Annotated in this window: 53 protein-coding genes (1 of these 53 only partly in view); 33 read left to right on the top strand and 20 right to left on the bottom strand. The window is 71.7% G+C overall.

The window, feature by feature from the left end:
• The 4 genes from ACIRD8_RS32470 to ACIRD8_RS32455 form a co-directional block, all read left to right on the top strand.
• Positions 1-112: the 3' portion of an ABC transporter substrate-binding protein gene (locus ACIRD8_RS32470; protein ID WP_403999601.1), read on the top strand. The gene continues 785 nt to the left of window position 1, outside the view; only the last 112 of its 897 coding nucleotides appear in the window; the start codon falls outside the window, past its left edge; its stop codon occupies positions 110-112.
• Positions 113-117: 5 nt separating this feature from the next.
• A complete protein-coding gene (locus tag ACIRD8_RS32465; RefSeq protein ID WP_403999598.1) occupies positions 118-1,191 on the top strand; it encodes an LLM class flavin-dependent oxidoreductase in 1,074 nt (357 codons plus the stop codon).
• Between the two features lie 146 nt (positions 1,192-1,337).
• The gene (locus ACIRD8_RS32460; RefSeq protein ID WP_403999595.1) at positions 1,338-2,126 is read left to right on the top strand and encodes a VOC family protein; all 789 of its coding nucleotides are present in this window, start codon (positions 1,338-1,340) and stop codon (positions 2,124-2,126) included.
• A gap of 98 nt (positions 2,127-2,224) precedes the next feature.
• Positions 2,225-2,476, top strand: coding sequence for a WhiB family transcriptional regulator (locus ACIRD8_RS32455; RefSeq protein WP_403999592.1), 252 nt, complete (start codon positions 2,225-2,227; stop codon positions 2,474-2,476).
• Between the two features lie 62 nt (positions 2,477-2,538).
• Here ACIRD8_RS32455 and ACIRD8_RS32450 read toward each other — a convergent pair whose 3' ends face one another.
• The 4 genes from ACIRD8_RS32450 to ACIRD8_RS32435 form a co-directional block, all read right to left on the bottom strand.
• Positions 2,539-3,423: a chitosanase gene (locus tag ACIRD8_RS32450; RefSeq protein WP_403999789.1), complete on the bottom strand. Its 885-nt coding sequence runs from the start codon at positions 3,421-3,423 to the stop codon at positions 2,539-2,541.
• 201 nt (positions 3,424-3,624) lie between these two features.
• Positions 3,625-4,602: an acyl-ACP desaturase gene (locus ACIRD8_RS32445; protein ID WP_403999589.1), complete on the bottom strand. Its 978-nt coding sequence runs from the start codon at positions 4,600-4,602 to the stop codon at positions 3,625-3,627.
• Positions 4,603-4,756: 154 nt separating this feature from the next.
• Positions 4,757-6,403: an ABC-F family ATP-binding cassette domain-containing protein gene (locus ACIRD8_RS32440; protein WP_403999586.1), complete on the bottom strand. Its 1,647-nt coding sequence runs from the start codon at positions 6,401-6,403 to the stop codon at positions 4,757-4,759.
• Between the two features lie 224 nt (positions 6,404-6,627).
• Entirely contained in the window at positions 6,628-7,044 is a 417-nt protein-coding gene (locus ACIRD8_RS32435; protein WP_403999583.1) for an SsgA family sporulation/cell division regulator, read from the bottom strand.
• A 184-nt stretch (positions 7,045-7,228) separates the two neighbouring features.
• On the opposite strand from ACIRD8_RS32435, the gene ACIRD8_RS32430 reads away from it, so the two are divergent.
• Complete coding sequence (locus tag ACIRD8_RS32430; RefSeq protein ID WP_403999580.1) at positions 7,229-8,314, top strand: WD40/YVTN/BNR-like repeat-containing protein; 1,086 nt, start codon at positions 7,229-7,231, stop codon at positions 8,312-8,314.
• A gap of 17 nt (positions 8,315-8,331) precedes the next feature.
• Here the strand turns inward: ACIRD8_RS32430 and ACIRD8_RS32425 are convergent, their stop codons facing one another.
• Positions 8,332-9,660 carry a BTAD domain-containing putative transcriptional regulator gene (locus tag ACIRD8_RS32425; protein WP_403999577.1) on the bottom strand — a complete coding sequence of 443 codons (1,329 nt, stop codon included), beginning with the start codon at positions 9,658-9,660 and terminating at the stop codon, positions 8,332-8,334.
• 127 nt (positions 9,661-9,787) lie between these two features.
• Here ACIRD8_RS32425 and ACIRD8_RS32420 point away from each other — a divergent pair, with 127 nt between their 5' ends.
• Positions 9,788-10,303, top strand: a complete 516-nt coding sequence (locus ACIRD8_RS32420) for a hypothetical protein (protein WP_403999574.1) — start codon at positions 9,788-9,790, stop codon at positions 10,301-10,303.
• A 14-nt stretch (positions 10,304-10,317) separates the two neighbouring features.
• Here the strand turns inward: ACIRD8_RS32420 and ACIRD8_RS32415 are convergent, their stop codons facing one another.
• Complete coding sequence (locus ACIRD8_RS32415) at positions 10,318-10,617, bottom strand: YciI family protein (RefSeq protein WP_403999571.1); 300 nt, start codon at positions 10,615-10,617, stop codon at positions 10,318-10,320.
• A 36-nt stretch (positions 10,618-10,653) separates the two neighbouring features.
• Between ACIRD8_RS32415 and ACIRD8_RS32410 the strand changes: the two genes are divergently transcribed.
• Positions 10,654-11,331 (top strand): endonuclease V, encoded by a 678-nt coding sequence (locus tag ACIRD8_RS32410; RefSeq protein ID WP_403999568.1) that lies wholly within the window; start codon positions 10,654-10,656, stop codon positions 11,329-11,331.
• Between the two features lie 110 nt (positions 11,332-11,441).
• Entirely contained in the window at positions 11,442-11,588 is a 147-nt protein-coding gene (gene mmpA, locus ACIRD8_RS32405; protein WP_014152821.1) for a morphogenic membrane protein MmpA, read from the top strand.
• 28 nt (positions 11,589-11,616) lie between these two features.
• Here the strand turns inward: mmpA and ACIRD8_RS32400 are convergent, their stop codons facing one another.
• Positions 11,617-12,807 (bottom strand): saccharopine dehydrogenase family protein, encoded by a 1,191-nt coding sequence (locus ACIRD8_RS32400; RefSeq protein ID WP_403999565.1) that lies wholly within the window; start codon positions 12,805-12,807, stop codon positions 11,617-11,619.
• Positions 12,808-13,010: 203 nt separating this feature from the next.
• Between ACIRD8_RS32400 and ACIRD8_RS32395 the strand changes: the two genes are divergently transcribed.
• From ACIRD8_RS32395 to ACIRD8_RS32375, 5 genes are read left to right on the top strand one after another with little or no spacing between them, the layout of a single operon-like run.
• Complete coding sequence (locus ACIRD8_RS32395; protein WP_403999562.1) at positions 13,011-14,162, top strand: CaiB/BaiF CoA transferase family protein; 1,152 nt, start codon at positions 13,011-13,013, stop codon at positions 14,160-14,162.
• Positions 14,162-15,196: an LLM class F420-dependent oxidoreductase gene (locus ACIRD8_RS32390; protein ID WP_403999559.1), complete on the top strand. Its 1,035-nt coding sequence runs from the start codon at positions 14,162-14,164 to the stop codon at positions 15,194-15,196. Before ACIRD8_RS32395 ends, ACIRD8_RS32390 begins: the two co-directional genes overlap by 1 nt.
• Before the next feature lies 1 nt (position 15,197).
• Positions 15,198-16,340, top strand: a complete 1,143-nt coding sequence (locus ACIRD8_RS32385; protein ID WP_403999556.1) for an acyl-CoA dehydrogenase family protein — start codon at positions 15,198-15,200, stop codon at positions 16,338-16,340.
• A 37-nt stretch (positions 16,341-16,377) separates the two neighbouring features.
• Positions 16,378-17,592, top strand: a complete 1,215-nt coding sequence (locus ACIRD8_RS32380; RefSeq protein WP_403999553.1) for an acetyl-CoA C-acetyltransferase — start codon at positions 16,378-16,380, stop codon at positions 17,590-17,592.
• 42 nt (positions 17,593-17,634) lie between these two features.
• Positions 17,635-19,806, top strand: a complete 2,172-nt coding sequence (locus ACIRD8_RS32375; protein WP_403999550.1) for a 3-hydroxyacyl-CoA dehydrogenase NAD-binding domain-containing protein — start codon at positions 17,635-17,637, stop codon at positions 19,804-19,806.
• Positions 19,807-19,827: 21 nt separating this feature from the next.
• Here ACIRD8_RS32375 and ACIRD8_RS32370 read toward each other — a convergent pair whose 3' ends face one another.
• On the bottom strand, positions 19,828-20,568 hold the full coding sequence (locus tag ACIRD8_RS32370) for a MerR family transcriptional regulator (RefSeq protein WP_403999548.1): 741 nt from the start codon (positions 20,566-20,568) through the stop codon (positions 19,828-19,830).
• Positions 20,569-20,746: 178 nt separating this feature from the next.
• On the opposite strand from ACIRD8_RS32370, the gene ACIRD8_RS32365 reads away from it, so the two are divergent.
• Entirely contained in the window at positions 20,747-22,567 is a 1,821-nt protein-coding gene (locus tag ACIRD8_RS32365) for an AMP-dependent synthetase/ligase (protein WP_403999545.1), read from the top strand.
• A 79-nt stretch (positions 22,568-22,646) separates the two neighbouring features.
• Here ACIRD8_RS32365 and ACIRD8_RS32360 read toward each other — a convergent pair whose 3' ends face one another.
• Complete coding sequence (locus ACIRD8_RS32360; RefSeq protein ID WP_403999542.1) at positions 22,647-23,810, bottom strand: acyl-CoA dehydrogenase family protein; 1,164 nt, start codon at positions 23,808-23,810, stop codon at positions 22,647-22,649.
• A 97-nt stretch (positions 23,811-23,907) separates the two neighbouring features.
• Here ACIRD8_RS32360 and ACIRD8_RS32355 point away from each other — a divergent pair, with 97 nt between their 5' ends.
• On the top strand, positions 23,908-24,540 hold the full coding sequence (locus ACIRD8_RS32355) for a TetR/AcrR family transcriptional regulator (protein WP_403999539.1): 633 nt from the start codon (positions 23,908-23,910) through the stop codon (positions 24,538-24,540).
• A gap of 16 nt (positions 24,541-24,556) precedes the next feature.
• On the opposite strand, the gene ACIRD8_RS32350 is transcribed toward ACIRD8_RS32355, so the two are convergent.
• Positions 24,557-25,996, bottom strand: a complete 1,440-nt coding sequence (locus ACIRD8_RS32350) for an aldehyde dehydrogenase family protein (protein ID WP_403999536.1) — start codon at positions 25,994-25,996, stop codon at positions 24,557-24,559.
• Positions 25,993-26,871: an oxygenase MpaB family protein gene (locus ACIRD8_RS32345; RefSeq protein ID WP_403999533.1), complete on the bottom strand. Its 879-nt coding sequence runs from the start codon at positions 26,869-26,871 to the stop codon at positions 25,993-25,995. Before ACIRD8_RS32345 ends, ACIRD8_RS32350 begins: the two co-directional genes overlap by 4 nt.
• Before the next feature lie 238 nt (positions 26,872-27,109).
• Between ACIRD8_RS32345 and ACIRD8_RS32340 the strand changes: the two genes are divergently transcribed.
• Entirely contained in the window at positions 27,110-28,003 is an 894-nt protein-coding gene (locus tag ACIRD8_RS32340; protein ID WP_403999530.1) for an oxygenase MpaB family protein, read from the top strand.
• On the opposite strand, the gene ACIRD8_RS32335 is transcribed toward ACIRD8_RS32340, so the two are convergent.
• Positions 27,966-29,015 (bottom strand): LacI family DNA-binding transcriptional regulator, encoded by a 1,050-nt coding sequence (locus tag ACIRD8_RS32335; RefSeq protein ID WP_403999527.1) that lies wholly within the window; start codon positions 29,013-29,015, stop codon positions 27,966-27,968. The genes ACIRD8_RS32340 and ACIRD8_RS32335 overlap by 38 nt on opposite strands.
• Positions 29,016-29,249: 234 nt before the next feature.
• On the opposite strand from ACIRD8_RS32335, the gene ACIRD8_RS32330 reads away from it, so the two are divergent.
• Positions 29,250-30,989, top strand: coding sequence for a BCCT family transporter (locus ACIRD8_RS32330; protein ID WP_403999524.1), 1,740 nt, complete (start codon positions 29,250-29,252; stop codon positions 30,987-30,989).
• 28 nt (positions 30,990-31,017) lie between these two features.
• On the opposite strand, the gene ACIRD8_RS32325 is transcribed toward ACIRD8_RS32330, so the two are convergent.
• A complete protein-coding gene (locus tag ACIRD8_RS32325) occupies positions 31,018-31,950 on the bottom strand; it encodes an FAD-dependent oxidoreductase (protein ID WP_403999521.1) in 933 nt (310 codons plus the stop codon).
• Positions 31,951-32,057: 107 nt separating this feature from the next.
• Here ACIRD8_RS32325 and ACIRD8_RS32320 point away from each other — a divergent pair, with 107 nt between their 5' ends.
• Positions 32,058-33,698, top strand: a complete 1,641-nt coding sequence (locus ACIRD8_RS32320; protein ID WP_403999518.1) for an ABC-F family ATP-binding cassette domain-containing protein — start codon at positions 32,058-32,060, stop codon at positions 33,696-33,698.
• A gap of 60 nt (positions 33,699-33,758) precedes the next feature.
• Here ACIRD8_RS32320 and ACIRD8_RS32315 read toward each other — a convergent pair whose 3' ends face one another.
• The 3 genes from ACIRD8_RS32315 to ACIRD8_RS32305 form a co-directional block, all read right to left on the bottom strand.
• Positions 33,759-36,203, bottom strand: coding sequence for a Tex family protein (locus tag ACIRD8_RS32315; protein ID WP_403999515.1), 2,445 nt, complete (start codon positions 36,201-36,203; stop codon positions 33,759-33,761).
• A gap of 171 nt (positions 36,204-36,374) precedes the next feature.
• Positions 36,375-36,506, bottom strand: a complete 132-nt coding sequence (locus tag ACIRD8_RS32310) for an LPFR motif small protein (RefSeq protein WP_261988152.1) — start codon at positions 36,504-36,506, stop codon at positions 36,375-36,377.
• 67 nt (positions 36,507-36,573) lie between these two features.
• Positions 36,574-37,437 (bottom strand): hypothetical protein, encoded by an 864-nt coding sequence (locus ACIRD8_RS32305; RefSeq protein ID WP_403999512.1) that lies wholly within the window; start codon positions 37,435-37,437, stop codon positions 36,574-36,576.
• 134 nt (positions 37,438-37,571) lie between these two features.
• On the opposite strand from ACIRD8_RS32305, the gene ACIRD8_RS32300 reads away from it, so the two are divergent.
• A complete protein-coding gene (locus ACIRD8_RS32300; protein WP_403999509.1) occupies positions 37,572-38,528 on the top strand; it encodes a GlxA family transcriptional regulator in 957 nt (318 codons plus the stop codon).
• A gap of 23 nt (positions 38,529-38,551) precedes the next feature.
• A complete protein-coding gene (locus tag ACIRD8_RS32295) occupies positions 38,552-39,187 on the top strand; it encodes a DJ-1/PfpI family protein (protein WP_403999506.1) in 636 nt (211 codons plus the stop codon).
• Here ACIRD8_RS32295 and ACIRD8_RS32290 read toward each other — a convergent pair.
• Positions 39,174-39,986, bottom strand: coding sequence for an enoyl-CoA hydratase/isomerase family protein (locus tag ACIRD8_RS32290; RefSeq protein WP_403999504.1), 813 nt, complete (start codon positions 39,984-39,986; stop codon positions 39,174-39,176). The two genes, ACIRD8_RS32295 and ACIRD8_RS32290, sit on opposite strands and share 14 nt — an antisense overlap.
• Before the next feature lie 80 nt (positions 39,987-40,066).
• On the opposite strand from ACIRD8_RS32290, the gene ACIRD8_RS32285 reads away from it, so the two are divergent.
• Positions 40,067-40,654, top strand: a complete 588-nt coding sequence (locus tag ACIRD8_RS32285) for an HdeD family acid-resistance protein (RefSeq protein WP_403999501.1) — start codon at positions 40,067-40,069, stop codon at positions 40,652-40,654.
• A 148-nt stretch (positions 40,655-40,802) separates the two neighbouring features.
• Positions 40,803-41,258, top strand: coding sequence for an ATP-binding protein (locus tag ACIRD8_RS32280; protein WP_403999786.1), 456 nt, complete (start codon positions 40,803-40,805; stop codon positions 41,256-41,258).
• Between the two features lie 24 nt (positions 41,259-41,282).
• Here the strand turns inward: ACIRD8_RS32280 and idi are convergent, their stop codons facing one another.
• From idi to galE, 3 genes are all read right to left on the bottom strand, one after another.
• A complete protein-coding gene (gene idi, locus ACIRD8_RS32275; RefSeq protein WP_403999498.1) occupies positions 41,283-41,876 on the bottom strand; it encodes an isopentenyl-diphosphate Delta-isomerase in 594 nt (197 codons plus the stop codon).
• A 381-nt stretch (positions 41,877-42,257) separates the two neighbouring features.
• Complete coding sequence (locus ACIRD8_RS32270) at positions 42,258-43,199, bottom strand: cation diffusion facilitator family transporter (protein WP_403999495.1); 942 nt, start codon at positions 43,197-43,199, stop codon at positions 42,258-42,260.
• 183 nt (positions 43,200-43,382) lie between these two features.
• A complete protein-coding gene (gene galE / locus ACIRD8_RS32265) occupies positions 43,383-44,369 on the bottom strand; it encodes a UDP-glucose 4-epimerase GalE (protein ID WP_403999492.1) in 987 nt (328 codons plus the stop codon).
• A gap of 307 nt (positions 44,370-44,676) precedes the next feature.
• On the opposite strand from galE, the gene ACIRD8_RS32260 reads away from it, so the two are divergent.
• From ACIRD8_RS32260 to ACIRD8_RS32210, 11 genes are all read left to right on the top strand, one after another.
• Positions 44,677-46,431 carry a DUF5941 domain-containing protein gene (locus tag ACIRD8_RS32260; protein WP_403999489.1) on the top strand — a complete coding sequence of 585 codons (1,755 nt, stop codon included), beginning with the start codon at positions 44,677-44,679 and terminating at the stop codon, positions 46,429-46,431.
• Positions 46,428-47,165: a sugar phosphate nucleotidyltransferase gene (locus ACIRD8_RS32255; protein ID WP_403999486.1), complete on the top strand. Its 738-nt coding sequence runs from the start codon at positions 46,428-46,430 to the stop codon at positions 47,163-47,165. Before ACIRD8_RS32260 ends, ACIRD8_RS32255 begins: the two co-directional genes overlap by 4 nt.
• Complete coding sequence (locus ACIRD8_RS32250; RefSeq protein WP_403999483.1) at positions 47,153-48,214, top strand: iron-containing alcohol dehydrogenase family protein; 1,062 nt, start codon at positions 47,153-47,155, stop codon at positions 48,212-48,214. The genes ACIRD8_RS32255 and ACIRD8_RS32250 overlap by 13 nt, the downstream gene beginning before the upstream one ends.
• Positions 48,192-48,971, top strand: a complete 780-nt coding sequence (locus ACIRD8_RS32245) for a CDP-alcohol phosphatidyltransferase family protein (RefSeq protein ID WP_403999480.1) — start codon at positions 48,192-48,194, stop codon at positions 48,969-48,971. Before ACIRD8_RS32250 ends, ACIRD8_RS32245 begins: the two co-directional genes overlap by 23 nt.
• Before the next feature lie 8 nt (positions 48,972-48,979).
• Positions 48,980-49,852, top strand: coding sequence for a glycosyltransferase family 2 protein (locus ACIRD8_RS32240; RefSeq protein ID WP_403999478.1), 873 nt, complete (start codon positions 48,980-48,982; stop codon positions 49,850-49,852).
• 108 nt (positions 49,853-49,960) lie between these two features.
• A complete protein-coding gene (locus ACIRD8_RS32235) occupies positions 49,961-50,890 on the top strand; it encodes an ABC transporter permease (RefSeq protein ID WP_403999475.1) in 930 nt (309 codons plus the stop codon).
• Entirely contained in the window at positions 50,883-51,668 is a 786-nt protein-coding gene (locus ACIRD8_RS32230; protein ID WP_403999472.1) for an ABC transporter ATP-binding protein, read from the top strand. The genes ACIRD8_RS32235 and ACIRD8_RS32230 overlap by 8 nt, the downstream gene beginning before the upstream one ends.
• Positions 51,669-52,088: 420 nt before the next feature.
• Positions 52,089-53,003, top strand: a complete 915-nt coding sequence (gene hpnC / locus ACIRD8_RS32225) for a squalene synthase HpnC (protein WP_403999469.1) — start codon at positions 52,089-52,091, stop codon at positions 53,001-53,003.
• Between the two features lie 29 nt (positions 53,004-53,032).
• The gene (gene hpnD / locus ACIRD8_RS32220; RefSeq protein WP_187327306.1) at positions 53,033-53,953 is read left to right on the top strand and encodes a presqualene diphosphate synthase HpnD; all 921 of its coding nucleotides are present in this window, start codon (positions 53,033-53,035) and stop codon (positions 53,951-53,953) included.
• An 88-nt stretch (positions 53,954-54,041) separates the two neighbouring features.
• Entirely contained in the window at positions 54,042-55,430 is a 1,389-nt protein-coding gene (gene hpnE, locus ACIRD8_RS32215) for a hydroxysqualene dehydroxylase HpnE (protein WP_403999466.1), read from the top strand.
• The gene (locus ACIRD8_RS32210) at positions 55,427-56,530 is read left to right on the top strand and encodes a polyprenyl synthetase family protein (protein ID WP_403999463.1); all 1,104 of its coding nucleotides are present in this window, start codon (positions 55,427-55,429) and stop codon (positions 56,528-56,530) included. The genes hpnE and ACIRD8_RS32210 overlap by 4 nt, the downstream gene beginning before the upstream one ends.
• Positions 56,531-56,688: the final 158 nt, after the last annotated feature.

Raw genomic sequence — 56,688 nt, 5'->3', positions numbered from 1 at the left:
ACAGCAGGAGGCCGCCGACATCTTCCACCGCACCGGCTTCATCGACCGGCCCGTCGAGGTCGCCACCGCCCGGGCGCGTGTCACCGGCTCCGCCGAGCCGAAGGCGGCCTGAACACCGTGGCGGTCGAAGTCCTCTGGTACATCATCCCGCGCGAAGGCGCCTACCCCTGGGAACCCGAGGGGCGGCGCACCGCCGACCTCGGCTATCTCAGCCGGCTCGCCGGAACCGTCGAACAGCTCGGGTACAGCGGTGCCCTGCTCGCCACCGACCTGTACGACGTCTGGCCCCTGGGCAGCGCCCTCGCCGCGTCCACCAGCACCCGGTTCAAACCGCTGCTCGCCGTCCACCCCGGGCTCATCTCACCGACCCTGCTGGCCAAGATGGCGCTCAGCTTCGACCAGCTCTTCGGGGGCCGGTTGCGCTTCAACGTGGTCAACGGCTCCACGAAGTCGCTCCAGGAGTACGGACTCCACGTGGAGCACGACGAACGGTACGCGCTCAGCGCCGAGTACTGGTCGATCGTGAAGCGGCTGACCGCGGGCGAGGTGTTCGACCACAAGGGCCGCTTCTACGACCTGAAGAACGCGGGTGCCTCGTTCCGCGACCTGAAGCCGGTGCAGGCCCCGCACATCCCGCTGTGGTTCGGCGGCTCGTCCGACCCGGGGATCGAGATGGCGGCCGAACACGTCGACGTCTTCCTCACCTGGGGCGAACCCCCGCACCTGCTGAAGGAGAAGCTGGAGAAGGTCCGGGCGCGGGCCCGCGCCCACGGCCGCACCCTGCGCATCGGGCTGCGGCTCCACCTCATCGTGCGCGACACGGAGGACCAGGCCTGGGCCGCGGCCGACCGCCTGCTGGACGTCACCAGCGAGGCGACGTACGCCCGCATGCTCGGGGACCGGGCCGGTGAGGAGGGCGTCGGCTGGCAGCGTCAGTTCCGGCAGCACGGCGGACGCGTCCCGGCCCGTGCGCGGGAACTGGAGACGCACCCCAACATGTGGCCGGGCATGAGCCTGTTCCGGCCGGGCCCCGGCACGGCGGTCGTCGGCTCGACGGCCCAGGTCGTGGAGCGTCTCAAGGAGTTCGAGGACCTGGGTGTCGACACCTTCATCCTGTCCGGGAACCCGCTGCTGGAGGAGGCCTACCGGGTCGCGGAAACGGTGCTTCCCGCGCTCGGTGTCAGGCGCTGAGCCCCCGCCGGCCGGGCTTTCCGACAACCGCGGCCCGGCCGGCGGGCCGGGCTGCGGTTGTCGGACCCCGGTGCAAGACTCGGAGGGTGAGGGATGTCCGGCGTGCACGAACACGCGGGACACGGAATCCGCCCGAGGAGCACACCATGCTCGACCCGTCCTTCGTCACCGGCGCCCCCAACTGGATCGACCTCGGCACGCCCGACATCGATGCAGCCACCACCTTCTACCGCGGCCTCTTCGGCTGGGAGCTGGTGCCCGGTGGCCCCGAGACCGGTGGGTACGGGATGTACCAACTGCGGGAGAAGACCGTCGCCGGTGTCATGACCGTGCCGGAGGAGCAGGGCAAGCCCGCCTGGTCGGTCTACTTCCAGACCCCCGACGCCGACGCCACCGCACGGACGGTCGAGCAGGCCGGGGGCACCGCCGCGTTCCCTCCGATGGACGTGCTCGACTACGGGCGCATGGGCGGCTTCACGGACAACACCGGAGCGTACTTCGGCGTCTGGCAGCCCAGGGCGAACACCGGCCTCGGCATGATCATGGAACCGGGCGCGCTGATCTGGTCCGAGCTGTACACCCCGGACGTGCCCGCGGCGGCGGCGTTCTTCCACACCGTCTTCGGATGGCGGACCGACGAGATGTCGTACCCCAGCGGCACCTACACGATGATCCAGCCCGCCGACGGCGAGGGCGTCGACTCCTCCTTCGGGGGCATCGTGCCCGTCGACTCGGTGCCTGGCCAGGCCGCGGCGGGGCCCCACTGGCTGCCGTACTTCGCGGTGGACGACACCGACGCGACGGTCGCCGCCACGGAACGGCTGGGCGGGCGGGTCACCATGCCCGCCACGGACGTCCCGGAGGTCGGACGGATCGCCACCTTCACCGATCCCGCGGGCGCGGCGTTCGCGGTGATCAAGCCCGCTCCGATGTAGCGGGGACCGGGCCGGCCGGGGAGAGCCGGACGCCGTCCCGCCCGGGCGTTGAACTTTCGTTGATCACTTGTTTATCGCGGCCTGGCACGCTGGGCCGCATGCCGATCAACACCATGACCGACGAGCTCACCTGGCAGGAGACCGCCCTGTGCGCACAGGCCGGGCCCGAGTTCTTCTTTCCGGCGCCGGGAAGCTCCACCCGTGAGGCCAAGCAGCTGTGCAACGCCTGTGAGGGCCGCGTGGCCTGCCTGGAGTACGCACTCGCCCATGACGAGCGCTTCGGTGTCTGGGGCGGGCTCTCCGAGAAGGAGCGGGAGCGGGTGCGCAGAGGCCGGTCCGAACGCGGCTGAATCCCGCGACCTGCGAGGCCCTTCATGTCGGCGGGACACCGCGACGTGCGGGGCCCTTCCCGTCACGTGAGCCGGAAGGTCTCGCCGTACACCTTCCACACCAGCGGCTTCTTCAGCCCGAGGTTGCCCTCGCGCAGGAACACCCGCTGTGCCGTGTCGATCCGGGTCGTGTCGCGCTGGACCTTCCGGTTCTTGATCGCCGACCGGCTCTCGTCGAGGAAGGCGTCGAGGTACGCCGTCTCGTCGCCGCCCTCCGAGGCCGTGTCCGCCGATGCCAGCGCGGCGTCGCGGATGCCGTAGAAGCCGTCCGCCTCGATGCCGGGGCCGTGCAGGACCATCGCGTCGTAGTAGATGAACTGGCCCAGGGTGCCGAGGCCGTCCATCTTCGCCAGCCGGACCGCGGGCTCGAAGTACAGCCTGTCGCGCGTGGCGTCCTGGGCCTTGCGGAACCCGGGGTCCTCCGCCGCCTGACGCCAGGCATCGGTGAAGCCGGGGTCCAGGCCCTTGTGCGAATCGGTGCCGTCCACCTCGCGCAGGGCGGGGAGGAACGGGGCGAGCGGATTGTCCGGGTGCTTCTCGGTGTAGGCCTCGACCAGCTGCAGCATGTCGTTCGTGCCGGAGCAGAAGCCGACTATGCCGGCGGTGTAGCCGGTGCCGTCGCCGACGTCCTCGATCGCCCCGTACTGGCTGCGCCAGTCCAGGGTGGACGCCTCCGCGCTGGACACCAGCCGGGAAGCGGTCTCCTTCATCGCGGGAGCGGCGAGGCCGGGCGGCAGCGCGTCGATCTCCTCGGCGTGCTCGTCGGCCTGCTCGGCCGCCGGCGCCGTGTCGCTCTCCTTGGATCCAGCCGTCTGCTGGACGACCGTGGGCGGCTCCGAGTCGCCACCGCTGAACAGGATCGAAACGACAATGGCGATCGGTGCACCGAAAAGAACAACACGCGTCACAGGTTTCACCGGCACAGAGTACGTTCTGTGAAGCTGTGGGGGCAGCCCCTCCATATCGTGAACGTCTTGAACCTCTTGAGCGTCATGAACCTCTTGAGCGTCCTGAAACGCGGAGTGGCGGTGCACGCGAGGCGTGCGCCGCCACTGTCCGGCAGGTCGGGGAGCGGATCCCGAGCCCGGCCGGGCGGAACTCCGGAAGGATCAGCCCTGTGCGGCCCGGGCCGCCACGCGGGCCTTGCGGGCCGCCAGCTTCTCGTCGAACTTCGACGCCTCGCTGTCCAGGCCGTTCATGTACAGCCCGAGCTCCTCCTGTGCCTTGAGGCCCTCCGGGCCGAGCCCGTCGATGTCGAGGACCTTCAGGTACCGAAGGACGGGCTGGATCACGTCGTCGTGGTGGATGCGCATGTTGTAGATCTCGCCGATCGCCATCTGCGCGGCGGCCCGCTCGAAGCCGGGCATGCCGTGTCCGGGCATCCGGAAGTTGACGACGACGTCGCGCACGGACTGCATCGTGAGGTCCGGGGCGAGTTCGAAGGCCGCGCCCAGCAGGTTGCGGTAGAAGACCATGTGCAGGTTCTCGTCGGTCGCGATCCGGGCCAGCATCCGGTCGCAGACGGGGTCGCCCGACTGGTGGCCGGTGTTGCGGTGCGAGACGCGGGTCGCGAGCTCCTGGAAGGCGACGTACGCCACGGAGTGCAGCATGGAGTGGCGGTTGTCGGACTCGAAGCCCTCCGCCATGTGCGCCATCCGGAACTGCTCCAGCTTGTCCGGGTCCACGGCGCGCGAGGTGAGGAGGTAGTCGCGCATCACGATGCCGTGCCGGCCCTCCTCCGCGGTCCAGCGGTGCACCCAGGTGCCCCAGGCGCCGTCACGGCCGAAGAGGGAAGCGATCTCGTGGTGGTAGCTGGGGAGGTTGTCCTCGGTCAGCAGGTTCACGACGAGGGCGATGCGTCCGATGTCGGTGACCTTGGACTGGCCGGTCTCCCACTCCTGCCCGTCCTCGAAGAAGCCGGGGAAGTTACGGCCGTCGGAGAACGGCACGTACTCGTGGGGCATCCAGTCCTTGGCGACCTTGAGATGGCGGTTGAGTTCCTTCTCCACCACCTCTTCCAGCGCGTAGAGCAGCTGGGCGTCTGTCCACGCCTTCGAACTGCCTGTGTGGGGAGAGGTGATCGTCACGGGGGCTCCTGGGGACGGGAGGATTACCTACGGCTTCGTAGGTTACGTGACCGTAGGTTAAGGCGGCAGTAAGGCCGGGGCCAAGCCCGGTCCTCGCGGCGGTCGCTCACTCACTGTCATCCGTGCAGGTCATAGGCGTACAGGAGGGGGCAAGTCAGCTGTCTTCGCCCCCGATTCCCGGCAGCGTTCCGGGGTCGATGTCCCGGAGTCCGTCCGCGTCCAGCAGCAGCCACCGGGTGATCCCCAGCGACTCCAGGAACGGAACGTCGTGGCTCGCCACGATCAGCGCCCCCCGGTACGCCGCCAGCGCCGACGTCAGACGGTGCACGCCGGACAGATCGAGGCTGTTCGTCGGCTCGTCCAGCATCAGCAGCCGGGGGGCCGGCTCGGTGAGCAGCAGCGCCGCCAGCGTGGCCCGCAGGCGCTCGCCGCCCGAGAGCGTCCCGGCCGGGCGGTCCGCACGCGCACCCTTGAAGAGGAAGTGTGCCAGCCTCGCCCGGATGCCGTTGTCCGTGGTGCCGGGCGCGACGCGTGCCACGTTCGCCACCAGGGACAGCGTGTCGTCGAGGACGTCGAGGCGCTGCGGCAGGAAGCCGACCGGCACCTGCGCGGCCGCCTCGCCCGACACCGGGTCCAGCTCGCCCGCGACCGTGCGCAGCAGCGTCGTCTTCCCCGCGCCGTTACGGCCGACGAGCGCGATCCGCTCCGGCCCGCGCAGATCCCACTCGCCGGGCACCCGCACCCCGTGGGCCAGTTCGAGGTCACGGAGCATCAGTACGCCGCCGCCCGGATGCACCTGGGTCTGCGGCAGCTCGATCCGGATCGCCTCGTCGTCCCGTACCGCCTCGACCGCCTCGTCGAGCCGCCCCTCCGCCTCCGCCAGCCGTTCGGTGTGCATGACGCGGTGCTTGCCGGCCGACTCCTGGGCGGTCTGTTTGCGCTGGCCCATCACGGCCTTCGGCTCGCGTTTGGTGTCCCACATCTTCTGCCCGTACCGCTTGCGACGGGCCAGCTTGACGTGGGCGTCGGAGAGTTCGCGCTTCTGGCGGCGTACGTCGGCCTCGGCGACCCGCACCATCCGCTCGGCCGCCTCCTGTTCCACGGCCAGCGCCTGCTCGTACGCCGACAGGCTGCCGCCGTACCAGGTGACCGCGCCGTCGCGGAGATCCGCGATCCGGTCCACCCGCTCCAGCAGTTCCCGGTCGTGACTGACCACGACCAGCACTCCCGTCCAGGCGTCCACGGCGTCGTACAGCCGCCCGCGCGCGTACACGTCGAGGTTGTTGGTCGGCTCGTCAAGCAACAGGACGGAAGGGCGTGCCAGCAGGAGCGCCGCCAGGCGCAGCAGGACGCACTCACCGCCGGACAGCTCGCCGACGGTCCGGTCGAGTCCGATCGCGGACAGGCCGAGCTGGCCCAGTACGGCCCCGGCGCGCTCCTCGACGTCCCAGTCGTCCCCGACCGCGGCGAAGTGCTCCTCACGGGTGTCGCCCGCCTCGATGGCGTGGAGCGCCGCGCGCGCCGTGGCGACGCCCAGGACCTCGTCCACCCGCAACGCGGTGTCCAGGACGAGGTCCTGGGGGAGGTAGCCGATGTCACCGGCCGCGCGGACGCGTCCCGCCGTCGGCGTGAGCTCACCGGCCATCAGGCGCAGCAGGGTGGACTTCCCGCAGCCGTTGAGACCGATCAGACCGGTCCGGCCGGGGCCCACCGCGAGGTGGAAGTCGTCGAAGACCTCGCTCCCGTCGGGCCAGGCGAACGAGAGGGAGGAGCAGTGGATATGCGTGGTGGATGCAGGCACAAGGGTCTCCCGGCTGCGTCGAGGAATCACGGAGAACGGCTCGGACACTGGGGTCACGCAGGGGCACGCGTGCATCGGGCACGCGGTGCGGTGTGCGGACACCTCAGATGTGGAGCAACGTCCTTCTCCGATCCGACGACAACAGGGACACCCAGGACGCTACGAGCCGTCCGGGCGCCCACGCAACCGATTTCCGGCCGCGGTTCGGGAGACCCGGGTCCGCCTCAGGACGCCCCGCCCAGCAGATCGGTCAGATCGCCGTCCAGGTCCATGAAGCGGTACTCGTCCCCGACCGGGACCAGCTCCTGCGCCCGCTTCAGGAAGCGGCGCAGTTCGGAGGTCCGCACATGCACCATCGCGATGCCCTCGACGGCGTGGAACTCCAGCACCGTACGGTCGTACCCGAAGGGACGGACCCGCACGTCACCGACGCCGGCCGGCGCGTCCATGCCGGTGGCGAGCAGCTCACGGGAGAACTCCCAGGACACCTCGGTGCCTTCGAGCGTCGCCGGTGCCGGGAACGCCATGCGGACGGCGAAGGGGTCCTTGCGGTCGTAGTGCAGAGTGGCGGGCAGAGTCTCCATACGCGGCGCGGACGCGACCATACGGGCCTGCACGGACTGCTCGATAACGCTGGACAAGACCTGCTCCCTCTCGCCTCGGACGAACGGTTCCCGGCATTGGAGTAGACGACGGAACTCCTCCATCCGTGCACCGGCGGACGGCGTGAGCTGCGTCACCGCGCCCGTCTCCCCCTGATCAACTGCCCCGTTTCGCGCGGCGCACCCTGGACGCCCGTCCACCGGTGGGTTAGCTTCCAGCGCCATGAGGGCCATGGGGAAGACGAGACGGCTGATCGCACCGGTGCTCTGCGGGGTGGCGGTGGCAGCCGTGCTGGCGGCACCGTCGGCGCAGGCCACGGCCGGTGGGCACCGGGACCGCGAGCCGGAATGGGTGCCCACCGCCACGGGAACCGACGCGCGCTTCCGCGGCCTCGCCGCCGTCGGCCGGGACGCCGCCTGGGTCGCGGGGTCCGGGGGCACGGTGCTGCGCACCACGGACGGAGGACGCCACTGGCGTGATGTGTCGCCGGCCGGCGCCGCCGGGCTGGAGTTCCGGGACATCGAGGCCTTCGACCGGCGGCGGGCGGTGGCGCTGGCCATCGGCGAGGGCGAGGCGTCCCGGGTCTTCCGTACGGAGGACGGGGGCGCGACCTGGACCGAGTCCTTCCGTAACACCGACGCCCGCGCCTTCTACGACTGCCTGACCTTCTTCGACAGCCGGCACGGGCTCGCCATGAGCGACCCGGTGGACGGGAAGTTCCGCATCCTGTCGACCTCGGACGGCGGGCGCAGCTGGCGGGTGCTGCCCGACGCCGGGATGCCCGCGGCGCAGCCCGGCGAGGCCGGTTTCGCGGCGAGCGGCCAGTGCCTCGTCAGCTCGGGCGGCAGGGACGTCTGGCTCGCCACCGGCGGTGCGGCGGACGCCCGGGTGCTGCACTCCGCCGACCGCGGCCTGACCTGGAAGGAAGCCGGGGCGCGGATCCCGGCGGGGGACCCGGCGCGCGGGGTGTTCGGCCTCGCCTTCCGGGACCGTACGCACGGCATCGCGGTGGGCGGCGACTACCGGGCGGGGGAGGCGTCGCCGGACGCCGCGTCCGTCACCGGGGACGGCGGCCGGAGCTGGCGTAACGCCGCCACCCCGCCGCCCGCCTACCGGTCCGGCGTCGCCTGGCTGCCCCGCAGCCGGAGCTCGGCGCTCGCCGTGGGGCCGACCGGCACCGATGTCACCCGGGACGGCGGGCGCACCTGGCGGACCGTGGACACCGGCTCGTACGACACGGTCGACTGCGCCCCGGACGGCGGCTGCTGGGCCGCGGGCGAGAAGGGCAGGGCCGCGCGGCTGCGGTAGCGGCGCGGCCGCGCCGGTCAGTGCGGCTTGCCGCAGGTGCCGAGGCTGCACCACCGGCGCCTGCCGCTCTCGTCGGGGAAGACCCAGCCGCAGCCGGCCCCCGGGCAGACCCGGATCATGAACCGGGCCGGATCGGCCAGCAGATCGGCCGCACTGCGGGCCACGCCGAGGAGCGGCAGTCGCAGACCGGCGGACGGGGGCAGCCGCCAACGGCCCAGTCCGTCCTCGCCCCGGACGAAGGCGGAGACCTTCGCCGCGTCCTCCGCCGCAGCGGCCACCGCCCTGAACGCCGGTACGTCGTCGGGGTCGGTCAGAGCGGCGTAGAGCCGTGTACGGAACTCCCGGGCCTCCTCCAGGGCGGCCGTCGCGTCCTTCGGCTGCCGGCTCGCCTGCTTGAGCAGGCCCGACACCAGCCGGTCCTCCGCGAGGTCCAGATGGCCCGCCCAGACGGCCAGCGTGGAGTACGCGCGCAGCCATTCGGATCCCGGCGACGGAGGACCGCCCCAGCCGGCCCAGGTGTTGCAGAACTCGAGGGCGGGGTGCCCGCTGGTGCTCCAGGGCAGCCACTCCCCGCCCACGCGCACCGCGTACACGGGCCCGGGCGGCCGGTCGAGCCGGGGATCACCGCGCAGCATGCGCTCGTGCAGGGTCCGCAGTGCGGCACCCGGTTCGACGCCGAGACGGCTCACGAGCGCCTGCCTGGTGAGCCGGTAGAGATCGAGGGCCTCGGCCTGCCGGCCGCTGCGGTGCAGCGCGGTCATGTGCGCGGCGACCAGCCGCTCCCTCTCCGGGTGGAGGGGGATCGTCGGCGCCAGGCCGGCGACCACCTCGGCGTGCTCGCCGAGTTCCAGCAGGTCCTCCGCCCTCTCCTCCAGCGCGGAGAGCCTCAGCTCGGTCAGGTGGCCGCAGAGCCGGTCGCTCAGCGCCTCGTCGGCCACGCCGGCGAGCAGCGGCCCGCGCCAGAGGGCGAGGGCCTCGTCGTAGAGACGCACCCGCCGCACCGCGTCCCCGTCGGCCCGTGCGCGGCCGCACAGGGCGACGAACTCCCTGGCGTCGATGGTGTGGCCGCCCGGGTCGAGGACGTAGCCGCCGTTCCGGGTGTCGATGTGCAGCCCGTGCGGCCGCAGTCGCGCGCGGAGCCTGCCGATATAGGTGTGGAGGGTCCTCCGGGCGGTCGCGGAGGCGTCACCGTCCCACAGCAGTTCGGCGAGGCGCTCGGTGGCCACGACCCGCCCCGCGTCGAGCAGCAGGATCGACAGCAGACAGCGCTCCTGACGGCGGCCGGAGACCAGGACCCGCGCGCCGTCGTGTCGGGCCTCGAACGGACCCAGCAGTTGGAACTCCATGGCGCCGCAGAGCATATCCGGGCGGGACGCGGAGGTGAACGGCCGCGGCCGCACGTGGTCAGCAAGTGGTCAGAAGCAGGAGACACGCTGTGGCCGAGACAGCGACCCACTTCATCGAGGAGCCCCCGTGCGACGAACAGCGCAGTTCCTGACGGCAGTCGCCGCAGCCACCGTTCTGGGCGCGACGCCCGTCCACGCCACGGCCGCCGGCCGCTCCGGCCCCGGCTGGGAGCCCGCGCCGTCCGCGCCCTGGGACGTCGCGGCGGGCGTGCGGTGCGACTTCGCCATCCATGGCGAACCCGTCGTGGACGAGGTCGTCCAGCGCGTCCTGGACCGGCACCCGGACGGAACCCCGAAGCGGGTGGCGTACAAGGGAGACCTCGTCGTCCGGGTCACCAACCAGGAGACGGGGGCCTTCCACGACGCGGACGCGAGCGGCTCGGCGATCGTCGACCTCCGCTCCGACGGCTCCCAGTTCTGGTCGGTGGCCGGTCCCGTCCTGGTCGGCGTGGGCGAGGGCAACCTCGACCGGGGCATGTACATCGTCGACGGCGTGTACACCCTGCTCATCAGCGCCTCCGGCCACAAGACCGTGACCATGGCCCACGGCTCGACGACCGACATCTGCGCGCGGATCGCCTGACCTACCGCGGCAGTTCAGCCGGGCAGCTGCTGCCGGTACGGTGCGAGCGCGTCCGAGGTCTTCGTGGCGATGAACTCCGTGATCCGGTAGGCGCACACCTCGTGCGCCGCGAAGGGGTCGGAGGCCGCGATCCCCTCGATCTCGGCACGGTCGTCACCCACCGCCAGGATCACACCGCCGTCGCGCGGGTTCTTGCGCCCCGAGGCGATGAACACCCCGGCCGCGTACTGCGCGTCCAGCCAGGCCACGTGCTCCGTCATGAGGGCGTCGACGCGCTCGACCGGCGCGGTGTAGGTCAACTCGAGTACGAACATGATCGCCACGCTACCGGCTGCCTAGACTGACCCGCCATGACGACTTTTCGGATGCCCGCCGACGAGGCCGAAGCCCGGGCCGTCCAGGACGCGTTGCGCACACGCGTGGTCCTGGACGAGCCGGGGCCACCGCCCGGTGCCGGCAGGGTCACCGGTGTCGATGTCGCCTACGACGACGAGCGCGACCTCGTCGTCGCGGCGGCCGTCGTCCTGGACGCGGCCACCCTGGAGGTGATCGCCCGGTCCACCGCCGAGGGCCGGGTGACGTTTCCGTACGTCCCCGGGCTCCTCGCCTTCCGGGAGATCCCGGCCGTCCTGGAGGCGCTGGAGAGGCTGCCGGAGGACCCGGGCCTCGTCGTCTGCGACGGCTACGGCCTGGCCCACCCGCGTAGGTTCGGGCTCGCCAGCCACCTCGGTGTCCTCACCGGTCTGCCGGTCATCGGCGTGGCGAAGAACCCCTTCACCTTCCGTTACGAAGAACCCGGGCCGCGGCGCGGTGACTTCACCCCGCTCATGGACGGGGACGAGGAAGTCGGCCGGGCCCTGCGCACGCAGGACGACACCAAACCCGTCTTCGTCTCCGTCGGCCACCGCACCGGCCTGGACAACGCCTGCGCCCATACGCTCGCGCTGGCCCGTGACTTCCGCCAGCCGGAGACCACACGCAGGGCCGACGCCCTCTGCCGGTCCGCTCTGAAGGAAGCGATCGGCTGACCGGGACCGCCTGCCCGGCGACCCACCGGGACCGCCTGCCCCGGGATCTGTTGCCGACTGAGTACACATACGGATGTTGTTTGTCGAACATCAGGGGCAGGCTGGTACACATGATCGACCACCATGCACCTCAGATGAGCACCGGAACCGTACGTCTCTCCCAGCGGGGCGTCGCCGTGGGCATGACCCTCGGCGTCCTCGCGGGCGCCGGCTGGACCGTGTCCATGGTCGTCACGCTGGCCTCCTGGATGCTCTGACCCACCGGGTGCGCGCGCCGTCCGGGGCTCAGCGCACCGACGCGACCCGGAAGCGCAGACCGGCCGCCCGGAGCCGCTCCAGCAGCGCGTCGCCCATCGCCACGGCCGTCGTGACCTGGCCGGCGGTCGCCGGCAGGTCGTCGAGGGCGAGCGACAGAGCCGCCTCGGCCAGCATCTTCGCCGTCTCGTCGTAGCCGGGGTCGCCGCCCGAGACCTCGGTGAGGACCCGCCGGCCGCCGCCCTCCCCGACGAAGCGGACCGTGAACCAGCTGCTCTTCCTGCGCCGCTCGTCCGGGCCGGTGCCCGGCTCGACCCGGGAGGACAGCCAGCTCCGCGCGGCGGGTATCTGGGCGGCCCCCGCCAGCAGGACCGTCGCTGCCGTGCCGCCGATGGCCACCGGCAGGTGCCTCACCGAGGCGAAGTGCCGGTAGCGGAAGTCGGGGCCGTAGCGTTCCAGCCCGCGCGCGGACCGCTCCACGATCCGGGGGTCCAGGGTCGGCAGCGGCAGCGCCCAGGTTCCGGTCGCCGGGCTGAAGTGCGGTGCTCCCTGCGGGGCACGGGCCCTGCGGCCGACGAGGCGCGGCTCGTGCAGGCGCCGTTCCCGTGCCGCCCGGGCCATCTGAGGGCCACGGCCCATCGCGGTGAGCGCCGAGGCGAACGTACCGCCGGAGAAGACCGCGTTGGTGCGGACGAAGCCGTCGATCGTCAGCGGCACGTCCTCGGGGAGCTGCTGGACGGTGAAGTAGACACCGAGGTCGTGCGGTACGGAGTCGAAGCCGCAGGCGTGCACGAGGCGCGCCCCCGTCTCACGGGCCCGGCCGTCGTGCTCCAGGTACATCCGGTCGACGAACTCCGCCTCTCCCGTGAGGTCGGTGTAGTCGGTCCCGGCCTCCGCGCAGGCGGCGACCAGCTTCTCTCCGTACCAGACGTACGGTCCGACCGTCGACGCCACGACGTGCGTGGACTCGGCGAGTTCGCGCAGGGAATCGGCGTCGTCCGCGTCGGCCGTCAGCAGAGGCAGGTCCGCGCAGCGCGGGTGGCTTCCGGCGAGGCGCTCGCGCAGCTGTTCCAGCTTGCCGCGGCTGCGGCCCGCCAGAGCCCAGCGGCAGCCGTCCGGCGCGTGCGCCGCGAGATATTCCGCCGTGAGCGCCCCCACGAAGCCGGTGGCTCCGAAAAGGACGACGTCATAGGGGCGTTCTGCCCCGTTCTGCCTGTTCATGAGTGCCTCCGCCTGCGCCGGCGCCGATGTAGCAGGCAGAGGGTAGCCGAGGCGTTCGGGGTGCCGCGCGGCCGGGCGGGCTTCGATGCGAGAGGATCCGAAGGAAAGACTAAGCGCTTGCTCGGCCAAAAGGGTTGTGCGGAGCGCGGTCCGTTCTTAGCATCATCGATGTTACATCAGTTGTGTCACACGCTGGGGGCTTGATGGCAACGACAGGACGTGGACCCCAGGGCCCGCTGACCGGAGTGCGCGTCGTCGAACTGGCGGGCATCGGCCCGGGTCCGTTCGCCGCGATGCTCCTCGCCGACCTCGGCGCCGACGTGGTGCGCGTCGACCGGCCGGGTGGCTCGGTGATCGGTGTCGAACCCGCCTTCGACCTCACCAACCGCAACAAGCGGTCGGTCCTCGTCGATCTGAAGGCCGAGGGCGGAGCCGGGCAGGTCCTCGACCTCGTCGAGCGTGCCGACGTCCTGATCGAGGGCTACCGCCCGGGCGTCGCCGAGCGCCTCGGCGTGGGGCCCGACGCCTGCCTGGAGCGCAATCCGCGACTCGTCTACGGACGGATGACCGGCTGGGGCCAGGACGGCCCGCTGGCCGAACGGGCAGGGCACGACATCGGCTACATCGCCCTCACCGGAACCCTGTCCATGATCGGCAGATCCGGTGAACCGCCCACGGTGCCCGCCAACCTGGTCGGCGACTACGCGGGCGGCTCGCTCTACCTCGTCGTCGGTGTGCTCGCCGCCCTCCAGCACGCCCGTACGCCCGACGGCACCGGACAGGTCGTCGACGCGGCCATCGTCGACGGCGCCGCCCACCTCGCCACGATGATCCACGGCATGCTGGCGGCCGGCAGCTGGCAGGACCGGCGCGGCTCCAACATCCTGGACGGCGGCTGCCCCTTCTACGGCTCCTACGCGACCTCCGACGGCGAGTACATGGCGGTCGGGGCCCTGGAGCCGCGCTTCTACGAGGAGTTCACCCGACTCCTCGGACTGGGGGAAAAGGCCCCCGACCGCAACGACCTCGGCCGCTGGGACGAGCTGCGCGCCCTCGTCGCCGACCGGTTCTCCACCCGCACGCGCGCCGAGTGGACCGAGGTCTTCGAGGGGTCGGACGCCTGCGTGGCTCCCGTCCTCTCGCTGCGTGAGGCACCCGACCACCCCCATCTCGCCGCCCGTTCCACCTACGTGGAGCACGGCGGCCTCACCCAGCCCGCCCCCGCGCCCCGCTTCTCGGCGACGCCCGTCTCGGTACGCAGCGGACCCGCGCTGCCCGGAGCTGACACCGAGGCCGTCGCCGAGGAATGGGGCCTGCCGGGCCTGCTGACCACCGGGAAGGAAACGACCGGCTGATGGAACTCTCCCTGCCGCTCGACTACGCGGGCGACCCGCGCGCCGCCTGCGACCGGGTCGCGGAACTCGAGTCCGCCGGCCTCGACGCCGTCTGGGTCGCCGAGGCGTACGGCTTCGACTCGCCCACCCTCATGGGCTACCTCGCCGCCCGCACCGAACGCCTGAAGATCGGCGCGGCGATCCTCAACGTCTACTCCCGCACCCCCGCCCTCATCGCCCAGACCGGCGCCGGGCTCGACGCCGTGTCCGGCGGCCGCGCCCTGCTCGGCCTCGGCGCCTCGGGCCCGCAGGTCGTGGAGGGCTGGCACGGCAAGCCGTACGACAGGCCGCTCGGCCGGACCCGCGAGACCGTCGAGCTCTGCCGCCGGATCTGGCGCCGCGAGGTCATCGACCACCACGGCATCACCGACATGCCGCTGCCGAAGGAGAAGGGCGGCAAGCTCGGCAAGCCGCTGAAGATCCTCACCCGGCCGGTGCGCGACACCATCCCCCTCTACGTCGCCTCCCTCGGCCCCGCCAACGTGGCGCTCACCGCCGAGATCGCCGACGGCTGGCTCCCCACCCTCTACATCCCGGAGAAGGCCCAGCAGGTCTGGGGCACCGCACTCGCGGAGGGCACGGCGAAGCGCGACCCGGCACTCGGCCCCCTGCAGACCGTCGCGGGCGGCCTGCTGGCCATCGGCGACGACGCCGCGGCAGCCCGGGACCTCGCCCGTCCGCAGATCGCGCTGTACGTCGGCGGCATGGGCGCGCCCGGCAAGAACTTCTACAACGACCTCGCCGTCGCCTACGGCTACGGGAAGGAGGCCGCCACCATCCAGGAGCTCTACCTCTCCGGGAGGAAGAGGGAGGCCGAGGCCGCCGTCCCGGACGAGTTCTGCGAGCTCATGACGCTCTGCGGCCCTGAGGGATACGTACGCGACCGCATCGAGGCCTTCCGCGAGGCCGGCGTCACCATGCTCAACGTCACCCCCGTCGGCCCCGAGCCGGCGCGGCTGATCTCCACCGTCAAGAACTGGCTCCAGGGGGCTTGAAGTGCAGCGGCAGATCTTCACCGAAGAGCACGACGCGTTCCGCGAGACCGTCCGCACCTTCCTGGCCAAGGAGGTCCTCCCCTACTACGAGCAGTGGGAGGCGGACGGCATCGTCTCGCGCGAGGCCTGGCTCGCGGCCGGCCGCCAAGGGCTGCTCGGCCTCGCCGTCCCCGAGGAGTACGGGGGCGGCGGCAACGACGACTTCCGCTACAGCGCGGTGCTCGCCGAGGAGTTCACCCGGGCCGGGGTCTCCGGACTCGCGCTCGGCCTCCACAACGACATCATCGGCCCCTACCTCACCGGGCTCTCCACCGAGGAGCAGAAGCGGCGCTGGCTGCCCGGCTTCTGCAGTGGCGAGACCATCACCGCCATCGCCATGACGGAACCCGGCGCGGGCTCCGACCTGCAGGGCATCCGTACGTCCGCCGAGGACAAGGGCGACCACTGGCTGCTCAACGGCTCGAAGACCTTCATCTCCAACGGCATCCTCGCCGACCTGGTGATCGTCGTCGCCAAGACCTCGCCGGAGGGCGGGGCGAAGGGGCTCTCGCTGCTCGTCGTCGAGCGCGGCGCCGAGGGCTTCGAGCGGGGCCGCAACCTCGACAAGATCGGGCAGAAGTCCCAGGACACCGCCGAACTGTTCTTCAACGACGTACGCGTCCCCAAGGAGAACCTCCTCGGCGAGCTCGACGGCGCGTTCATCCACCTCATGACCAACCTGGCCCAGGAGCGGATGGGCATAGCGGTCGCCGGGATCGCCGCGGCCGAACACCTCCTGGAGATCACCACCCGGTACGTCAAGGAACGCGAGGCCTTCGGACGTCCGCTCTCCAAGCTCCAGCACATCCGCTTCGAGATCGCCGAGATGGCCACCGAGTGCGCCGTCACCCGGGCCTTCCTCGACCGGTGCATCGTCGACCACTCCGAGGGCACGCTCGACGCCGTCCACGCCTCGATGGCCAAGTGGTGGGCCACCGAGCTGCAGAAGCGGGTCGCCGACCGCTGCCTCCAGCTCCACGGCGGGTACGGCTACATGACGGAGTACCGCGTCGCGAAGGCCTTCACCGACGGCCGCATCCAGACCATCTACGGCGGCACGACCGAGATCATGAAGGAGATCATCGGCCGCTCGCTGCTCTCCTGACCCACCCGCCCCGCCCCGAACCCGAAAGGCAGCTGCCTTGAGTACCGAAGCATTCGTCTACGACGCGATCCGCACCCCGCGCGGCCGCGGCAAGGCCAACGGAGCCCTGCACGGCACCAAGCCGATCGACCTCGTCGTCGGCCTCATCCACGAGATCCGCGACCGGTTCCCCGGCCTCGACCCGGCGGCCATCGACGACATCGTCCTCGGCGTCGTCAGCCCGCTCGGCGACCAGGGCTCCGACATCGCCCGTATCGCCGCCATCGCCGCGGGACTCCCGGACTCCGTCGCGGGCGTACAGGAGAACCGCTTCTGCGCCTCCGGTCTCGAAGCGGTCAACCTGGCCGCCGCCAAGGTCCGTTCGGGCTGGGAGGACCTCGTCCTGGCGGGCGGCGTCGAATCGATGTCCCGGGTGCCCATGGGCTCCGACGGCGGCGCCTGGGCCATGGACCCGATGACGAGCTTCGAGACCGGCTTCGCCCCGCAGGGCATCGGCGCCGACCTGATCGCCACCGTCGAGGGCTTCTCCCGGCGCGACGTCGACGAGTACGCCGCCCTGTCCCAGGAGCGCGCCGCGATCGCCTGGAAGGAGGAGCGGTTCGCCCGCTCCGTCGTCCCGGTCCGGGACCGCAACGGCCTGCTCGTCCTCGACCACGACGAGCACATGCGCCCCGGCACCACCGCCGACTCCCTCGCCTCCCTCAAGCCGTCCTTCGCGACGATCGGCGAGATGGGCGGCTTCGACGCCGTGGCCCTCCAGAAGTACCACTGGGTCGAGAAGATCGACCACGTCCACCACGCGGGCAACTCCTCCGGGATCGTCGACGGCGCCGCCCTCGTCGCCATCGGCTCCAAGGAGACCGGCGAGCGCTACGGGCTCACCCCGCGCGCCCGGATCGTCTCCGCCGCCGTCTCCGGCTCCGAGCCGACCATCATGCTCACCGGACCCGCCCCCGCCACCCGCAAGGCACTGGCCAAGGCCGGGCTCACCATCGACGACATCGACCTCGTCGAGATCAACGAGGCCTTCGCCGGAGTCGTCCTGCGCTTCGCCCGGGACATGGGCCTCTCGCTGGACAAGGTCAACGTCAACGGCGGCGCGATCGCGCTCGGCCACCCGCTCGGTGCGACCGGCGCGATGATCCTCGGCACGCTCATCGACGAGCTGGAGCGGCAGGACAAGCGCTACGGCCTCGCCACCCTCTGCGTCGGCGGCGGCATGGGCATCGCCACCGTCGTCGAGCGCCTCTGACCGTCCTGCCCGGCCACCATTGCTTACGGAGAAGACACCGACATGACCGAGAGCACGACCATCCGCTGGGAACAGGACGAGACCGGCGTCGTCACCCTCGTACTCGACGACCCCACCCAGTCCGCCAACACGATGAACCAGGCGTTCCGCGACTCCATCGCGGCCGTCGCCGAGCGCGCCGAGGCCGAGAAGGACTCGATCCGCGGCATCATCTACACCTCCGCGAAGAAGACCTTCTTCGCGGGCGGCGACCTCAAGGACATGATCCGGATCGGTCCCGAGAACGCCCAGGACGCCTTCGACGCCGGCACCTCGATCAAGAGGTCGCTGCGGCGTATCGAGACGCTCGGCAAGCCGGTCGTCGCGGCCGTCAACGGCGCGGCGCTCGGCGGCGGTTACGAGATCGCGCTCGCCGCGCACCACCGCATCGCCCTGGACGCCCCCGGCTCCCGGATCGGCCTGCCCGAGGTCACCCTCGGGCTGCTGCCCGCAGGTGGCGGTGTCACCCGTACCGTACGGCTCATGGGCATCACCGACGCCCTGCTGAAGGTCCTGCTCCAGGGCACCCAGTACACCCCGCAGCGGGCCCTGGAGAACGGCCTCGTCCACGAGGTCGCCGCCACCCGCGAGGAGATGCTGGAGAAGGCCCGCGCCTTCATCGACGCCCACCCCGAGTCGCAGCAGCCCTGGGACGTCAAGGGCTACCGGATCCCAGGCGGCACTCCGTCGAACCCGAAGTTCGCGGCCAACCTGCCGGCCTTCCCGGCCAACCTGAAGAAGCAGCTCGCCGGCGCACCCATGCCCGCGCCCCGCAACATCATGGCCGCCGCGGTCGAGGGATCCCAGGTCGACTTCGAGACCGCCCAGACCATCGAGGCGCGCTACTTCACCGAGCTGGTCACCGGCCAGGTCGCCAAGAACATGATCCAGGCGTTCTTCTTCGACCTCCAGGCCGTCAACTCCGGTGCCAGCCGCCCCGACGGCGTCGAGGAGCGCCAGGTCCGCAAGGTCGCCGTCCTCGGCGCCGGGATGATGGGCGCGGGCATCGCCTACTCCTGCGCCCGCGCCGGCATCGACGTCGTCCTCAAGGACGTCTCCACCGAAGCGGCGGCCAAGGGCAAGGCGTACAGCGAGAAGCTCCTCGCCAAGGCGCTCTCCCGGGGCCGCACGACCGAGGCGAAGCGCGACGAGCTGCTGGCCCGCATCACCCCGACCGGGGACCCGGCCGACCTCGCGGGCTGCGACGCCGTGATCGAGGCCGTCTTCGAGGACACCGCGCTCAAGCACAAGGTGTTCCAGGAGATCCAAGACATCGTCGACCCCGACGCGCTGCTCTGCTCCAACACCTCGACGCTGCCCATCACCGTGCTCGCCGAAGGCGTCAGCAGGCCGGTGGACTTCATCGGGCTGCACTTCTTCTCGCCCGTCGACAAGATGCCCCTCGTCGAGATCATCAAGGGCGAGAAGACCGGCGACGAGGCCCTCGCCCGCGCCTTCGACCTGGTGCGCCGGATCAAGAAGACCCCGATCGTCGTCAACGACTCCCGCGGCTTCTTCACCTCACGCGTCATCGGCCACTTCATCAACGAGGGCGTCGCCATGGTCGGCGAGGGCGTCGAGCCCGCGTCGGTCGAACAGGCGGCCGCGCAGGCCGGCTACCCCGCCAAGGTGCTCTCCCTCATGGACGAGCTGACGCTCACCCTGCCCCGCAAGATCCGCAACGAGACCCGGCGCGCCGTCGAGGAGGCGGGCGGCAGCTGGGCCAAGCACCCCGCGGACGCGGTCATCGACCGGATGGTCGACGAGTTCGGACGGCCCGGCCGCAGCGGGGGAGCGGGCTTCTACGAGTACGGCGAGGACGGCGGGCGCGGGGCGCTCTGGCCGGGCCTGCGCGAGCACTTCACGAAGCCCGGCACCGATGTGCCCTTCGAGGACATGAAGGAGCGGATGCTCTTCTCCGAGGCACTGGACAGCGTCCGCTGCCTGGAGGAGAACGTCCTGATGACCGTCGCCGACGCCAACATCGGCTCCATCATGGGCATCGGCTTCCCCGCCTGGACCGGTGGCGTGCTCCAGTACATCAACGGGTACGAGGGCGGCCTGCCCGGCTTCGTGGCGCGCGCCCAGCAGCTCGCCGAGCGCTACGGCGACCGCTTCCTGCCGTCCGCCCTCCTGCTGGAGAAGGCGGAGAAGGGCGAGACGTTCCACGACTGACGGCGGCCCCGCGGGCTGTGTTCACCCGTCCTCACCGGCGGTGAACGCGGCTCGCAGCTCCTCCTTCAGCGACCGCTGGAAGGCCGTCAGCAGGGCCTGGAGCACCATCGGCTGCATATGGGCCGAGAGCGACTTCATCGCCTTCACGTGCTCCGGGTCCGACTCCCGCTCCCGGTAGGGGTTCCACACCTCGTCACGGAACAGCCGGGTCAGCTCGTGGGCGGCGGAGCGGGTGTGCTCCAGCAGGACCGTGCGCGCCGCGAGGATCGTCTCGTGGGCGATGGGTACGTCCAGGAGTTCCACCCCGAGCCGCAGGAGCCCCGGGTCGACCAGGAAGGGCCCCTCTGGCTTCCTGGGGCGCTCCAGGACCCCCATGGCCCCCAGCCGGTCCACGTCCTCCTCGCTGAGGGGCCGTCCCGCCCGGCGCTCCAGCTCGGCCCGCTCCATGTCCTCGGCCGAGTCCGGGGCCCACGACGCCACCAGGGCGCGGTGGATCGCCAGGTCCTGCGCGCTCAGATCGGGCGGCAGCTGCTGGAGGTAGCGCTCGATGGCGGCCAGCGTCATGCCCTGGTGCTGGAGCTCCTCGATGAGGGCCAGCCGGGAGAGATGCTCGTGCCCGTAGTGCCCGACGCGCCGGGGCCCGATCACCGGAGGGGGCAGCAGACCTCTGGTGCTGTAGAAGCGCACGGTCCGCACGGTCACTCCCGCACGCGCCGCCAGTTCGTCGACGGTCAGCGTCGGCTCGTCGGTCCCGGTCGCCATGTCCACTCCTCGTTGCCGGGGCCCGCTGGTCCCGTGCCGTCGTGCCTGTGCCTGTGTACCGAACAGGTGCAACAGTATTGCTGTCTCACCACTGTTGTGAAAGTGTCCGGCAGCATCGAAGCGCAGTCCCACCCACGGTACGGACCGCACGGTCCGGCCGAACGGACAGGAGGCGGCCGTGACCACGATCCTGAGACTCCCCACCGCACCCGAACTGCTCACACTCCCCGCCCTGTTGCTGCGCAATGCCGAGGACCACGGGGATCTCCCCGCTCTCTCCTGGCGCGCGGCGGACGGCGCCGGGTGGACCACCCTCACCTGGCGCGAGGTACGTCATGAGACGGCCGTGCTGGCCGCCGGCTACAGCGCCCTGGGGGTGGAACGCGGCGAGCAGGTCCTCATGATGATGAGCAACCGGCCCGAGCACTGGCTGAGCGACCTGGCCCTCACCCACCTCGGTGCCGTCCCCGTCACCGTGTACGGGACCGCGGCACCCGGCCAGATCGCGCACATCGCCCGCCACAGCCGCGCGAGGTTCGCGATCGTCGAGGGCGACCGGGAGCGGGAGCGCTGGGAGCCCCTGCTGGCGGACGCCACCGTACCGCTGGAGAGGCTCGTCGTCGTGGAGCCGGACGCCGCCGGACCGCATCGGACGTACGGCACGCTGCACGGGACGGGAGAGCGGCTGCGGAGCGACGAGGCCTTCGACAAGGCCTGGCGGGAGACCCGCGCCGGGGACCCGCTCACCGTCGTCTACACCTCGGGGACCACCGGCGACCCGAAGGCGGTGCCCCTCACCCACCGCAGTGTCGTCGTCAACGCGCTGGCCCTGGACCGGGTCGTGGAACTGCCGGACCACGTCGCGCACATCTGCTACCTGCCGTTCGCCCACATCGCCGAGCGGATGCTGGGCATCTACCTGCCGGTCTTCCGGGCCTCGCACGTCCATCTCTGCGCCGACACCGCGGCGGTCGCCGCCACCGCGCGCGCTCTGCACCCCGCCCAGTTCTTCGGTGTGCCCCGGGTGTGGGAGAAGCTCGCCGCATCCGTCCGTGCCGCCCTGGCCGCACTGCCCGAGGAGCGGCTGAGCGCCGTCGAGGCGGCGAACGCGACGGCCCGTGAGCATGTGGCCTGCCGGGAGCGCGGCGAGGAGCCGTCCGCCGGGCTGGAAGCCGCGTACCGGGAGGCCAAGGAGACCGTGCTGGACCCCCTGCTCTCGCTGGCGGGGTTCGAACGGCTGGTGTGGACGGCCAGCGCCTCGGCGCCGATGCCGCTCGACGTGGTGCGCTTCTGGGCGGGCTTCGGCATCGTCGTCATGGACGCCTGGGGACTCACCGAGACCGTCGGGGTGTTCACCACCAACAGCCCGTCGGCCTTCCGCCTCGGCTCGGTGGGACGGCCGCTCGACGGCCTGGAACTCCGGATCGCCGACGACGGCGAGATCCTGGTCCGCGGCGAGACCGTGTTCGCCGGGTACCTGCGGGCCGACGGCACCGTGGACGGGGCGCTCGACGCGGACGGCTGGTTCCCGACGGGGGACATCGGCCGCATCGACGACGACGGCTACCTCTGGCTCACCGACCGCAAGAAGGAAATGATCATCACCTCGACCGGGAAGAACGTCTCCCCGGCGCTCGTCGAGAACACCCTCAAGGAACACCCCTTGATCGGCCAGGCCCTCGTCCACGGCGACGGGCGCTCCTACCTCGTGGCCCTGCTCGTCCTCGACACGGAGGTGGCCCCGGCCTGGGCGGCGGCCCGCGGGATCGACGGCGACCCGGCCGGACACCCCGAGGTGCACGCGGAGATCGCGCGCGCCGTCGAGACCGCCAACGCCCGGCTGAACCGCACCGAACAGATCAAGCGCTACCGGCTGCTGACACGGGAGTGGGGCCCGGAGACCGGCGAACTCACCCCCTCGCTGAAGCTCCGCCGCCGGGTGATCCGCGACCGGTACGGCGACCTGCTCGACGCCCTGTACGAGGAGAGCGGCACCTGACCGGGGGCCGGTTGGGCGGCTGGGGCAGGGCCGCCGAGCCGGGGGCCCCGGCCCCGGGCCGCCCAGGGCCGGCCGTCCGCTACAGGCCGTAGCTCCTGCCGATGATGTCGCGCTGGATCTCACTCGTGCCGCCGTACACCGTCGACACGACCGCCGCCCGCAGATGGCGCTCCATGTCGTACTCGGTCGCGTAGCCGTAGCCGCCCATCATCTGCATGCCCTCCAGCGCCGCGTGCTTCGCCGTCTCGGTCGCCTTGAGCTTCGCCATGGACGCCTCGCGGGGGAACAGCTTCTCCGGCTCGGCGTCGCAGGCCGCCGCCACGTCGAAGACCAGCAGCCGGGCGCACTCGATCTCGGTCGCCAGGTCGGCCAGCCGGTGCCGCAGGGCCTGGAAGGAGCCGACCGGGCGGCCGAACTGCTCGCGCCCCCGTACGTACGCCACCGTGTCCTCCAGGATCCGCTCCGCCAGGCCCAGCATGTTCGCCGCCAGGAAGAGCCGCTCCGCGTTCAGACCGGCCATCAGCTGGGTCCAGGCGCGGTCCGCCGTGCCCACGACGGCGTCGGCCGGCAGCCGAACATCGGTGAGGAAGACGTCGTTGACCTCACGGCCGCCCATCGTCTCGATGGGACGGATCTCGACCCCGGGCGTCCGTGCCGGGACATGGAACATGGTCAGCCCGTCGTGCTTCGCGCCGCCCGAGCCGGTCCGGGCCACCAGCAGGATGTGCTCGGCCAGATGCGCGTTGGAGATCCACGTCTTGTGACCGTTGACCAGCCAGCCGCCGTCCGGTGTGCGATCCGCCCTGCACCGGAGCGCCGCCACGTCCGACCCGGCGTCCGGCTCGGACATCGCGATGGACAGCACCTGGCCCGCCACCGCACCCCCGACCGCCGCCTTGCACTGCGCCTCGCTGCCGAAACGCTCGTACGCCTTCGCCGTGATCACCGAGGTGATGAACCCGCCCGCCGGGACGAGGCCGCGCGCCGTCTCCCGGAGGAAGAGGCAGGCATCCGTCATCCCGCCGCCCGAGCCCCCGTAGGCCTCCGGCAGGCACACACCGAGCCAGCCGAGCTCCGCCAGCCGCGCGTAGAGCGACGGGGCGTGCGGTCCGCCGGCCTCCGCCGCCAGCGCGTCGCGCTGCTCACGCGTACCGCACTCGCGCCGGGCGAAGTCGCGCAGGGCCGTGGCGAAGGCCCGCTGCTCGGCCGAGACCGACCGCGGGAGAGCGTGGACCGTGGACATGGAAGACCTCCGGAGAGCAGAGTTACAAAGAAACGGACCAGGTAACACCGTTGCGTGATCGATATGGTTGAGTGGTCACGGCGGACGGGGAGGACTCATGGCGGCACCGGGTGACGACGAGACACTGCTGGGCAGGGCCCTCGCCGGGAGGCCACCGTCCGACGCGCTGAGCGAACAGATCCTGGATGCCGCCCGCGAGCAGTTCATGACCTTCGGCCTGCGCCGCTCGACCGTCGACGACGTGGCCAAGCGCGCCAAGGTCTCCCGGGTCACGGTGTACCGCCGGATCGGCAACAAGGACAGCCTGGTCTCCGCCTGTCTGCTGCGGGAGTACCGCCGTTTCGTCGTGGACGTGGACGGGGCGGTCGCCGCACTCCCCACCATGGAGGACAGGCTCGTCGCCGGCTTCGTCGCCGTCCTCAAGCACATCCGTGAACACCCGCTGGTGGGCGGCCTGCTGAGGCTGGAGCCGGAGATCATGCTCCCCTTCCTCACCCTGGAGAGCGGTCCCGCCTTCCTCGCGATGCGCGGATACCTGGCCGACCGGCTCCGCCGCGCCCGGCGCGCGGAGGGACGGCCGGAGACGGACCCGACACCGGTCGCCGAACTGATGGTGCGGATCACCGTCTCCTTCCTCCTCAATCCGGTGAGCTGCTTCGAACTGGACGACGACGAGCAGGTGGGTGCCTTCGCCCGCCGCTATCTGGTGCCGCTGCTCAGCGCCGTGTGACCGGGTGCCACCGCCCTCAGAACCGGGCGTGCAGCTTCCTGCCCAGTTCCACCGCCCGGGCGGCCTTCTCCCGTGGGGTCGCGAAGGACGTCAGGTCCACCGCCGGTGCGAACCGGCGCACGGTGACCGAGTGCGGCGCCGCGAAGGCCCGCAGCCCCTCCTCGCCGTGGATCCGCCCGTACCCCGACTCGCCCGCACCGCCGAAGGGCAGCGAGGGGATCGCGGCGAAGCCGAGCACCGAGTTCACCGACACGGCGCCGGAACCGAGGCGCTCCGCCAGCGCGAGTCCGGCCGCCCGGGAGCGGGTGAACACGGCGGCGCCCAGTGAGTACGCCGACGCGTTGGCCCGCTCCACGGCCTCGTCCATGTCGCGCACCGGGTTCACCACGACGACCGGCCCGAAGGTCTCCTCCGTCACCGCCGGTGAATCCTCCGGCACCCCGGACAGCACCACCGGCCCGAGGACGCGGGTCCGCAGGGCGTCGGCGCCGCCCAGTTCGGCCGTGCCGCCGTCCACCAGTGCCTCCTTCACTTGGCGTCCCACCACCCCGAGCTGGGACGGCAGGGTGAGCGGGCCGTAGGCCTCACCGGGCACCAGCGCCCGTGCCCGGCTCACGATGCGTGAGCACAGGGCCTCGTGGACCGAGGCCGCCGCGTACACCCGCTCCACGCCGGCGCAGGTCTGGCCGGCGTTGCCCATGGCGCCCCACACGATCGCGTCGGCCGCCGCGTCCAGATCGGCGTCCGCCGCGACCAGCACCGCGTCCTTGCCCCCGCACTCGGCGAGCAGCGGGGTCAGAGTGGCCGCGCAGGCCGCGGCCACCTTGCGGGCGGTGCCGGGCGAGCCGGTGAAGGCCACCTTGTCCACACCGGTCGGCCCGTCCGCGCCGGCCAGGGCGGCCCCGGTGGACCCCGGGCCGGTGACCGCCTGCAGCAGATCCGCGTGGTCCGGGACGGCTTCGCCGAAGCTCCGGGCCAGCAGAACCCCCACGCCGGGGGTGAGTTCGGACGGCTTGAACACCACGGCGTTGCCCGCGGCGAGCGCGTAGCCGATCGAGCCCATCGGTGTGTAGAGCGGATAGTTCCAGGGGCCGATCACACCGATCACCCCGAGCGGGCGGTAGGCCAGCAGCGCCCGCTGATGGACCGACAGCAGGCCTGAGCGCACCCGCCGCCGGCCCAGCACCCGGCGGGCGTTGCGCGCCGCCCAGTCCAGATGGACCAGGGTCAGCAGCACCTCCGAGCGGGCGTCGTGCACCGGCTTGCCGGTCTCGGCCGCGATCACCGCAGCGAACTCGTCCGCGCGGGCGGCCAGTTCGCGCTTCCACCGCAGCAGGGCCGCGCGCCGTCCCCGCGCCCCGAGCGCGGCCCAGCCCCGGCCCGCGGTCCTGCCCCGTGCCACCGCCGTGCGGATGTCCTCGATGCCGTGCACCGCACGGTCCGTTCCGTTCGTCATGACTTCTCCATCGGCAGGGGTTCCAGCGGGCGGCTCTGCGCCCAGTGCGGACCGAGGTCGTCGAGCCGGTATCCGAAGGGGTAGCTGCGGGGCCGGGGACGTGAGGGCAGCCACCGGGGCCGAGCGGGCAGCAGCCGCACACCGTGCGACCTGGCACGCACCAGCCGTACGGCCGAGGCGCGCACCCATCGTGGCTGGGCCGGGAAGCCCAGCGCCCGGAGTAACGGCTCGTCCAGCAGGGCGAGCGAGAACCTGGCCGCCAGGGGGCGCAGCGGGGCCGGGTACCAGGCCGCCATGACCCGGAACGTGGCGTTGGCGACGCGGCGGTTCGCCGGGTCGTACGCGAACATCCGGTCCTCGTAGGAGTCGAGCAGCCGCTCGAATCCCTCGTAGCTGTCGGGAGCGCCCTCGATGCCCATCATGGCCGCCATCCGCCGCCCCACCTCGGCCAGCGCCCCCGCCTCCTGCGCGCACAGGGGCCGCCAGCCGAAGCGGTCGATCCAGCGTTTGGGGCCGACGACCGTGGTGGCCAGGACGTAGAGGTAGTCCTCGTTCGGGATGCGGTACCTGCCGTGGATCCGGTTGAGATGGCGGACCGCGGCCCGGGCGCGCTCCGAGTCGAAGCCCTCGGCCGCCATCTCGTACCCGAACAGGACGGTGTCGTCGTAGCGCTTCTGACCGTTGCGCTCGAACTCCTGGGTGCGGTCGAGGAGTACGGAGATCCTGGGGACGCCGTAGTCGCGCAGGAAGGCGACGCTGATTCCCTGCCGGTAGTCCCACGGGAACTCGTACTGGGACATCAGCCGGAGTATCTCGGCGCAGTCGCGCGAGGGATCCATCCGGCGGATCTCGTGCAGTCGGCTGTAGCGGCCCATGGTGTGCAACCTCCTCTGTGGACGGGAGTCACCGAGAGTCAAAGTTACAAATACTATTGACTTGTTTCACGAGGCGCGTCAACACTGCTGACACGAATTCCAGGAGGGGAACCCGCACATCCCTCGTGGAGCGGGTGCCGCCGCCCCCGCGGACCGCCGGCCGCCCTCGCGATCGCATACTGGAACACACGGGTCCGGGCGCCGGCCCGAGCACCCGCCGATACCTGGGAGCACCCGCATGACCAGCGCAGGAGAGCCCGCACCGCCCCCGCCCGGCGGCGTCCTGTGGAGCCTCGCCGGTGACATCCGCGGACTGCTGATGCTGCCCGCCGCTCTCACCCTCCAGGTCGCGCACCCGGCCGTCGGCGCCGGCGTCGACGAGCACTCGGTCTTCCGCACGGACCCCTGGGGACGCGGCGAGCGGTCCCTGAGGTCCCTCCAGCTCTGGGTGTACGGGGGAGAGGCCGCCGCGGAGGAGGGGCGCAGGCTGCGGAAGCTGCACCGTACGATCCAGGGGACCGACACCCGGGGCCGCCGCTACCACGCGCTCACCCCCGCGAACTACGCCTGGGTGCACGCCACGGGCTTCCCCGTCTACCGGCACGCGTCGCGCTACCTGATCCGCCCGCTCACCGAGGCGCAGGAGCGCGCCCTGTACCAGGAGTGGCTCCAGGTCGGCCGGGTGCTGGGCATCCACGACCGGGACATGCCGCAGACGATCGAGGAGTTCTGGCCGTACTACCGCTCGATGCTGGCCGAGGAGGTGGAGGCCACCGTCGTCGTACGCGAACTGGTCGCCACCGACCTCCCCGTACCGCCGCCCGACCGGGGCCCTCTCGTGCTGCGGCTGGTCCTGAAGGCGCTGTGGCCGGTGCTCCTCCCGCCGCTGGCGCGGTTCCGCAGCTTCCTCACCGTCGGGCTGATGCCGCCGGACGCCCGCGAGGCCATCGGGCTCGACTGGACGCCCGGGCAGGAGCGTCGCCTGCGGCGCTTCGGGGCCGTGGTGCGGCGGATCGTCCCCGTGCTCCCGGAGCGGCTGCGCTATCTGCCGCGCGCCAGATCGGCGCGGGCCCGGTGGCGGGCCGCCGGGGGCCTCAGGCCGAGGCCCGGCGGACCAGTTCGGTCGGGGTGATCACGGACTCCGGCCACGTCCCGGTGTCGCTGTTCAGCCGCTCCATCAGCAGCCGCACCATCAGGCGCCCCATGCCCTCGACGTCCTGACGCACCGTCGTCAGCGCAGGCACGGCGGCCTCGGCGACCGACGTCATGTCGTCGAACCCGACCACCGCCACGTCCTCCGGCACCCGGACACCCCGTTCGCGCAGCACCCGCAGGGCGCCCGACGCCATCAGGTCGTTGGACACGAAGACGGCGTCCAGGTCCGGACGGGCGTCCAGCAGACCCGCCATGGCCCTGGCCCCGCCCTCCGTGGTGAAGTCCCCTTCCACGACGAGCTCGCTCCCCGCGTCGGGGAGCACGTCGTGGTACCCGTCGATGCGGTCGAGCGCCGACGTCTGGTCGCGTGGCCCGGCGATGTGCGCGATGCGCCGCCGCCCGAGCGAGACCAGATGGCGCACCGCCTCGCGGGCACCGCCCCGGTTGTCGCAGTCGACGTAAGGCACCTGCGGTGCATCCCCGCCGGACGACGAGTGTTCCGGGCGGCCCCCGTAGACCGTCGGGACGCGGAACCGCCGGATGATCGCGGGCAGTTCGTCGTCGGTGTGCAGGGAGAAGGCCAGCACACCGTCCACATGGCCCCCTGCCAGGTAACGGGTGACCCGGTCGAAGTCGCCGCTGCCCTCCACCAGGAGCAGGACCAGCTGCGCGTCGTGGGCGTTGAGCTCGCGGCTGATCCCGCGGATCTGGCGGGAGAAGAACGGGTCGGAGAAGATCCGGAACTCCGGCTCGTCGATGATCACGGCGACCGCGCCGTTGCGCCGGGTCACCAGCGTCCGTGCCGCGTGGTTCGGGATGTAGCCGAGCTCGTCGACCGCCTTGCGCACCTGGTCCACCAGGGGCTGGCGCACGCCGGCACCGCCGTTGACGACTCGGGACGCCGTCGCCCTGGACACACCGGCGCGGGCCGCCACGGCCTCCAGGGTGGGCCGGGCATCACGCTGCGGATCGGGGGTCGGGTCGGGCAAAGGTCGCTCCTCGTACACGCGCGCCCGGGGCTGGGAACGGCTGGAACCGGCAGGTTTGGGCACGGACGCGGTCAGCCTATCGGCCCGGTCGGAGGGGCCCGAAGCCGGAGACGCGGACCCGTGCGCTCCGCAAACGGTCGTGCGTGTACCGCTCGGGGATCCCGGAAGATGCGCACCGAGTGTGGTACTGCCTACGGAGAGCGAAATATTCGCATTGCGTGAAAGGTGCCATTTGTGTCACATGATGAGCAGGGAACGGGCGGGCGAGGGGGGTATCTGCCGGTAACGGCCGATCTGCCTACCGATCCGCACCACGGTCGCCGTCCCACGACCGACCGGGTGGTGTTCGGCGTCTCCGCAGTGCTCACCATCGCCTTCGTGATCTGGGGCGCCACGGCCACCGACTCGCTGGAGGACGTCTCCAGCACGCTGCTCAACGGCCTCATCCACAACGGCGGCTGGGCCTTCATGCTGGCGGCCTCCGGCTTCGTGGTCTTCGCCCTCTGGCTCGCGATCAGCCGCTACGGGAAGATCTCGCTGGGCCAGGAGGGGGAGGAGCCCGAATTCAGGACGGTCTCCTGGGTCGCGATGATGTTCAGCGCCGGCATGGGCATCGGCCTGATGTTCTACGGAGTGAGCGAACCGCTGGCCCACTTCGTCGATCCGCCCCCGGGAACGCACCCCGCCGACGCGGCCGAGGCCATGCAGACGGCGATGGCGACCACGCTGTTCCACTGGACGCTCCACCCCTGGGCGATCTACGCGGTCGTCGGCCTCGCCATCGCCTACAGCGCCTACCGCCGGCACCGGCGGCAGACCATCAGCGCGGTGTTCATCCCGCTCATCGGCGAGCGGCACTCCCACGGGGTCGTCGGCCGCATCATCGACATCCTCGCCATCTTCGCGACGCTCTTCGGCTCCGCGGCCTCGCTGGGTCTCGGGGCCCTGCAGATCGGCAGCGGATTCCAGGAGCTCAACTGGATGGAGAAGACCGGGACCGGCCTGCTGGTCGCGATCATCGCGGTCCTGACGGCCGCCTTCGTCGCATCGGCGGTCTCCGGTGTGGAGAAGGGCATCCAATGGCTCTCCAACATCAACATGGTGCTCGCGCTGATCCTGGTGATCTTCGTGTTCGTCGTCGGCCCCACCATCATCATCCTGGACCTGCTGCCCACCTCGATCGCGGCGTACTTCGGTGACCTCGCCCAGCTCGCCGGCCGGACCGAGGCGACCGGAGAGGGCAAAGTGGCCGACTGGCTCGCCAGCTGGACCGTCTTCTACTGGGCGTGGTGGATCTCCTGGACGCCCTTCGTCGGCATGTTCATCGCGAGGATCAGCCGCGGCCGCACGATCCGGCAGTTCGTCGGCGGCGTGATCCTGGTGCCCAGCACGGTCAGTCTCGTCTGGTTCGCCGTCTTCGGCGGCTCGGCGATCGAGCTGCAGAGGGACGGAAGGCTCAGAGGCGTCGGTGACACCCCCGAGGCCCAGCTCTTCGGGGTCCTCCACGAATACCCGATCGCCACCGTGATGAGCATCCTCGTCATGATCCTCGTCGGCATCTTCTTCGTCTCCGGCGCCGACGCCGCCTCGATCGTGATGGGGACGCTCTCCCAGAAGGGCGTCCTCGAACCCGCGAAGTGGGTCGTGATCTTCTGGGGCGTCGTCACCGGGGCCGTCGCGGCGGTCATGCTGCTTATCGGCAACGGGCAGGGGGACGCCCTGGCGGGCCTCCAGAACCTGACCATCCTGGTGGCCGCGCCCTTCACCATCGTGATGGTCGGGATGTGCGTCGCGCTCATGCGCGACCTGCGCCACGACCCGATGATCGTCCGCAGGGAGTTCGGCGTGGAGGCCGTCGAATCCGCCGTCATCGAGGGACACGCCAAGTACGACGGGGACTTCGAGATCCGGATCGGCCCCGGCACCACGGACGTCACCACCGACGAACGCCACAAGAACGACCCGCGGGCCTGAGGGCGCTGCCGGGCCCACCGGCTGCGGCTCAGCCCACCAGCTGGGCCGCGGCCCGCGCACAGCCCCGGGCCACCGTCACCCCGGCGCCGCCGTGGCCGTAGTTGTGCACCAGCAGCCCGCCGCCCGGCAGCTCCTCGGCCTCGATGCGCACCCCGGCGTCCCGGGACGGCCGCAGCCCCACCCGGTGACCGATGACCCGCGCCCCCGCGATCTCGGGCCGCACCCGCGCGCACCGCGCCACGATCTCCTCGGCCGTACGCGGATCGGGCTCCGTGCGCGGATCGTCCGCCTCCGCCGTGCCGCCCAGCACCAGCCCGCCCGGCTGCGGAAAGAGGTACGTCGTCGCGCTCGACGCCGGATCGGCATCGGCGAACCACTCGTCGATGCCCGGGTTCTCCACCACGACCAGCTGGCCCCTGACCGGCCGTACCCCGGGATCCGGCACCAGCTCACGGGAGCCGAGGCCGGTGCAGTTGACCACCACCCGCGCCTCGGCCGCGGCCTCCGCGAAACCGCGCACCGTACGCCGTTCGACCGTGCCTCCCGCAGCCCTGAGCCGGTCCTCCAGCCAGCGGAGGTGGGCCGGCATGTCGATCAGCGGAAGGGTCACCCGGAGTCCCTCCGCCACCTCGGAGACGTCCTTCAGGCCGCGGGCCCAGGGGCCGAGCGCGGACAGCCGCTCGCCCCCGTGCACCCCGGCGACCATGCGGACACCGGTCTCGTCGGGGGCCGCCGCCAGCTCCTCGTACACCCGGAGGGTTTCGAGCGACCAGTCACCCACCAGCGCCTCGGGCTCGATCCGGTACGGCCACCACAGCGCCCCGGCTACGGCCGAGGTGGTGGCCGGCGCCGGGTCCCTGGACCAGACGCGCACCCGCAGGCCGCGCTCCGCCAGCAGCAACCCCGTGGTCAGCCCGCTGACCCCGCCGCCCACCACGACCACATCCGTCACCGTGCTCACCCCTGTCAGCGCATCGGCCCCGCCCGTGTGCCGAGGGCCGGACCGATCATGATCGCACCCCGGCCCGGCAAGGAGGGCCCCCGCGGTTCGTTAGGATCGTCACCCTGATGACTGCCACTCTCGTCGCCAAGGAACTCGCCGCCGGACACGGCGACCGCACACTCTTCGCAGGGCTCGACCTCGTGGTCGCGCCGGGCGACGTGATCGGTCTCGTCGGAGCCAACGGCGCCGGCAAATCTTCGCTCCTCCGCCTGCTCGCCGGTCTCGACCGGCCCGAGGAGGGCGAGCTGAGGCTCTCCCCGCCCACCGCCACCGTCGGACACCTCCCGCAGGAGCCCGAGCGGCGCGCGGGCGAGTCCGTACGGGAGTTCCTCGCCCGCCGCACCGGGGTCGCGGACGCCCAGGCCGCCATGGACGCCGCGACCCAGGCCCTGGTCGACGGAGCTCCCGGCGCGGACGACGCGTACTCCGAGACGCTGGAGCGCTGGCTCTCCCTCGGCGGCGCCGACCTCGACGAACGCGCCGAGGAGGTCGCCGCGGACCTCGGCCTGACCGTCGGTCTCGACCTCCCGATGACGGCCCTCTCCGGCGGCCAGGCGGCCCGCGCGGGTCTCGCCTCGCTGCTGCTGTCGCGCTACGACGTCTTCCTCCTCGACGAGCCCACCAACGACCTGGACCTCGACGGCCTGGAGCGCCTGGAGCGCTTCGTCTCCGGGCTCCGGGCCGGCACCGTCGTCGTCAGTCACGACCGCGAATTCCTGATGCGCACCGTCACCAAGGTCCTGGAACTCGACCTCGCCCAGCAGCAGATCAACCTCTACGGCGGCGGCTACGCCTCCTACCTGGAGGAGCGCGAGCGGGCACGTAACCACGCCCGCGAGGAGTTCGAGGAGTACGCCGACAAGCGTTCCGCGCTCGAAGGCCGTGCCCAGATGCAGCGCGGCTGGATGGACAAGGGCGTCAAGAACGCCCGCCGCAAGGCCACCGACAACGACAAGATCGGCCGCAAGTTCCGCAGCGAGGCCAGCGAGAAGCAGGCCGCGAAGGCCAAGCAGACCCAGCGCATGATCGAGCGCCTCGACGTCGTCGAGGAACCCCGCAAGGAGTGGGACCTGCGGATGGAGATCGCCTCCGCCCCGCGCTCCGGTTCCGTCGTGGCCACCCTGCGCGACGCCGCCGTCGTCCGCGGCGGCTTCTCCTTCGGTCCGGCCACCCTGCAGATCGACTGGGCGGACCGGGTCGCCATCACCGGCGCCAACGGGGCCGGCAAGTCCACGCTGCTCGCCGCCCTGCTCGGCAGGCTGCCCCTCGACTCCGGCCACGCCACGCTCGGCTCCGGTGTCGTGGTGGGCGAGGTCGACCAGGCGCGCAAGCTGTTCCACGGCACGGAGAGCCTGCTGGACGCCTTCTGCGCGGCCGTCCCCGACACCGAGCCCGCCGAGGTGCGCACCCTGCTCGCCAAGTTCGGCCTGCGCGCCGCCCATGTGCTGCGCCCCGCGACCACGCTCTCGCCCGGCGAGCGCACCCGGGCCGGCCTCGCCCTCCTCCAGGGCAAGGGCGTCAACCTGCTGGTCCTGGACGAGCCGACGAACCACCTGGACCTTCCGGCGATCGAACAGCTGGAGTCCGCGCTGGAGGCCTACACCGGGACCCTCCTGCTGGTCACCCACGACCGGCGGATGCTGGAGGCGGTCCGTACGACCCGTCGCGTCGAGGTGTCGTACGGCAAGGTCACCGAGTCCGGCTGACACGGACGACCTGCCCGCCCCGGAAGCCGGGACGGGCAGGTGCGGTGTAGCGGACCCGTGTCAGCGCCTGGAACCACCCTGGTCGGAGCCGCCCGTCAGCCCGGCGCGCCGCAGCGCGTCAGCCATCGCGCTGTTGGCGGGCGCCGCGGCAGGACGCGCCGCGCCGCCGCCGCTGCCACCGCCCCCGCGGCGGTCACGCCGCTGCCCGGAGCCCCCCTGACGACTGTCCTGGCCTTGTCCCTGTCCCTGCCGCTGCCGGGGCGGCCGCTCGCCGCCGCCCTGCGCGTTCCGCTCGCGCTTCGGGCCCTGACCGCCGCCCTGGCCCGGCACGGCCTCGTCGTCGAGCCGCAGGCTCAGGGACACGCGCTTGCGCGGGATGTCGACATCCATGACCTTCACCTTCACGATGTCGCCCGGCTTCACGACATCCCTCGGGTCCTTGACGAACGTCCGCGACATCGCCGACACATGGACGAGACCGTCCTGGTGGACGCCGATGTCCACGAACGCGCCGAACGCCGCCACGTTCGTGACGACCCCCTCCAGCACCATCCCGGGGGCGAGGTCGCCGAGCTTCTCGACACCCTCCTTGAACGTGGCCGTCCGGAAGGCGGGACGCGGGTCCCGGCCCGGCTTCTCCAGCTCCCTGATGATGTCCGTGACCGTCGGCAGACCGAACTTCTCGTTGACGAACTCGTCCGGCCGCAACGTCCGGAGGGTGTCCGTGTTGCCGATCAGCGCGGCGACGTCACCGCCCGTCCGCTTCACCATCGTGCGCACCACGGGGTACGCCTCGGGGTGCACGCTCGACGCGTCCAGCGGGTCGTCTCCGCCCCGGATCCGGAGGAAGCCCGCGCACTGCTCGTAGGCCTTCGGGCCCAGCCGTGCCACGTCCTTCAGCGCCCGGCGGGAGCGGAACGGGCCGTTCGTGTCCCGGTGCGCCACGATGTTCTCGGCCAGCCCGGAACCGATCCCCGACACCCGCGAGAGCAGCGGTGCCGAAGCGGTGTTGACGTCCACCCCGACGCCGTTCACACAGTCCTCGACCACGGCGTCCAGGGAACGCGACAGCTTCACCTCGGAAAGGTCGTGCTGGTACTGGCCGACGCCGATCGACTTCGGGTCGATCTTCACCAGCTCGGCCAGCGGGTCCTGCAGCCGGCGCGCGATCGAGACCGCACCGCGCAGCGACACGTCCATGTCCGGGAGTTCCTGCGAGGCGAAGGCCGACGCCGAGTACACGGAGGCGCCCGCCTCCGAGACCATGACCTTGGTGAGCTTCAGCTCCGGGTGCCTGTCGCACAGTTCACCCGCGAGCTTGTCGGTCTCGCGGGACGCCGTGCCGTTCCCGATCGCGATCAGGTCGACCTGGTGCTCCCGGGCGAGGCGCTCCAGCGTGGCGAGCGACTGGTCCCACTTGTTCGCCGGGACGTGCGGGTGGATGACGTCCGTGGCGACGACCTTGCCGGTCGCGTCCACGACGGCGACCTTCACCCCCGTACGGAAACCGGGGTCGAGCCCCAGCGTCGCCCGGGTGCCGGCCGGCGCGGCGAGCAGCAGGTCGCGCAGGTTCGACGCGAAGACGCGTACGGCCTCGTCCTCCGCCGCCGTGCGCAGCCGCAGCCGCAGATCGATCCCGAGGTGGACGAGGATCCGGGTCCGCCAGGCCCAGCGGACCGTGTCGCCCAGCCACTTGTCCCCGGGACGTCCGCGGTCCGCGACACCGAACCGGCGGGCGACCATGTTCTCGTACGACGAGGGGCCCGGCTGCTCCGACGGCTCCTCGGGCTCCAGGACCAGGTCGAGCACGTCCTCCTTCTCACCCCGGAGCATCGCGAGGACGCGGTGCGAGGGGAGCGCGGTGAACGGCTCGGCGAAGTCGAAGTAGTCGGCGAACTTCGCGCCCGCCTCCTCCTTGCCGTCCCGTACCTTCGCGACGACCCTGCCGCGCGACCACATGCGTTCGCGCAGTTCGCCGGTGAGGTCGGCGTCCTCCGAGAAGCGCTCGGTCAGGATCGCCCGGGCGCCCTCCAGCGCCGCCGCCGGGTCCGCCACACCCTTCTCGGGGTCGACGTACGCCGCGGCGGCGGTGAGCGGGTCCACGGACGGGTCGTCGAGCAGCCCGCCGGCCAGGGGCTCCAGGCCGGCCTCACGCGCGATCTGCGCCTTCGTCCGGCGCTTCGGCTTGAACGGCAGGTAGATGTCCTCCAGCCGCGCCTTGGTGTCGGCCGCCCGGATCTGCGCCTCCAGGGCGGCGTCGAGCTTGCCCTGCTCACGAACGGAGTCGAGGACCGCCGCACGGCGGTCCTCGAGCTCCCGCAGATACCGCAGCCTCTCCTCGAGCGTGCGCAGCTGCGCATCGTCGAGCATCTCGGTCGCTTCCTTGCGGTAGCGCGCGATGAACGGCACGGTCGACCCGCCGTCGAGCAAGTCGACGGCCGCCTTCACCTGACGCTCACGTACGCCGAGCTCCTCGGCGATCCTGCCTTCGATGGACGTCGTCACGGTTTTCCCGACTCGCCTTCTCGTACTGGCTGTGCTGGCTGTGCCACTGGGGTGGTCCACACCCGGGTGGGCCCCTTCGCCTGCATTGTGCCGGGTGGCCGGGGGCCGTGTCGCGTGACCCGGTCGGTCGCGTCGCCGATCACGGCCCCGGAGGCCTGCCGAACGAGGGGGTCAGGCCCGCCGGGTCCTGCCGCCACGCGACGCGCCGCCGAAAAGGCCTGCCAGGAGCCGGAAGGGCAGGGTCACCACGGTGGCGACGGCCGAGCCGACGGTACTCAGAGCGTTTGCGATCGCACGGAACACGGTGTGCCTCCTTCGTAGGGTGTGCACATCGCCTGGCCCGTACGCCACGCCGTAAACGTGTACGGGCTCAGCCCTTGCCGACCAGGTCGTCCGGGAACGCGCCGGCCGCGGCCGCCGCGAACAGGAACCCCCGGCCCAGCTCGGTGAGCCGCTCCACGCCTTCGGCGCCCAGGTGTTCGTACGGTGCGGAGTCCATCCGGTCCGTCGCCACCTCCAGCTCCGCCCTGAGCGCGGTGCCCGCCTCGGTCAGCTCGCCCTCCGCGTCCAGCACACCCCGGTCACGCAGCCGCTCCACCGCCGCGTCCCAGTCGGTGCGCCGCCAGCCGCGGGTGGCGAGGATCCAGCGGGGCGCCATGCCCTTGCCGGTGGCGGTGTGGCTGACCAGGGCCTCCAGCGGGTCGAGACCGGCCGTGAGCAGCGCGGCCAGGTGCCCGTCGCCGCGGTGTTCGCGCAGCAGCGTCGCCGCGTGCCAGTACGCCAGGTGCGGCTGGTCGGGCACGTCCAGGTCCGCGTGCGCCGCGTACAGCGGCCGGGCGTGGCGGGTGCAGGCCTCGGCGGCCCGCAGGGCCAGACCGGCGGCCTCCGCCATCTCCGGGGAGGCGAGGGTCTCCTCGCCGAGCACCCGGCGCAGCGTCGAGTCGGCGGCCCGCAGGCGTGCGTCGAGCGCCGCCCCGGGGGTGATCTCCGACCAGACGGCGGGCAGATGGCGGGCCACCAGCTCGTGGTTGAAGTTGTAGAAGGTCGCGGTGACCGTGCCGGCCCCGGCCGCGCCCAGGGCCGCGCCGCGCGCGGCGAAGTAGACCCGGCTCTCGTCCTCGATGCCGAGCTCCCCGAACTCCTTGCCGAGGTCGGGGGAGAAGTAGACACAGGAGTGCAGCGGGTTGATCGCGTTGTGGCAGCGGCGTCCGGCACGCGGCGGAAGAGTACTCATGCCCGCACGTTACCGACTGGTCGGTACGCGGGGTAGACCCGGGGCACCCTCCGTCCGGCCCCCGAGTCGGAATGGCAGGAAAGGTGGGGAACTCGTCATTGCGGCCAGCGGGCGGCCCGACCAGGATGGCGGACATGAAGCAGCGATCCGTACTCGTCGTCCTCTTCGAGGGCGTCCAGAGCCTCGACGTGAGCGGCCCGGTGGAGGTCTTCGCCGGCGCCTCCCGTTTCCCCGGGGTCTCCTACGACCTGCGCACCGCCTCGCTCGACGGCGCGCCGGTCCGCTGCTCCAGCGGCCTCACACTCGTCCCCGACTCCACGCTCGCGGACGCTCCGGCGCCCGACCTGCTCCTCGTGCCGGGAGGCGCCGGCACGAGGACACCCGACCCGGAGCTGGTCGACTGGCTCCGCACGCACGCCCCGCTGGCCCGGGAGCTGGTGTCGGTGTGCACCGGCGCCCTCCTGCTCGCCGCGGCGGGCCAGCTCGACGGCCACCGGGTGACCACCCACTGGTCCGTCTGCGGGACGCTCGCCCGGAACCATCCGGCGGTGGAGGTGGACCCGGACCCGATCTTCGTACGCGACGGGCGGCTGGCGACGTCGGCCGGTGTCACCGCGGGCATCGACCTCGCGCTCGCCCTGGTCGAGGAGGAGCACGGGCGGGACGTGGCCCTCGCCGTCGCCCGCCACCTCGTCGTGTTCCTGCGGCGCCCGGGGAACCAGGCCCAGTTCAGCGCCCAGCTCACCGCGCAGACCGCCGTGCGCGAACCGCTCCGTGAGGTCCAGCACTGGATCACCGAGCACCCGGACGCCGACCTCTCGGTGGAGGCGCTCGCGGCCCGCGCCAGGCTCTCGCCCCGCCACTTCGCCCGCGCCTTCCAGACCGAGACCGGTCTGACCCCCGGCCGGTACGTCGAGCGCGTACGCCTCGAACAGGCCCGCCGGCTGCTGGAGGACACGACCGACGGCATCACCGGCATCTCCCGTGCCAGCGGCTACGGCACCCCGGAAGCGATGCGCCGCGCCTTCGTCAAGGCGCTCGGGACGGCACCCGCCGAATACCGCCGCCGCTTCCGCTCCCAGCCCGCCTGAACTGTCCCGACGAAAGGAACACCATGCAGATCGCCATCGTGCTCTTCGACCGATTCACCGCGCTCGACGCCGTGGGCACGTACGAGATGCTCAGCCGGGCCCCCGGTGCCGAGACCGTCTTCGTCGCCGAGCGGCCCGGCCCCGTGCGCAACGACAGCGGCAGCCTCTCGCTCGTCGCCGACCGCACGCTCGCCGAGGTCCCCGCCCCCGACGTGGTGATCGTGCCGGGAGGCCCGGGGCAGAGCGACCAGATGGAGAACGAGTCGCTGCTCGGCTGGCTGCGGTCGGTGGACGCCACCAGCACCTGGACCACCTCGGTGTGCACCGGCTCCCTGCTGCTCGCCGCCGCCGGGCTGCTGACCGGCCGGCGCGCCACCTCGCACTGGCTGGCCCTCGACGCCCTGACCGGCTTCGGGGCCGAGCCGACGGGCGAGCGGGTGGTCTTCGACGGCAAGTACGTCACCGCCGCCGGAGTCTCCTCCGGCATCGACATGGGCCTCACCCTGCTCGGCAGGATCGCGGGCGACGACCACGCCCGGACCGTCCAGCTGCTGGCGGAGTACGACCCGCAGCCGCCCTACGACTGCGGAGCGCCGGAGAAGGCCCCGGCGGCCATGGTCGAGGAGTGGCGGGCGAAGAGCCGGTTCATCCTGACGTAGGCGCGGCCCCGGCACTCCCCGTCGTCCAGGTGAAGCGGGGGGTACGGCGCTCCAGGAAGGCGGCGACCCCCTCGGCGGTGTCGCCGCTGCCGCGTGCCTGCTCCGCCCAGTACGCGTCCCGGTCCTCACGGCCGTCGGCGAACTCCTTGGCCGCGGCCTGGGTCAGCTGCGAACGCGAGGCCAGGACCCGTGCGAACGCGGCCACCCGGTCCGCCAGCCCGCCCTGCGGCAGGACCTCGTCCACCAGCCCCGTGCGCAGCGCACGTTCGGTCCCGATCAGCTCCCCGGAGAACAGCAGGAACTTCGCGGCCGCCGGGCCGACGAGCGCGACCAGCCGGCGCGTCGACGACGAGGGATAGACGATCCCGAGCTTGGCCGGGGTGACACCGAAGGACGCGCCCTCCTCGGCGAACCGCAGATCGCACGCGGCGGCCAGCTGGCTGCCGCCGCCCACGCAGTACCCGCGCACGGCGGCCAGCGTGGGCCGGGGGAATGCCGCCAGCGCCTCCTCGGCCCGGACGGCGAGCGCCTGCGGCCGCCCGCCCGGGTCACGGAGGGAGGCGATGTCCGCCCCGGCGCAGAAGGTGTCCCCGGCGCCGGTGAGCACGAGGACGCGTACGCCGGGGTCGGCGGCCAGCCCCTCCAGCAGCACGGGCAGTGCCCGCCACATGTCCGAGGTCATGGCGTTGCGCTTGGCGGGGTTGCTGATGACGACGGTCGCGACGCCGTCCACGACCGCGTGCTCCAGCCGCGGCTCCGTCGCTGCCGCCGGCTCCGCCGCCTGCTCCCTGAGGTCCATGCGCCGGATGCTATCCGTACGGCCCGAACCTATGATCAGGAAGGGGCCGCGAAGCGGGCACGCACCGTGAGGAGCTGTCGATGGCCGGACCCACGACCGAGGGCAGGAAGCTCAGCCGGAGCTTCGGCGGGCTCGCCCTGCTGGGCGTCCTGCTGGCCGTCGCGGGGCTCGTCGGGCTCGTCTACACCGGCGTCGCCACCCTCACCTCGATGATCCTGTTCGGCTGGCTGCTGCTCATCGGCGGGCTCGTCGGTCTCCTGCACGCGGTCCAGGCCCGCGGCACCGCCTACTTCTGGCTGGGCGTGGTCGTCGCCGCGCTGAACATCGCCGCCGGCGTCGTCGTCCTCAAGCACCCGGAGGGCACGGCGGAGACGCTGACGATGTTCGCCGCGCTGCTCTTCCTCACCGGCGGGGTGTTCCGGCTGGTCGGCAGCGTCGTCGTACGCGGACCCCAGTTCGGCTGGACCCTGCTGCAGGGAGCCTTCGGGCTCCTGCTGGGGCTGCTGGTGCTCTTCGACTGGCCGCACAGCAGCCTCTATGTGCTCGGCTGCTTCTTCTCGCTGGCGCTGCTGTTCGACGGACTCGGGCTGATCGCGATCGGCGTGGGAGGGCGACGGGTCGTCAGTCTGGTGACGGACCAGATGACGCCCGAAGAAGACGAGAAGTAGTCCAATCACCTGACGCTGTCATACTCACTCGGTCAAATTGCGTCCAGAAGAGACCACTTGCGGTCAGAGCTGCGGTCCGGACCACACTCTTCCCGACACTCATTACTCGATGGTCAGTGAGATGCGAGTCGAGAGCGGGTGGCGGTCCATGGAGAGCCGTGGGAGTGTTCCGGCCCATCCCGTGTCGTACGAGGGGGTGTGGCGCTTCACCGCCCCCGCCGTCGACGTCTCGGTGCCGCAGGCCCGGCGTGCGGTCCGGGACCTGATCGGCCGGCAGGGCGTACCCGTCGAGGACGACATCCTCCACGGGCTGCTGCTGATCGTGTCGGAACTGGTCACCAACGCCGTCCGGCACGCGGCGCTGCTCTCGCCCGAGCTGGCCGTCGAGGTGGCCATCGGCGCGGAGTGGATCAGGGTCTCCGTCGAGGACAACCACCCCTACCGCCCCACGGCGCTGGTCACCGACCACGCGCAGACCGGCGGCCGGGGGCTGCTCCTGGTGCGCGAGGTCACCGCCGAGGCGGGCGGCACCTGCGACGTGGAGCACACCGCGGGCGGCGGCAAGATCATCTGGGCGGCGCTGCCCCTGAAGGCGCAGCTCTGACCGCCCCCTGCCCGGCGCGCGGCTTCACCAGCCCGCGGACGGCCCCGTCAGCTCCCTGACCGCGGGCCGCGCCGCATCCAGCACGGTCATGAACCACGCCGAGAACGGTGCGGCGGCATGCCGCTCCGCGAGCTCGGCCGCGGTCACGAAGGCCGTCTCGCCGACCTCCTCCTCGTCCGGCCGCAGCTGTTCCTGCACCAGGCCGACGAACAGGTGGTTGAACTCCTGCTCCACCAGGCCCGACATGGGATCGGGGTGGTTGTAGCGGACGGTGCCCGCCGCGGCGAGCAGCGAGGGCGAGACGCCCAGCTCCTCGTACGTACGCCGGGCCGCGGCCGCGAACGGCGCCTCTCCCGGATACGGATGGCCGCAGCAGGTGTTCGACCACACGCCGGGCGAGTGGTACTTGCCGAGCGCACGGCGCTGCAGCAGCAGCCGCCCCTGCTCGTCGAAGAGGAAGACAGAGAACGCCCGGTGCAGCTGACCGGGGGCCTGGTGCGCCGCCAGCTTCTCCGCGGTGCCGATGGTGGTGCCGTTCTCATCGACCAGTTCGAGCATGATCGCGTCTGCTGTGCCGTTCGACGAGCTGTTCGCCGCGGTGGCTGGTGTGGTCGGCATACCCATCCTTCGCTTTGGTTCCCGGCCTCGTGCGCCGGACCCCTCGAGTGCGGTCAAGTCTGCCGTACAAAAGCCGCTTGTCCGCACTACGGGTGCTGGCATGTCCGTCCCCGCCGGGTAGCGGATCGTGCCCCTGGGCACCGGCACGGAATCGTCCAGGACCAGCGCCGTCATCGCCTCGTCGGGTGAGAGGGCCCCGGCCGACGCGGCGTGAGGAGTGCCGAGCGGTCAGCCGGTGACCCGGGAGACGAGGAAGGACCGGTGGCTGCGCCGGGCAGCCGTCGTCGCGACAGCCATCGACCTCAGCTCCTTCTCTCTCACGGGCTCCGGGCTCGGAGATACGCCGCAGACCCTAGCACCGGGCGACGGCGCCCCGGCGGCTCAGTGGCAGAGCCGCGCCTCGTGCTCCGCGTGCCCGCTGGGCTCCAGCTGGAAGGTGCAGTGCTCGACGTCGAAGTGGTGGCCGAGGCAGCCCTGGAGTTCGTGCAGGAGCTTCTCGTGGCCGATCGAGTCCAGCATCTCCTGGTGCACCACCACATGGGCGGAGAGGACGGGCATGCCCGAGGTGATCGTCCACGCGTGCAGGTCATGGACGTCCAGCACGCCCGGCAGCGCCGTGATGTGGGCGCGCACCTCGTCCATGTCGACCCCCTTGGGCGCCGACTCCAGCAGTACGTCGAGCGTCTCCCGCAGGAGCTTCACCGTACGGGGGACGATCATGAGGCCGATGAGCAGCGAGGCGATGGGGTCGGCCGCCTGCCAGCCCGTCGCCATGATGATGCCCGCCGACACGAGCACCGTCACCGAGCCGAGCGTGTCCGCCACGACCTCCAGGTAGGCGCCCCGCACATTGAGGCTGTCCCGCTGCCCGCGCATCAGCAGGGACAGGGAGACGACGTTGGCGACCAGGCCGACGGCGGCGAACGCGATGGCCAGACCGCCCCTGGTCTGGGCCGGCGTGATGAAGCGCTCGACGGCCTCGAAGACCAGGTAGCCGCCGACGCCGAGGAGCAGCAGACAGTTGGCCAGCGCCGCGAGGATCTCCGCACGGGCGAAGCCGAAGGTGCGGTTGGGGCCCGCCGGCCGGTTGGCGAAGTGGATGGCCAGCAGCGCCATCCCGAGTCCCAGGGCGTCGGTCGCCATGTGGGCCGCGTCGGCGATCAGGGCGAGGGAGTCGGCGAGCACACCGCCGACGATCTCCATGACCATGACGCCGAGCGTGATGGCCAGGGCGACCCGGAGCCTGCCCCGGTACGCCGCGGCGGCCGTTCCCGTCGGGGGCGGCCCTCCGTGCGTGTGCCCGTGATCGTGGCCAGCCCCCATGCGAATGCCTCCGCAACCCGTTGTGTCCCGTCGTGTCCCTCGGACAGCACGGGCGCACCTCGCCCGATGCGGCCAGTGAACTACGGGGGAGGGGTAAGGGGCAACACGGCACTGAACACCGTTGTCATGTGCTCTGACCTGCGGAAACGTTCGCAGGTCAGAGCGTCGTCAGGGTGCGGTGGCTCACTGTGCGGCGCGGGCCTCCGGGTGGCGCAGGCACCAGCCCTCCCACGCCGACTCCACCATCTCGCGCATGCTGCGGCGTGCCGTCCAGCCCAGCTCCCCGGTCATCCGGGCGGCCGACGCGACCGCGCGGGCCGCGTCCCCCGCCCTGCGCGACTCGACCACGGGCTCCGTGCGCAGGCCCGTGACCTCGCCCACCAGCTCGGCGAGCCGGCGCACCGACACGCCCTCGCCCCGGCCGACGTTCACGGTGAGGTCCCCGCCGTCCGCGCTCCTGTCCAGGTGCGCGGCGACGGCGAGGTGCGCGTCCGCCAGGTCGGCGACATGGATGTAGTCGCGTACACAGGTGCCGTCCGGCGTCGGGTAGTCGTCACCGAAGATCCGCGGAGCCTCGCCCCGCGTCAGCCGGTCGAAGAACATCGGTACGACGTTGAAGACACCCGTGTCGGCCAGCTCGGGCTCGGCGGCCCCGGCCACGTTGAAGTACCGCAGGCAGGCCGTCGAGATGCCGTGGGCCCGCCCCGTCGCGCGCACCAGCCACTCCCCGGCGAGCTTGGTCTCGCCGTACGGGTTGATCGGCGCGCACGGCGTGTCCTCGGTGATGAGCTCCACGTCCGGCACCCCGTACACCGCCGCGGACGAGGAGAGGAGGAAGCGCCGCACACCGGCGGCGACCACGGCCTCCAGCAGCACGCCGAGCCCGGTCACGTTCTCCCGGTAGTAGAGCAGCGGCTTCTCGACGGACTCACCGACCTGCTTCTTTGCCGCGAGATGCACCACACCCGTGACGGCGTGCTCCGCCAGAACCCGGTCGAGCACCTCACGGTCCGAGGCCGAGCCCCGCACCAGCGTGACGTCCGAGGGGAGCCGCTCCGCGATGCCCGACGAGAGGTCGTCGAGGACGACGACCTTTTCCCCGGCCCCTGTCATGGCCTTCGCCACATGTGCCCCGATGTAACCGGCCCCGCCTGTGATCAACCACGTCATACCCCTCAGCCTATGCGCTGTCCGGACGCGGTTTGTGGCGTGAGCCGTTGATCGACGATGATGATCGCGAACGGCGCCGCATGATGGCCGATTCGCCCGAACGGAGCACAAACGGGCGGTGAACTCGGTCTTCCGTTCATCCGATAGCCTCAGCCGACGTGCCGCGGGTCCACCCCTGGGCCGCATGTCGGCGCGCCGTTCCCGTCAGCGCCCCAAGGAGTGAGTTCGTCTGTCGACCGCCATCCTCACCGGTGCGCCGGTACCCGGATCGTCGCTCGAGGACGATCTGCGGTCGCTCGGCTTCGACGTGACTGCCGCAGCCGACGCCTCCGAGGCCGCCGAGCTGCTCGCCGCAGTCCCCGCGAGCAGGCGCGTCGCGCTCGTGGACCCCCGTTTCGTCGGCCATGTCCACGCGCTCAGGCTCGGACTCACCGACCCCCGCTTCGCCGCCGCGTCGATCCCCGGAGCGCTCACCGCGCAGCCCGAGGCCCGCCCCGCGCTGCTCCGCGCCCTCCAGCGGGCCGTCGCCGCCGTCGGTGCCGGGAGCCCCGTCGCGCCCCCCGGTGCCGGACCCGTCACCGAGGAACGCACCGTGCCCGGCCGGCTGGCCGTCGCACTGGACGCCGAGGGCACCACCGTGCAGCGCCCCGAGCTCGGCTCGCTCACGGCCGCGGTTCCCACCGGACCCGAGGAGCGGAGCGCCGCAGAGGCCGCCGTGTCCGCCGTCGACGACGAGGCCGTACGGCTGCGCAGCGCGGTCAAGGCCCACGACGGCTTCTTCACCACGTTCTTCATCAGCCCGTACTCCCGCTACATCGCCCGCTGGTGCGCGCGCCGGGGCCTCACCCCGAACCAGGTCACCACCGCCTCGCTGATCACCGCCCTCATCGCGGCAGGCAGCGCGGCGACCGGCACCCGCGGCGGCTACATCGCGGCCGGGGTGCTGCTCCTCCTCTCCTTCGTCCTGGACTGCACCGACGGGCAGCTCGCCCGCTACTCGCTCCAGTACTCGACGATGGGCGCCTGGCTGGACGCGACCTTCGACCGGGCCAAGGAGTACGCCTACTACGCGGGCCTGGCACTCGGGGCCGCCCGTGGCGGCGATGACGTCTGGGTGCTCGCGCTCGGCGCGATGGTGCTCCAGGCCTGCCGCCATGTCGTCGACTTCTCGTTCAACGAGGCCAACCACGACGCGGTCTCCAACACGAGCCCCACCGCCGCGCTCTCCGACAAGCTCGACAGCGTCGGCTGGACGGTCTGGCTGCGCCGGATGATAGTGCTGCCCATCGGCGAACGCTGGGCCATGATCGCCGTGCTCACCGCCGTGACCACACCCCGGATCGTCTTCTACGCCCTGCTCATCGGCTGCGCCCTGGCGGCCTGCTACACCACGGCCGGCCGGCTGCTGCGCTCGCTGACCCGCAAGGCGCGGCGCACCGACCGCGCCGCCCGGGCCCTGGCCGACCTGGCCGACTCCGGTCCGCTCGCCCAGGCCGTCGCCGCCGTGCTCCGGCGCCCGGGCGGGGGCTTCACGGCCCCGCTCCTGGCGTTCGCCGGAGCGCTGGTCATGGTCGCCGCGGCGCTGTTCGCCCCGTACGGCGGCTGGCTGACCGTGGGCGCAGCCGCGGTGTACGCGGTCCTCTCCGGGCTCGCCGTATCGCGGCCGCTCAAGGGCGCGCTCGACTGGCTCGTCCCGCCGGTCTTCCGGGCCGCCGAGTACTGCACGGTCCTGGTGCTGGCCGCCCGCAGTGATGTGCCGCACGCCGTTCCCGCGGCATTCGGCCTGGTTTCGGCCGTCGCCTACCATCACTACGACACGGTGTACCGCATCCGGGGCGGCACCGGAGCGCCGCCCCAGTGGCTGGTGCGCACCATCGGCGGGCACGAGGGCCGGACCCTGGTCGTGGCCGTACTCGCCGCCGTACTGACCTCCGGTTCAGGTTTCACCACGGCTCTCACCGCGCTCGCGGCCGCCGTGGCTCTGGTGGTGCTCGTGGAGTCCATCCGCTTCTGGGTGTCCTCCTCGGCCCCCGCCGTACACGACGAAGGAGAACTCGCATGATCGGCCTCGTACTGGCTGCCGGTGCCGGACGCCGTCTGCGTCCCTACACGGACACGCTGCCCAAGGCCCTGGTGCCGGTGGACGGCGAGAAGACGGTCCTGGACCTGACGCTGGCCAACTTCGCCGAGGTCGGACTCACCGAGGTCGCGGTCGTCGTCGGCTACCGCAAGGAGGCGGTCTACGCCCGCAAGGCCGAGTTCGAGGCGAAGTACGGCGTGACGCTGACGCTCATCGACAACGACAAGGCCGAGGAGTGGAACAACGCCTACTCCCTCTGGTGCGCCCGTGAGGTCCTGAAGAAGGGCGTCATCCTCGCCAACGGCGACACCGTGCACCCGGTCTCCGTCGAGAAGACCCTCCTGGACGCGCGCGGCAGGGGTCAGAAGATCATCCTCGCCCTCGACACGGTGAAGAACCTCGCCGACGAGGAGATGAAGGTCATCACGGAGGACGGCAAGGGCGTCCGGCGGATCACCAAGCTGATGGACCCGGCCACCGCCACCGGCGAGTACATCGGCGTCACGCTCATCGAGCCCGAGGCCGCCGAGGAGCTTGCCGACGCGCTGCGGACCACCTTCGAGCGCGACCCCGACCTCTACTACGAGGACGGCTACCAGGAGCTCGTGAACCGCGGCTTCACCGTCGACGTCGCGCCCATCGGCGAGGTGACGTGGGTGGAGATCGACAACCACGACGACCTCGCCAGGGGCAGGGAGATCGCGTGCCTGTACTGACCCGCCTCATCCCGTCCCCGGTCGTCGTCGACATCCGGCGCGGCGCGATGGACGATCTGGCCGGTCTCCTCGCCGACCAGCGGATCTCCGCCTCGGGCAAGCTCGCCATCGCGATCAGCGGAGGCTCTGGCCGCGCCCTGCGCGAGCGGCTCGCCCCGGTGCTGCCGGGTGCCGACTGGTACCCGGTCGCGGACGGCACGATCGACTCCGCGGTACGGCTCGCCGACGGCATCAAGGGCAACCGCTACGACGCCGTGGTCGGCCTCGGCGGCGGCAAGATCATCGACGTGGCGAAGTACGCCGCGGCGCGCGTGGGCATGCCCATGGTCGCCGTCGCGACGAACCTGTCCCACGACGGGCTCTGCTCCCCGGTCGCGACCCTGGACAACGACAACGGGCGGGGCTCCTACGGCGTCCCCACCCCGATCGCCGTGGTCATCGACCTCGACGTCGTCCGTGAGGCCCCCGCACGCTACGTCCGCTCGGGCATCGGCGACGCCGTCTCCAACATCTCCTGCGTCGCCGACTGGGAGCTCGCCCACGAGGTCCAGGGCGAGGACATCGACGGGCTCGCGGCCGCCATGGCCCGGCAGGCCGGCGAGGCCGTGCTGCGTCACCCCGGCGTGATCGGCGACGACGCCTTCCTCAAGGTGCTCGCCGAAGGACTCGTCCTGACCGGCATCTCGATGTCGATCGCCGGTGACTCACGGCCCGCCTCGGGCGCCTGCCACGAGATCAACCACGCCTTCGACCTGCTGTACCCGAAGCGCGCGGCCAGCCACGGCGAGCAGGTCGGCCTCGGCGCCTGCTTCGCCATGCACCTGCGGGGCGCGCACGAGGAGTCGCTGCACATGGCGTCCGTCCTGCGGCGCCACGGGCTGCCGGTGCTGCCCGAGGAGATCGGCTTCACCGCCGAGGAATTCGTGCGGGCCGTCGACTACGCCCCGCAGACGCGCCCGGGACGCTTCACGATCCTGGAACACCTCAACTTTTCCACCGACCAGATCAGGGACGCGTACGCCGACTATGCAAAAGCCATCCATAGCTGAACTCCGTCCGGTCGTGCACCCCCCGGGCGTGAAGGACCGGCGCAGCGGTGAGCACTGGGCGGGCCGTCTCTACATGCGCGAGATCTCGCTGCGCATCACCCGGCGCCTGGTCACCACGAAGATCACGCCGAACCAGCTGACCTACGTGATGACCGTCGCCGGTGTGCTCGCGGCTCCCGCCCTGCTGGTCCCGGGCATCCCCGGCGCCCTGCTCGGTGTCGTCGCGGTCCAGCTCTACCTGCTGTTCGACTGCGTCGACGGCGAGGTCGCCCGCTGGAAGAAGCAGTACTCGCTGGGCGGTGTCTACCTGGACCGGGTGGCCGCCTACCTGTGCGACGCGGCGGTGCTGGTCGGTTTCGGCCTGCGCGCCGCCGACCTGTGGGGCCCAGGGCGCATCGACTGGCTGTGGGCCTTCCTCGGCACGCTCGCCGCGCTCGGCGCCATCCTGATCAAGGCCGAGACCGACCTCGTCGGGGTCGCCCGCCACCAGGGCGGGCTGCCGCCCGTCAAGGAGGCCGCGTCCGAGCCGCGCTCCTCCGGCATGGCGCTCGCCCGCCGGGCCGCCGGCGCGCTCAAGTTCCACCGGCTGATCCTCGGCATCGAGGCGTCGCTGGTCATCCTGGTGGTCGCCGTCCTCGACACGGTCAGGGACGACCTCTTCTTCAGCCGCCTCGCGGTCGCGGTCATGGCCGGCATCGCCCTTCTCCAGACCGTCCTGCACCTGGTGTCGATCCTGGCGTCCAGCAGGCTGAAGTGAGCTCTCCCATGAAACTCGGCGCGGTCATCATCACCATGGGCAACCGGCCCGACGAACTGCGCGCCCTCCTCGACTCGGTCGCCAAGCAGGACGGCGACCGGATCGAGGTGGTCGTCGTCGGCAACGGCGCCCCGGTCCCCGACGTCCCCCCGGGCGTTCGGACCGTCGAGCTGCCCGAGAATCTGGGGATCCCGGGCGGCCGCAACGTCGGCATCGAGGCGTTCGGCCCGTCCGGGGCCGATGTGGACGCCCTGCTCTTCCTCGACGACGACGGGCACCTGCCGAACACCGACACCGCCGAGCTCTGCCGGCAGGCGTTCGAGGCCGACCCGAAGCTCGGCATCATCACCTTCCGCATCGCGGACCCGGAGACCGGTGTCACCCAGCGACGGCACGTGCCGCGGCTGCGCGCCTCCGACCCGATGCGCTCGTCCCGCGTCACGACGTTCCTCGGCGGCGCGAACGCCGTGCGCAGCCAGGTGATCGCCGAGGCCGGCCCGCTCCCCGGCGAGTTCTTCTACGCGCACGAGGAGACCGACCTCGCCTGGCGGGCCCTCGACGCCGGCTGGATGATCGACTACCGCGCGGACATGGTGCTCAACCACCCCACCACCGCCCCCTCGCGGCACGCGGTCTACCACCGCATGGTGGCCCGCAACCGCGTCTGGCTCGCCCGCCGGAACCTGCCCGCGCCGCTGGTCCCGCTCTACGTCGGGGTCTGGCTGCTCCTCACGCTGGTCCGCCGGCCCTCCCTGCCCGCTCTCAAGGCATGGTTCGGAGGTTTCCGGGAAGGCTGGACCACGCCCTGCGGACCCCGGCGCCCGATGAGGTGGCGTACGGTATGGCGGCTGACCAGACTGGGCCGGCCACCGGTGATCTGAGAGGCTCTCCTCTGAGACCATGAGCCGTATCGATTCCGTACGGGGAACCTGTCCGCCCTGGCCGCGCCCGCGACCTGCTGCGCATCGTGAAGACGAGAGTTCTTAACTGTGAGTGACACGACCCACGACGGCGGGATTGCGCTGAGCAGCCCGCCGTCCGCCGACGAGGGACTGAGCGCGTCCCAGCTGGCCGACAAGTACGGCTTGACGGTCAGCGGCGCCCGGCCAGGGCTGTTCGCGTACATCCGGCAGCTCTGGGGCCGTCGGCATTTCATCCTGGCGTTCTCGAGGGCGAAGCTGACCGCCCAGTACAGCCAGGCCAAGCTCGGCCAGTTGTGGCAGGTGGCCACGCCGCTGCTGAACGCCCTGGTCTACTTCTTGATCTTCGGGCTGATCCTCGGCACCCGTAAGGGGATGAGCCAGGAGGTCTTCATCCCGTTCCTGGTGACCGGGGTCTTCGTCTTCACCTTCACCCAGAGCTCGGTCATGGCGGGGGTCCGCTCCATCGCGGGCAACCTCGGCCTGGTCCGGGCGCTGCACTTCCCCCGCGCCTCGCTGCCGGTCTCGTTCTCGCTGCAGCAGCTCCAGCAGCTGCTGTTCTCGATGATCGTGCTGGTGGCCGTGGCGGTGGGCTTCGGCAGCTACCCGGCCCTCTCCTGGCTGCTCGTGATCCCCGCACTGGCCATGCAGTTCCTCTTCAACACCGGCCTGGCGCTCGTCATGGCCCGGCTGGGCAGCAAGACCCCCGACCTCGCCCAGCTGATGCCGTTCGTCATGCGTACGTGGATGTACGCCTCGGGCGTCATGTTCTCCATCCCGGTGATGCTGGCGGACAAGCCGCAGTGGATCGCCGACGTGCTGCAGTACAACCCGGCGGCCATCTACATGGACCTGGTCCGCTTCGCACTGATCGACGGCTACGGCTCGGAGAACCTGCCGCAGCACGTCTGGGCCGTCGGGCTCGCCTGGGCGCTCGTGGTGGGCGTCGTGGGCTTCGTGTACTTCTGGAAGGCAGAGGAACGGTACGGCCGTGGCTGAGGAATCGTCCCAGGGACACATCCCCACCGTGATCGCGGACGACGTGCACATCGTGTACCGCGTCAACGGCACGGGCGGCGGCAAGGGCAGCGCCACCGCCGCACTGAGCCGCATCATGCGGCGCGGCAAGGGCGAACCACGAGGTGTGCGCAAGGTGCACGCGGTGCGGGGCGTCTCCTTCACCGCCTACCGCGGCCAGGCCATAGGCCTCATCGGCACCAACGGTTCCGGCAAGTCCACCCTGCTGCGGGCCATCGCCGGCCTGTTGCCGACGGAGCACGGCAAGGTGTACACCGACGGTCAGCCGTCGCTGCTCGGCGTCAACGCGGCCCTGATGAGCGACCTGACCGGGGAGCGCAACGTCGTGCTCGGAGGCCTCGCGATGGGCATGAGCCGCGAGGAGATCCGCGCGCGCTACCAGGACATCGTGGACTTCTCCGGGATCAACGAGAAGGGCGACTTCATCACGCTGCCCATGCGGACGTACTCGTCCGGCATGGCGGCCAGGCTGCGCTTCTCCATCGCGGCCGCCAAGAACCACGACGTCCTCATGATCGACGAGGCGCTGGCCACCGGTGACCGCAAGTTCCGGGTCCGCTCCGAGGAGCGGATCCGCGAGCTGCGCAAGGAGGCGGGCACCGTCTTCCTGGTCAGCCACAACAACAAGACCATCAGGGACACCTGTGACCGGGTGCTGTGGCTGGAGAAGGGCGAGCTCCTGATGGACGGCCCCACCGAAGAGGTGCTGAAGGCCTACGAGCGGGAGACGGGCAAGTAACCGTCGCGCGCGGGCCCCGCCGGAGCGCATCGGCGGGGGCCCGCGGTGTGCGCGCCGTGGTGGGAAGGACCCCCAGGGGCGGTAGGTGCCCGGGTGGATCTCCTCCCGACGGATGACGTCAATTGACCCGGATCCGGGGAAGGTTGACGGCGGCCGAGGTGTTGCACGAGGGCGCGCTCCACCCCGGCGCAGGTTTGTGAGCTGTACAACGTAAGCTGTAGCGGTGCCGATTCGCGGCCATGTGGGGTGATACGCCCCCGGCGCATCGCCCGTTGTGTGCAAGTCGCACTCGGCCGGACGAGCGGCGTGTCCGAAAAGGGATGTTTTGGGTCGGCAGTGTAGAACGGGAGATATGACGGCAATGATGGAAAATCTCCAGCTCCGACGTGGTTTCGCCGTCCCCGCGTCGGGTGGTCCGCAGTGACCCGTACCCAACAGGTGCACGCCGACACCACCGCCACGCTCGACAAGGCCGCCGACGAGAACTTCCCCGTGGCCCCCTTCTTCCTGCCCCGCGCCTGGCGCGACGACCTGATGGCCGTCTACGGGTTCGCCCGCCTGGTCGACGACATCGGTGACGGCGACCTGGCACCCGGCGGCGCCGACGCCCGCCACCTCGGCCTCGAACCCGGACAGGACGAGGACCGCCTCGCCGCACTGGACGCCCTCGAAGCCGATCTCCACCGCGTCTTCTCGCAGGCCGGCGACGGCCCGCGCCATCCCCTGATGCGCGCCCTGCGCCCCACCGTGCGGCGCTGCGCGCTCACCCCCGAACCCTTCCTCGGGCTCGTCGAGGCCAACCGGCAGGACCAGAAGGTCCGCCGCTACGGGACCTACGCGGACCTGCTCGCCTACTGCGAGCTCTCCGCCAACCCCGTCGGCCGCCTCGTCCTGCAGATCACCGGCACCGCGAGCCCCGAGCGCATCCGCCGCTCGGACGCCGTCTGCACCGCCCTGCAGATCACCGAACACCTCCAGGACGTCGCCGAGGACCTCGGCCGCGACCGGATCTATCTGCCCGCCGACGACATGGCCCGCTTCCACGTCGGCGAGACCGACCTGGCGGCACCGTCCGCGGGCGCGGCGGTGCGCGCCCTGATCGCCTTCGAGGCGGAGCGCGCCCGAGACCTGCTGGACGAGGGCATCCCCCTGGTGGGCAGCGTCACCGGCCGGCTCAAGCTGCTGCTCGCCGGATTCGTCGGCGGAGGACGGGCCGCACTCGGCGCGGTCACGGCCGCCGGTTTCGACGTACTGCCCGGACCGCCCAAGCCCACCGCGCCCAGACTGCTGCGCGACGTGGCAGACGTCCTGCGAAGAGCGCACAGAGAGGGGTGAACCGGACCGTGGAGGGACAGACGACGTACATGTCGGCACCGGTACAGGCCGCGTACAGCTACTGCGAGGCCGTGACCGGACAACAGGCCCGCAACTTCGCGTACGGCATCCGACTGCTGCCGTACGAGAAGCGGCAGGCCATGTCGGCGTTGTACGCCTTCTCCCGTCGGGTCGACGACATCGGCGACGGCGAGCTGGATCCGGAGACGAAGCACACCCGGCTGGAGGAGACCCGGGGACTGCTCGTCAGGATCCGGGACAACGCCGTCGACGAGGACGACACCGACCCGGTCGCGGTCGCGCTGGCCGACGCCGCGCACCGGTTCCCGCTGCCGCTCGGCGGCCTCGACGAGCTCATCGACGGCGTGCTCATGGACGTGCGCGGCGCGACGTACGAGACCTGGGCCGACCTGAAGACGTACTGCCGGTGTGTCGCGGGTGCCATCGGGCGCCTCAGCCTGGGCGTCTTCGGGACGGAAGCCGGCGCGCCCGGCGCCGAACGGGCCGCGGAGTACGCCGACACCCTGGGCCTCGCGCTCCAGCTCACCAACATCCTGCGCGACGTCCGCGAGGACGCCGGCAACGGGCGTACGTACCTGCCCGCCGACGACCTCGCCAAGTTCGGCTGCTCCGCCGGATTCCACCGGGCCACCCCGCCGCCCGGTTCCGACTTCGCCGGTCTGGTGCACTTCGAGGTGCGGCGCGCCCGGGCACTCTTCGCCGAGGGCTACCGGCTGCTGCCCATGCTGGACCGGCGCAGCGGTGCCTGCGTGGCGGCCATGGCCGGCATCTACCGCCGGCTCCTCGACCGGATCGAACGCGATCCCGAGGCGGTCCTGCGCGGCAGGGTCTCGCTGCCCGGCCATGAGAAGGCGTACGTTGCGGTGCGCGGCCTCTCGGGCCTCGACGCGCGGTACATCTCACGCCGGACGGCCAGGGGGAGGGTCTGATGACGGGTCCGATCCGACGTGCGGGACGGGCAACCCCCGGACGCCACGGCGCGTCCCTGTCTGCGACGACACGGCGAAGGGAGCAGGCATGACCGGCCGGAACCCTCGGTCCTCCCGAGCGGTGGTCGTCGGCGGCGGACTCGCGGGCGTCACCTCGGCGCTGCGCCTCGCCGACGCGGGGCTTGACGTGACCCTGCTCGAAGGACGCCCCCGGCTCGGCGGGCTCGCCTTCTCCTTCCGCCGCGGCGACCTGTCCGTCGACAACGGCCAGCACGTGTACCTGCGCTGCTGCACGGGCTACCGCTGGTTCCTGGACCGGATCGAGGGGGCCCACCTCGCCCCGCTGCAGGACCGCCTCGACGTGCCCGTCCTCGACGTGGGCCGGCCCGCAGGACCGAGGCTCGGACGGCTGCGCCGCACCGGGCTGCCCGTACCGCTGCACCTCGCCGGCGGGCTCGCCGCCTACCCGCACCTTTCCCTCGCGGAGAAGGCGGGAGTGGCCCGCGCCGCACTGGCGCTGGGCCGTCTCGACCCCGCCGACCCCGCACTCGACGCCATCGACTTCGCGACCTGGCTCCGCCGCCAGGGCCAGTCCGACCGCACCATCGAGGCGCTCTGGGACCTCGTCGGCGTCGCCACGCTCAACGCCACCGCGCCGAACGCCTCCATGGCGCTGGCCGCGAAGGTCTTCAGGACGGGGCTTCTCTCCGAGCCCGGTGCCGCCGACATCGGCTGGGCGGCCGTGCCGCTCGGGGACCTCCACGACACCCTCGCCCGCAAGGCGCTCGAATCGGCGGGGGTCGAGATCCATGTGCGTACCCGCGCCGGTTCCCTCACCCGCGCCGAGGACGGCCGCTGGGCGGTCGAGACCGACGGCGAACGGTTCGAGGCGTACACCGTCGTCCTCGCCGTGCCGCAGGGCGAGACCCACCGGTTGCTGCCCGACGGCGCGCTCGACGACCCCGGCCGGCTGCTCGACCTCACCGACTCACCGATCCTGAACGTGCACGTCGTCTACGACCGCAAGGTGCTGCGCAGGCCGTTCTTCGCCGCGATCGGCTCACCCGTGCAGTGGGTCTTCGACCGCACGGAGTCCTCCGGCCTCCAGGGAGCCGGACAGTACGTCGCCGTCTCCCAGTCCGCGGCGCAGGACGAGATCGACCTGCCCGTCGCCGAGCTGCGCGAGCGCTACGTACCGGAGCTCGAAAGGCTCCTCCCGGCGGCGCGAGGGGCCGGGATCCGCGACTTCTTCGTCACCCGGGAACGCACCGCGACCTTCGCACCCGCGCCGGGCACGGGACGCCTGCGGCCGGGCGCGCGGACGCGTGCCCCCGGGCTGCACCTGGCGGGGGCATGGACCGCCACCGGCTGGCCCGCCACGATGGAGGGCGCCGTCCGCAGCGGCTTCAGCGCCGCGGATTCCGCGCTCCAGGCCCTCGGCAGGCCACATGAACATCCGCTGCAGGAGGCGGCATGAGCAGTACCACCGGAACAAGAGGAGAGTCTGTGACCCCGGCGAATCCGGCTTACGACACCGTGGTGGACACCGCGGACGTCACCGCGCTTCTGGAGCGTGGAAGGGCCCTGTCAGCGCCGGTGCTGCGAGCTGCCGTGGGCCGGCTGGCGCCGCCCATGGACACCGTCGCGGCCTATCACTTCGGCTGGATCGATGCCGAGGGCCGGCCTGCCGACGGCGACGGAGGCAAGGCCGTGCGTCCCGCGCTGGCCCTGCTGTCCGCGGAAGCGGCCGGCGCCCCCGCGGAGGCCGGGATCCCCGGAGCCGTGGCTGTCGAACTCGTGCACAACTTCTCGCTGCTGCACGACGACCTGATGGACGGCGACGAACAGCGCCGTCACCGCGACACCGTGTGGAAGGTGTACGGCCCCGCCCAGGCGATCCTCGTCGGCGACGCGCTCTTCGCGCTGGCCAACGAGATCCTGCTGGAGCTCGGCACCGTCGAGGCCGGGCGGGCCGCCCGCCGGCTGACCACGGCCAGCCGCAAGCTGATCGACGGTCAGGCCCAGGACATCTCCTACGAGCACCGCGAGCGGGTCACCGTCGAGGAGTGCCTGGAGATGGAGGGCAACAAGACGGGCGCCCTGCTCGCCTGCGCCGTCTCCATCGGCGCCGTGCTCGGCGGAGCCGACGACCGTACCGCCGACATCCTGGAGGCGTACGGCTACCACCTCGGCCTCGCCTTCCAGGCGGTGGACGACCTGCTCGGGATCTGGGGCGACCCGGAGTCCACGGGCAAGCAGACGTGGAGCGATCTGCGTCAGCGCAAGAAGTCCCTGCCCGTCGTGGCCGCGCTTGCCGCGGGCGGACCGGCCTCGGAGCGTCTGGGCGAGCTCCTCGCCGCCGACGCGAAGAGCAGCGACTTCGACAGCTTCTCCGAAGAGGAGTTCGCCGCCCGTGCGGCACTCATCGAGGAGGCGGGCGGCCGCGAGTGGACCGCCCAGGAAGCCCGCCGTCAGCACGCGGTAGCCATCGAGGCGCTGCACGGCGTCGACATGCCGGAACGAGTGCGGGCGCAGCTCACCGAGCTCGCCGACTTCGTGGTCGTACGAAAGAGATGATCACCATCCAGATATGACTCGCAGTCGCCGGGGGGGGGGCCCCCCCGGGGCCCCCCCCCGGGGGCCCCCCCCCCCCCCCCCCCCGGGGGCCCCCCGGGGGCCGGCGGGCCCCCCCGGCCCGGGCAACACACCGGCGCGCGCCACCCCCCCCGCGCCCC

Source organism: Streptomyces sp. NPDC102451, from assembly GCF_044765485.1.
Taxonomy (GTDB): Bacteria; Actinomycetota; Actinomycetes; order Streptomycetales; family Streptomycetaceae; genus Streptomyces.
Note: the sequence above shows the minus strand (reverse complement) of the source record. Positions and strands in the feature narration are given on the sequence as shown.

Coding starts and splice junctions, on each gene's coding strand:
- ACIRD8_RS32340 (WP_403999530.1), top strand. CDS start 27,110: ATGACCAGCGCAGGAGAGCCCGCACCGCCCCCGCCCGGCGGCGTCCTG.
- ACIRD8_RS32455 (WP_403999592.1), top strand. CDS start 2,225: ATGCCGATCAACACCATGACCGACGAGCTCACCTGGCAGGAGACCGCC.
- ACIRD8_RS32395 (WP_403999562.1), top strand. CDS start 13,011: ATGGCAACGACAGGACGTGGACCCCAGGGCCCGCTGACCGGAGTGCGC.
- ACIRD8_RS32280 (WP_403999786.1), top strand. CDS start 40,803: ATGGAGAGCCGTGGGAGTGTTCCGGCCCATCCCGTGTCGTACGAGGGG.
- hpnD (WP_187327306.1), top strand. CDS start 53,033: ATGTCGGCACCGGTACAGGCCGCGTACAGCTACTGCGAGGCCGTGACC.
- ACIRD8_RS32300 (WP_403999509.1), top strand. CDS start 37,572: ATGAAGCAGCGATCCGTACTCGTCGTCCTCTTCGAGGGCGTCCAGAGC.
- ACIRD8_RS32425 (WP_403999577.1), bottom strand. CDS start 9,660: ATGGAGTTCCAACTGCTGGGTCCGTTCGAGGCCCGACACGACGGCGCG.
- mmpA (WP_014152821.1), top strand. CDS start 11,442: ATGATCGACCACCATGCACCTCAGATGAGCACCGGAACCGTACGTCTC.
- ACIRD8_RS32320 (WP_403999518.1), top strand. CDS start 32,058: ATGACTGCCACTCTCGTCGCCAAGGAACTCGCCGCCGGACACGGCGAC.
- ACIRD8_RS32290 (WP_403999504.1), bottom strand. CDS start 39,986: ATGGACCTCAGGGAGCAGGCGGCGGAGCCGGCGGCAGCGACGGAGCCG.
- ACIRD8_RS32460 (WP_403999595.1), top strand. CDS start 1,338: ATGCTCGACCCGTCCTTCGTCACCGGCGCCCCCAACTGGATCGACCTC.
- ACIRD8_RS32400 (WP_403999565.1), bottom strand. CDS start 12,807: ATGAACAGGCAGAACGGGGCAGAACGCCCCTATGACGTCGTCCTTTTC.
- ACIRD8_RS32415 (WP_403999571.1), bottom strand. CDS start 10,617: ATGTTCGTACTCGAGTTGACCTACACCGCGCCGGTCGAGCGCGTCGAC.
- ACIRD8_RS32360 (WP_403999542.1), bottom strand. CDS start 23,810: ATGTCCACGGTCCACGCTCTCCCGCGGTCGGTCTCGGCCGAGCAGCGG.
- ACIRD8_RS32210 (WP_403999463.1), top strand. CDS start 55,427: ATGAGCAGTACCACCGGAACAAGAGGAGAGTCTGTGACCCCGGCGAAT.
- ACIRD8_RS32270 (WP_403999495.1), bottom strand. CDS start 43,199: ATGGGGGCTGGCCACGATCACGGGCACACGCACGGAGGGCCGCCCCCG.
- ACIRD8_RS32295 (WP_403999506.1), top strand. CDS start 38,552: ATGCAGATCGCCATCGTGCTCTTCGACCGATTCACCGCGCTCGACGCC.
- ACIRD8_RS32345 (WP_403999533.1), bottom strand. CDS start 26,871: ATGGGCCGCTACAGCCGACTGCACGAGATCCGCCGGATGGATCCCTCG.
- ACIRD8_RS32240 (WP_403999478.1), top strand. CDS start 48,980: ATGAAACTCGGCGCGGTCATCATCACCATGGGCAACCGGCCCGACGAA.
- ACIRD8_RS32370 (WP_403999548.1), bottom strand. CDS start 20,568: ATGGCGACCGGGACCGACGAGCCGACGCTGACCGTCGACGAACTGGCG.
- ACIRD8_RS32285 (WP_403999501.1), top strand. CDS start 40,067: ATGGCCGGACCCACGACCGAGGGCAGGAAGCTCAGCCGGAGCTTCGGC.
- ACIRD8_RS32305 (WP_403999512.1), bottom strand. CDS start 37,437: ATGAGTACTCTTCCGCCGCGTGCCGGACGCCGCTGCCACAACGCGATC.
- ACIRD8_RS32390 (WP_403999559.1), top strand. CDS start 14,162: ATGGAACTCTCCCTGCCGCTCGACTACGCGGGCGACCCGCGCGCCGCC.
- idi (WP_403999498.1), bottom strand. CDS start 41,876: ATGCCGACCACACCAGCCACCGCGGCGAACAGCTCGTCGAACGGCACA.
- ACIRD8_RS32355 (WP_403999539.1), top strand. CDS start 23,908: ATGGCGGCACCGGGTGACGACGAGACACTGCTGGGCAGGGCCCTCGCC.
- galE (WP_403999492.1), bottom strand. CDS start 44,369: ATGACGTGGTTGATCACAGGCGGGGCCGGTTACATCGGGGCACATGTG.
- ACIRD8_RS32350 (WP_403999536.1), bottom strand. CDS start 25,996: ATGACGAACGGAACGGACCGTGCGGTGCACGGCATCGAGGACATCCGC.
- ACIRD8_RS32430 (WP_403999580.1), top strand. CDS start 7,229: ATGAGGGCCATGGGGAAGACGAGACGGCTGATCGCACCGGTGCTCTGC.
- ACIRD8_RS32255 (WP_403999486.1), top strand. CDS start 46,428: ATGATCGGCCTCGTACTGGCTGCCGGTGCCGGACGCCGTCTGCGTCCC.
- hpnE (WP_403999466.1), top strand. CDS start 54,042: ATGACCGGCCGGAACCCTCGGTCCTCCCGAGCGGTGGTCGTCGGCGGC.
- ACIRD8_RS32410 (WP_403999568.1), top strand. CDS start 10,654: ATGACGACTTTTCGGATGCCCGCCGACGAGGCCGAAGCCCGGGCCGTC.
- ACIRD8_RS32375 (WP_403999550.1), top strand. CDS start 17,635: ATGACCGAGAGCACGACCATCCGCTGGGAACAGGACGAGACCGGCGTC.
- ACIRD8_RS32245 (WP_403999480.1), top strand. CDS start 48,192: ATGCAAAAGCCATCCATAGCTGAACTCCGTCCGGTCGTGCACCCCCCG.